Annotated in this window: 29 protein-coding genes and 4 pseudogenes; 18 read left to right on the forward strand and 15 right to left on the reverse strand. The window is 68.2% G+C overall.

What is annotated here, in order from left to right; translation table 11 throughout:
* The first annotated feature begins 271 nt into the window (after positions 1-271).
* On the forward strand, positions 272-493 hold the full coding sequence (locus ACWCPF_RS41200; RefSeq protein ID WP_451050274.1) for a hypothetical protein: 222 nt from the start codon (positions 272-274) through the stop codon (positions 491-493).
* Between the two features lie 25 nt (positions 494-518).
* On the opposite strand, the pseudogene ACWCPF_RS41205 reads toward ACWCPF_RS41200, so the two are convergent.
* A pseudogene (locus ACWCPF_RS41205) lies at positions 519-796 on the reverse strand (transposase); the annotation flags it as partial.
* A gap of 76 nt (positions 797-872) precedes the next feature.
* Between ACWCPF_RS41205 and ACWCPF_RS41210 the strand changes: the two are divergent.
* A protein-coding gene (locus ACWCPF_RS41210) for an IS5 family transposase (protein WP_451050275.1) occupies positions 873-1,672 on the forward strand; the annotation gives its coding sequence in 2 pieces (ribosomal slippage) (positions 873-1,181 and positions 1,184-1,672; 798 coding nt in all).
* A gap of 19 nt (positions 1,673-1,691) precedes the next feature.
* On the opposite strand, the gene ACWCPF_RS41215 is transcribed toward ACWCPF_RS41210, so the two are convergent.
* Entirely contained in the window at positions 1,692-2,093 is a 402-nt protein-coding gene (locus tag ACWCPF_RS41215; RefSeq protein WP_451050276.1) for a hypothetical protein, read from the reverse strand.
* A 795-nt stretch (positions 2,094-2,888) separates the two neighbouring features.
* Here ACWCPF_RS41215 and ACWCPF_RS41220 point away from each other — a divergent pair.
* Together ACWCPF_RS41220 and ACWCPF_RS41225 are read left to right on the forward strand one after the other, a co-directional pair.
* Complete coding sequence (locus tag ACWCPF_RS41220; RefSeq protein ID WP_451050277.1) at positions 2,889-3,674, forward strand: hypothetical protein; 786 nt, start codon at positions 2,889-2,891, stop codon at positions 3,672-3,674.
* A gap of 346 nt (positions 3,675-4,020) precedes the next feature.
* A complete protein-coding gene (locus tag ACWCPF_RS41225) occupies positions 4,021-4,263 on the forward strand; it encodes a hypothetical protein (protein ID WP_451050278.1) in 243 nt (80 codons plus the stop codon).
* A 125-nt stretch (positions 4,264-4,388) separates the two neighbouring features.
* On the opposite strand, the gene ACWCPF_RS41230 is transcribed toward ACWCPF_RS41225, so the two are convergent.
* Complete coding sequence (locus tag ACWCPF_RS41230) at positions 4,389-4,610, reverse strand: hypothetical protein (protein ID WP_451050279.1); 222 nt, start codon at positions 4,608-4,610, stop codon at positions 4,389-4,391.
* Between the two features lie 160 nt (positions 4,611-4,770).
* On the opposite strand from ACWCPF_RS41230, the gene ACWCPF_RS41235 reads away from it, so the two are divergent.
* Positions 4,771-5,082 carry a hypothetical protein gene (locus ACWCPF_RS41235; protein ID WP_451050302.1) on the forward strand — a complete coding sequence of 104 codons (312 nt, stop codon included), beginning with the start codon at positions 4,771-4,773 and terminating at the stop codon, positions 5,080-5,082.
* Positions 5,083-5,086: 4 nt separating this feature from the next.
* Here ACWCPF_RS41235 and ACWCPF_RS41240 read toward each other — a convergent pair.
* A pseudogene (locus ACWCPF_RS41240) lies at positions 5,087-5,853 on the reverse strand (transposase); the annotation flags it as partial.
* A 7-nt stretch (positions 5,854-5,860) separates the two neighbouring features.
* Positions 5,861-6,205 carry a hypothetical protein gene (locus tag ACWCPF_RS41245; protein ID WP_451050280.1) on the reverse strand — a complete coding sequence of 115 codons (345 nt, stop codon included), beginning with the start codon at positions 6,203-6,205 and terminating at the stop codon, positions 5,861-5,863.
* 330 nt (positions 6,206-6,535) lie between these two features.
* Between ACWCPF_RS41245 and ACWCPF_RS41250 the strand changes: the two genes are divergently transcribed.
* Both ACWCPF_RS41250 and ACWCPF_RS41255 read left to right on the forward strand, forming a co-directional pair.
* A complete protein-coding gene (locus ACWCPF_RS41250; RefSeq protein ID WP_451050281.1) occupies positions 6,536-6,874 on the forward strand; it encodes a hypothetical protein in 339 nt (112 codons plus the stop codon).
* Positions 6,875-6,952: 78 nt separating this feature from the next.
* Positions 6,953-7,180, forward strand: a complete 228-nt coding sequence (locus ACWCPF_RS41255; protein WP_451050282.1) for a hypothetical protein — start codon at positions 6,953-6,955, stop codon at positions 7,178-7,180.
* Positions 7,181-7,352: 172 nt separating this feature from the next.
* Here ACWCPF_RS41255 and ACWCPF_RS41260 read toward each other — a convergent pair whose 3' ends face one another.
* From ACWCPF_RS41260 to ACWCPF_RS41275, 4 genes are all read right to left on the reverse strand, one after another.
* Entirely contained in the window at positions 7,353-7,985 is a 633-nt protein-coding gene (locus tag ACWCPF_RS41260) for a hypothetical protein (RefSeq protein ID WP_451050283.1), read from the reverse strand.
* 72 nt (positions 7,986-8,057) lie between these two features.
* Positions 8,058-8,459 (reverse strand): PIN domain-containing protein, encoded by a 402-nt coding sequence (locus ACWCPF_RS41265; protein ID WP_451050284.1) that lies wholly within the window; start codon positions 8,457-8,459, stop codon positions 8,058-8,060.
* A gap of 27 nt (positions 8,460-8,486) precedes the next feature.
* Positions 8,487-8,642, reverse strand: coding sequence for a hypothetical protein (locus ACWCPF_RS41270; RefSeq protein WP_451050285.1), 156 nt, complete (start codon positions 8,640-8,642; stop codon positions 8,487-8,489).
* Positions 8,643-8,695: 53 nt separating this feature from the next.
* Complete coding sequence (locus ACWCPF_RS41275; RefSeq protein ID WP_451050286.1) at positions 8,696-9,877, reverse strand: ISAs1 family transposase; 1,182 nt, start codon at positions 9,875-9,877, stop codon at positions 8,696-8,698.
* Positions 9,878-10,182: 305 nt separating this feature from the next.
* Here ACWCPF_RS41275 and ACWCPF_RS41280 point away from each other — a divergent pair, with 305 nt between their 5' ends.
* Positions 10,183-11,001 (forward strand): hypothetical protein, encoded by an 819-nt coding sequence (locus ACWCPF_RS41280; RefSeq protein WP_451050287.1) that lies wholly within the window; start codon positions 10,183-10,185, stop codon positions 10,999-11,001.
* Between the two features lie 826 nt (positions 11,002-11,827).
* Here the strand turns inward: ACWCPF_RS41280 and ACWCPF_RS41285 are convergent.
* A pseudogene (locus ACWCPF_RS41285) lies at positions 11,828-11,920 on the reverse strand (IS5/IS1182 family transposase); the annotation flags it as partial.
* A 638-nt stretch (positions 11,921-12,558) separates the two neighbouring features.
* Between ACWCPF_RS41285 and ACWCPF_RS41290 the strand changes: the two are divergent.
* Together ACWCPF_RS41290 and ACWCPF_RS41295 are read left to right on the forward strand one after the other, a co-directional pair.
* The gene (locus ACWCPF_RS41290; protein ID WP_451050288.1) at positions 12,559-15,330 is read left to right on the forward strand and encodes a DUF6603 domain-containing protein; all 2,772 of its coding nucleotides are present in this window, start codon (positions 12,559-12,561) and stop codon (positions 15,328-15,330) included.
* The gene (locus ACWCPF_RS41295) at positions 15,327-18,287 is read left to right on the forward strand and encodes a hypothetical protein (protein WP_451050289.1); all 2,961 of its coding nucleotides are present in this window, start codon (positions 15,327-15,329) and stop codon (positions 18,285-18,287) included. Before ACWCPF_RS41290 ends, ACWCPF_RS41295 begins: the two co-directional genes overlap by 4 nt.
* 35 nt (positions 18,288-18,322) lie before the next feature.
* Here ACWCPF_RS41295 and ACWCPF_RS41300 read toward each other — a convergent pair whose 3' ends face one another.
* Positions 18,323-19,960: a hypothetical protein gene (locus ACWCPF_RS41300; RefSeq protein ID WP_451050290.1), complete on the reverse strand. Its 1,638-nt coding sequence runs from the start codon at positions 19,958-19,960 to the stop codon at positions 18,323-18,325.
* Positions 19,961-19,963: 3 nt separating this feature from the next.
* Positions 19,964-27,364 carry a hypothetical protein gene (locus ACWCPF_RS41305; RefSeq protein WP_451050291.1) on the reverse strand — a complete coding sequence of 2,467 codons (7,401 nt, stop codon included), beginning with the start codon at positions 27,362-27,364 and terminating at the stop codon, positions 19,964-19,966.
* A gap of 1,897 nt (positions 27,365-29,261) precedes the next feature.
* Here ACWCPF_RS41305 and ACWCPF_RS41310 point away from each other — a divergent pair.
* From ACWCPF_RS41310 to ACWCPF_RS41335, 6 genes and pseudogenes are all read left to right on the forward strand, one after another.
* Complete coding sequence (locus ACWCPF_RS41310; protein WP_451050292.1) at positions 29,262-29,873, forward strand: ATP-binding protein; 612 nt, start codon at positions 29,262-29,264, stop codon at positions 29,871-29,873.
* Positions 29,874-30,376: 503 nt separating this feature from the next.
* Complete coding sequence (locus tag ACWCPF_RS41315; RefSeq protein WP_451050293.1) at positions 30,377-30,562, forward strand: hypothetical protein; 186 nt, start codon at positions 30,377-30,379, stop codon at positions 30,560-30,562.
* Positions 30,563-30,715: 153 nt separating this feature from the next.
* Positions 30,716-31,099 carry a hypothetical protein gene (locus ACWCPF_RS41320; protein ID WP_451050294.1) on the forward strand — a complete coding sequence of 128 codons (384 nt, stop codon included), beginning with the start codon at positions 30,716-30,718 and terminating at the stop codon, positions 31,097-31,099.
* A 17-nt stretch (positions 31,100-31,116) separates the two neighbouring features.
* Positions 31,117-33,312: a telomere-associated protein Tap gene (gene tap / locus ACWCPF_RS41325; protein ID WP_451050295.1), complete on the forward strand. Its 2,196-nt coding sequence runs from the start codon at positions 31,117-31,119 to the stop codon at positions 33,310-33,312.
* A 3-nt stretch (positions 33,313-33,315) separates the two neighbouring features.
* Positions 33,316-33,876 carry a telomere-protecting terminal protein Tpg gene (gene tpg / locus ACWCPF_RS41330; RefSeq protein WP_451050296.1) on the forward strand — a complete coding sequence of 187 codons (561 nt, stop codon included), beginning with the start codon at positions 33,316-33,318 and terminating at the stop codon, positions 33,874-33,876.
* Between the two features lie 131 nt (positions 33,877-34,007).
* Positions 34,008-34,232 (forward strand): annotated as a pseudogene (locus tag ACWCPF_RS41335) (transposase); the annotation flags it as partial.
* A 255-nt stretch (positions 34,233-34,487) separates the two neighbouring features.
* Here the strand turns inward: ACWCPF_RS41335 and ACWCPF_RS41340 are convergent.
* Positions 34,488-36,323, reverse strand: coding sequence for an eCIS core domain-containing protein (locus tag ACWCPF_RS41340; RefSeq protein WP_451050297.1), 1,836 nt, complete (start codon positions 36,321-36,323; stop codon positions 34,488-34,490).
* Between the two features lie 144 nt (positions 36,324-36,467).
* Here ACWCPF_RS41340 and ACWCPF_RS41345 point away from each other — a divergent pair, with 144 nt between their 5' ends.
* Both ACWCPF_RS41345 and ACWCPF_RS41350 read left to right on the forward strand, forming a co-directional pair.
* The gene (locus tag ACWCPF_RS41345; RefSeq protein WP_451050298.1) at positions 36,468-36,758 is read left to right on the forward strand and encodes an alpha/beta fold hydrolase; all 291 of its coding nucleotides are present in this window, start codon (positions 36,468-36,470) and stop codon (positions 36,756-36,758) included.
* Between the two features lie 411 nt (positions 36,759-37,169).
* Entirely contained in the window at positions 37,170-37,301 is a 132-nt protein-coding gene (locus tag ACWCPF_RS41350) for a hypothetical protein (RefSeq protein WP_451050299.1), read from the forward strand.
* A 566-nt stretch (positions 37,302-37,867) separates the two neighbouring features.
* Here the strand turns inward: ACWCPF_RS41350 and ACWCPF_RS41355 are convergent.
* Both ACWCPF_RS41355 and ACWCPF_RS41360 read right to left on the reverse strand, forming a co-directional pair.
* On the reverse strand, positions 37,868-40,282 hold the full coding sequence (locus ACWCPF_RS41355) for a hypothetical protein (RefSeq protein ID WP_451050300.1): 2,415 nt from the start codon (positions 40,280-40,282) through the stop codon (positions 37,868-37,870).
* 71 nt (positions 40,283-40,353) lie between these two features.
* Positions 40,354-40,770: a hypothetical protein gene (locus ACWCPF_RS41360; protein ID WP_451050301.1), complete on the reverse strand. Its 417-nt coding sequence runs from the start codon at positions 40,768-40,770 to the stop codon at positions 40,354-40,356.
* Positions 40,771-41,396 lie beyond the last annotated feature (626 nt).

Consider the following 41,396-nt stretch of genomic DNA (forward strand, 5'->3'; position numbering starts at 1 on the left):
CCCACTCTGCATTCGTCAGATCCCCACGGCCCATACAGCCAGCCTGGCCCCCAACATCCCACTCACGTCAGGAGATCCGAGAAACAGCGCCTAGGTCCTCTCTTTCGGATCTTGACGGTTCCCGGATGGCACTCCCTGCTCCTGGGTCTGGGAGTGCCCCGACGTTGTGCGCCTGCAGATTTCTGAGGGCAAAGCCCAGGGCCTGTTCGCCGGGCGGGTGAGGTCGCAATCCGATGGCCACCTTCTCTGCAACGTCCTTAGGGTCGTTGGGATGACACACAACACTGTTGATCCGGCGACGATCACACCGGAGATAGCTGCTCAGATCCGCACGTGGCGATGCGATGAGGACTACTCCTGGCGCGCTGTGGCGCAGGCCGCGTCCGACCTGTGGGGGTCCGAATGGGGCAGCAATCAGCTCTTCGGCGAAGACCTCTGCGTGGCCGCAGCGAAGCTGCTGGGCGAAAACCCCTACCGGGAACCTTGGAATTAATTCTCGGGTCCTCCCTGTTCAGCGGGCGGACCAGATGAAGATGGTAGGCCCGGTCCGCCAGGACCATCAGGGGCCGCGTGCGTGGTCGGCCGATCGCTCTTGGCACGCGCAGCGCGGCCATGACGTGCTCGGACGCGGGCGCATCATTGGCCTGACCGGGCGTGAGGACAAAGCACAGCGGTCGGCAACGGCTGTCCGCGGCAAGGTGGATCTTAGTCGTCAGCCCACCACGGGAGCGTCCGATCGCGTGGTGGCCGGGCTCGGTGGCTGGGGCCCTTTTTTGCGGGCTCCGGCCGTGTGCTGAGAGCTCGTAACACGATCTTGTTGAGGTGTCCTGGCCGGGCGTGACCGATGTGACGATTCGGCCGTTCGGGAGGGTGTGAGTACTCGGCCGTGGATCGTGGATGACGACTTGTGGACGCTGATCGAGCCGCTGCTGCCACCCTGGCCGGAGCGATCGCCGGGGCCGCGGCCGGTGCCAGACTGGCTGTGTCTGCACGGCATCCTGTACGTGCTCCACAACGACATAGCCTGGCAACTGCAGCTGGGGTTCGGCTCCGGACAGACCTGCTGGCGGCGTCTGGAGCGGTGGCAGCAGGCTGGGGTCTTCGACCGGCTGCACCGCATTCTGCTTGCCGAGCTGAATGCGGCCGGCGAACTCGACTGGTCCAGGGCGTGTGTGGACGGCTCCCACTTCCGTGCGAAAAAGGGGGAGCCGACACCGGTCCGTCACCGGTCGACCGCCGGAAGACAGGCAGCAAGCACCGCTTGATCTGCGACGGACGCGGCACCCCGCTCAAGGTCATCACCACTGCGGCGAACGTCAACGACGTCACCCAGACCCTCGCCCTGGTCGACGGCATCCCGCCGGTGGCCGGGCGCCCCGGCCGGCCACGCCGCCGCCCCGATTCGCTGCTCGGGGACAAGGGATACGACTCCAACCCGAACCGCGAGGAACTGCGCAAGCGCCGGATCCTGCCGGTGATCTCCCGCAAGGGCGCCCCGAACATCAAGGGCCTGGGCAAGCTCCGCTACGTCGTCGAGCAGACCTTCGCCCTGCTCCACCAGTTCAAACGCCTCGCCGTCCGCTGGGAATTCCGAACTGAACTCCACGACGCCTTCATCTCCTTGGCCTGCGGCCTCATCTGCTGGAGGCGACGGAAGAAGCGCCGATCATGATCGTGTCACGAGCTTTTGGCTACAACTCACACCACTCACCCAGAGGGCCGGCCGGCCGCGTTTGCATGAAGTCGTGCACCAGTTCCCACGCCCGGTCGATGTCCAGGACAAAGTCGCCGGTGAACACGGCGAGGGCGTCCATGATCGGGACTTCGACCTCGGCACCCGAGGGCACGGTGCCGTCTCCTACGAGCAGAGACATCCGCTCGGTGTCAGCCATTACGTGGACGACCGCGTGATTATCTCGGAAGGCCAGGATCAGCGCCGGGAACTTCCTGGTCGGCGACCGAACCTCGAGGTACCCCTGGCCACAGGAACGCAGGTCGTTGAAGCGATCTGACAGATCCTTCGCCTCTGAACGTCTCTCAACCGGATGGAACAGTCCAGATTCCGGCGACGTCGCCGCCCACATCACGCTCATCCAGCCCCTCTTCCCCACACAAGCCGTCGCCCACGATTCAGGGCCACGCTCCCACGCTCCACCACGACAGGACTACTGGGGCTGGCCCGCATGATCGTGTTACGAGCTCTGATGGGCTCGCACGATTGTGGAATCGACCGCGACGACCCAGTCCAGGTCTCTCTCTCGGCATCCGCCTGGGCGAGCAGGGCAGTGAAGACCCGTTCCCACGTACCGTCGATCGCGCAGTTCCGCAGCCGCGTATAGACGCCCTTCCACGAGCTGTACTCGACGGGCAGGTGCACCGGTTCTGCCAGCTTCGATCGCGGTTCTGGGCGGACTCGGCGTATGAAAAGTGCAACAGCTCTGTCATAGATGGCAGTTGAGTAGATTTGATCATGTCTGCGTGGAGATGATGTAAGGCATGACAGGCGTGCAGCGAGCATGTTGGTGGGGTCTCGGCGGACTGGGCACTGCTGTATCGGTGGGCCTGGTGGTGTGGGTGACCGCGACTCATCCTGAAGGTTCAGGGCAAGCGTGGGGCGCGGTGGGGGCGGTAGCCGGGGTCGCGGCAGTAGTGGTCGCCCTATGGCAACTGCGTGCCTCCGCTTCCTCTGCCGTGGCATCTTCACCCACTGGCTCGATGAGGGGTGAAAGCGGCGCAATCGTTACGGGCGGGAGTGTGACAAACTCCTCGACTTCGGTCACGGGCGCCCCGTCTGTTGCTCCGACACAGGTTCCTTCGGGGAGGAGCGGTAGCACCGGTGCCATCGTGGCCGGGGGGAATGTCGAGGGCTCGAACACCAGCTACCAAGTATGAACCTCGACCCTGAAGAAAATCCATCCCCGCAGGAATCCATCTTTTGGCTTGAAGGGGAAACTGGTTCCATCGTCGCTGGCGGGGATGTCATCGGTTCCTCTACGCACTATTTCCGGGCTGAGAAGGTCATCTTCCTGTCCTCTGATGATGCAATCCGCCCCCTCGTGGGGGCTAGCTCCGAGATGATTTCTGCCCTTCGAGGGCTCTCCGGTGATGCGCCGACATGGTCGGAAGTTCGAGATCCGCTCCTTGAGTTGTATGCAATTTTGGACGAGTGGTGCGAAGCGGCTGAGGCGTTGGAGAGGCTTGTCAGGGGCGTCCTTAGAGCGCATCAGCCCGATGGGAAATTCCTTTACTACCCCCCATTTGCCAGAATTCCACCCATTCGTTCTGGGCAGACCAATCTGGTGCCCGGCTATATTGACCGAATTCAGTCAGAAATTCGCGGACTATTGAAGGAGAGGGTGCATTGGACGAAGCGGTGGAGCCTCTCTCGTCGGCGCAAGGCTGCGCGGAGGGGCTTGCGTAATGTCATGAGAATCTACTGCCCGGACGTCCTAGAGTCGTTCGAAGCTGCAGTAGAGGGCCGTTCGGCATGGATGGAAGAGAACCGCGCCGAGCTGATCCTCCTTGTTGAGAATCCGGACGCTTCGGCTGAGGAAATTTCGCAGGCTTCTTTCGGTTTGAGTCAAACCTATTATGCAATGTATGTGGCGCGGGGGAGGCTGGGTGAAATGATTCGGGAGGCATTTCCGCTAGGTCCGACCCCGGGGAGTGCGTGAGCGCCCGCATTCTGTATCGAGATTCCCCATGCGGTTCCAGCTCGCCGTCCGCTCCCTCGGCCCGGCAGCTGCCCGAGCCCGACCAGCTGAAGGACCTCAGCTTCGTCCAGCGGTACCAGCCCATCGCCAAGCGCCTGCGCACAACGCTGGACGCCCGTCCCGCCTGCAGGAACTGACTCGACAGGGCTGGCCCGCACCGCGACCCGTGGGCCAGCCCTTCGAGGCTCTCGGTTCTCTTGACCGGCTCACCGGCCATGCCCGCGCCGTCGCCGCATTCTCGCTAACGGCCGGACTGTCAGTGCCCGCCCGTACCCTGTCGCCCAAACACTGCGACAGGAGGGGCAACGTGGCCCGTAACGGCATCAATCGGCGTGAACTCGATAGATGGGCCAAGGGCCTGGTCAAGGAAGCGAACAAGAGCCTGGAGCGAGCAGCCCGCCGCAACCCCTCGCGCGTGCCCGTCCAGTTCGCGACCACCACGACAGGGGGCGGCGCGTTGAACGGCGGTGGGGGGATCGAGAGTAGGGCCCACCTGGCACAGCTGCTGCTGTGGCTGGACGCCTACGCCCAACAGCATCCCGGGCACTAGGTCGACGTTACCCGGTTCGTTGAAGAACAGGAACTGACCGAAGACGCGTCCGTGCTCGCCCTCCAGCTGGAGCAGCGCGGTCTGGCAGACCTCGCCCGGACCTTCGGAAGCGGTGCGCCTCACGTTCACTCACGGACGAAGGCTGCGTCGCCGTGCACACCTTGAAGAACCTGCAGAAGGATCGCGCCGCTCGTCTCCGTCACACGATGGACGCCTTCCTCCGGTGGCTCTAGGACGCCGCGGGCGATCAGTCGCCCATCGACCCGGGCCTGTTCCTCGCCACGCCTGGGGCGTTCTTCGCCGGAGCCGAGATCCCCCAGGCCGACCTCCAGCAGGCGCTCGTCCACCTGGCGGAGAACGACCTCATCGAACCCATCGGCGCCAACCCCGTCACCGTCGCCATCACCACTCAGGGCGTCAGCTGCGCCCTGTCAGGAGGAAGCGTGCAGGACCACACCAACCAGCAGCGCTCCGGCACTACCTACAGCAACTTCCTGCCGAACGCGCATGGCGTCATCATCGGCGAGGCAGCAGAACGTCACCCAGAACAACACCGCCGGCATCGACCCAAGCGCGTTCGTCCAGCTGGCCGGCTTCGTCGGCCAGATCAGCAACACCCTGGGCATGCCTGACCAGGACCGCGAGGAACTGGAGCGCGTCGCCCAGGAGCTCCATGACGAAGCAACGTCGCCGAGCCCCGAGCCGGGTCGGATGCGGCAGTTCGCGACGCAGGTCAAGGACATGCTGGTGGGAGCCGGAGTGACGGCGGCCGCCCGGGTCGGCACCTCAGACATGGCTGACCAGGGTGAAGCCCGTTGATCCATCCGGCGAGGGCGAGATTGTGCAGTCGGGCGATGCCGAGCACGGCGTGGTGGACGCCATCGCCCTTCAAACGGCAATCGCGGAGGATCTTCCACGTCTTCATGCGGGCGAAGACGTGCTCGACTTGCGCTCGGACCTGCTTGTGGGACTTGTTGTGCTCCTCTTTCCAGGCTGGAAGTTCGCTCTGGCCGCGCTGCCGGCGGTGCGGGATGACAAGTCCGGTGCCTGGGTAGCCGCCGTCGGCGATCGTGAGTGTTCTGCCGACGGCGGCCTTGGTGCCGGATTCCTCCCACGCCTTGCAGTCGTTGCGGTTCCCGGCGAGGGGCCGGCCGACCACAACGACCAGGCGGGTGTCGGCGTCGATGACGGCTTGGTGGTTGGTGGAGTGCCGGTAATTCTCGACCGCTCGGCGATGGCGTGGTCACGGGTGGGGACCAGAGTGCCGTCCACGATGAGAACGGTGTCTTTGGTGAACCGTCTACGGGACTGGAGCGCGAGCAGCGGCCCGAGGTGGTCGATGATGCGGTCCGCTGCCGACTTCGAGATCCCGAACAGCGGGGCGAGTTGGCGCATGGTGAGGTTCGTGCGCCAGTACGCGGTGACCAGCAAGGTCCGGTCTTCCAACGGAAGGCTCCACGGCCGGCCTTTGCGGACCGTATCTGCACCTGCTCGACGCAGCACCGCCACCAGCTTCCCGAAAGCGCGCGGGCTCAGCCCGGAGAACGGGGCTATCCAGGAAGACTCCGACGCCGTGATCACACCAGACACAGCGAGATCATCCCACTGCTTCAGGTTCCCCCTGCTCGAACGCGATGCGGCAGCGTTCTACCTGCTCGGCCACCTGCTCCATAAACCAGCACATGACCTCGTAGGGGACAACGCGCTCCTCAGGGCTCCAGACGCGGACGGTCGGCTGCAGATTCGGGTCCTCGTCCGGGACACTCGCTACCAAGAAGGCAGAGCCGGGCAAGTGGGTCACCGCAGCGTCGGAGTTCTCGGGCCTCTCGACCGCCACAGGTACAGCCTCGCTCAGCTCCACGGCCCAGGCATCATCGGGCAAGGCGTAGTGGAACAGGACAGCGTAGTGCCGACCTGCGTGTTCCTTGAATTCCCATGGCATGTCAGCATGCTGCCACAGCTGCCGTTTCGGAGGCTCTCGGATATCCCGGCTCTCACCGGGGCGCAACCCGGCCAGCGTTTGCGGGACAGCCCTTAGGGAGCAGTTCCATACGGCGATTGTTGACGCGACAAAGAAAATGTATACACAGGGTGCTACGCAGGCGAGAAATCAGTCGTAAGTAATTCAACTGAAACACCCTTCCCTGTGGGGGTCGCCTAAACGCTGGCGGCCCCCACATTCCTGCCCCTCAGTGGGGGATGAACGGTCGGTTCAGGTACTATTCTCCCTAAATCATGCACGAGAAACGCATCAATAAATCAAGGAGTCGCCATGGAATCTGCTGACCGTCGCGCCGGGCTCCTGTTGCCTCTGACTGCCGGCGGGATTGCGGCAGGGGCGACGATTTGGGTAGTTGCCAACATTTGGGCTTCCTGTGACGTTGGCGGTGGCGCCAATGGCGGCATTCTGCTCTTCTGCTTTCTGCCGACCTGGTGGGCCTTCTCTTCTCTATGGAGCATGATTTTCAGGGTGCTCGCCGGCAAGAGCGCCGCCTGGGCATTCGCTGTCGCTTTCTGTATAAGCGTCGTTCTTTCCTGGGGGCTGATCGCCTGGATCGGCATCCTTGACTCATATCCAGCACCCATTTGCCCAGGAAATATCCCTGAGTGATGGCCGAGTTTTATACCTGTATAAAGGTAACGTGCGAGCCGGTGAAGCTTTCCGGTCACAGCACTATAGGGTGCCCGTATGCATGTGACGATCGAGCGAGTGCAGGCGAAGCTGAAGAGGACGTGCGGCATGTGCGGTCACGGCCTCGGATCGCATGACAAACCCGATCCTGAACGGGGTGTGCCGCACTCTCCGCCGCAGGCGTGTCACGTGAAGCGGGGCTGCATGTGCATCGTCTTCCGGCCCGCCGACATGGTGTGCAAACCGGAGGTCAGGGACGCGGTGCTGCGGAGCCTGGCCGGCTGAGCGGCGCCGCCACCACGGCAGCCTGAAAGATCTGACCCGAGGTCCGGACACACCACGGGCCCCGGGGGAGAAGACATCCTGGGGCCCGGCTCGGGATCTCTGCAGTTTAACAATGCTGCGAGGTGCGAGTCACGTGGTAGTCGGCTGCCGCTCGATGGCACAGCCCGCTTCGTCATTCACATTGGCTGGTGCCGTCGGAATCCGGCTTATTGGCGGGCGCTTCCTCGAAGACATCTGAGGACTCCAATGGCACGGCATCGTCCTCGCCTGTGCCCTCACCAGCGTTCGGCTGCCGCACCCCGGTGGCGATGTCGAGTTTCGGCATGGAAGCAGCAATCTGTTGGGCGAGCCTTTGCACCGGGTTGTCGACTAGTGCTTGGAGCGCTGCGTGGTCTGCGGCGAGTTTCTGGGAAAGCTGATTGGTGGCCAGGTCGAGGCTAGGCAACGAGGGTGAGAACTGTTCGGCGACCAGGTGATCGATCGAGGACTGTGCAGCGACCACACTCCGCTTCGCACCTGCGGCAACGTCAGCAACGCGTTTCTTGAGGGCCCGCAGAATCTTCATGCATAGCTCGTCGCCAGTGTCCGGTGGTGACGGATCCTTCGTCGCGAGAAGAGTCGGCGCCGCATCACCCTGGGCGGTCGAGAAGAGGACCTTCATCTGCCACACCCAGGCGATGTACCTCGGCTTCGCTACCTCGCCGTTGAGGGCAAGGCCGTACAGCATCCAGCTGGCCTTGGCCGTGTACCAGACGTCGCCCTCGATCTCGTGCCCCGTGATGTCCGTGACGCTGAGGAGATCCACCTCGGGTGAGGCGACCCACTCACGCCACTCCACTGCGGCGTCGGCGGCGTCCAGACCGGCGAATCCGACGGGCTAGCTGAGGATCTCTGCAGCGGTCTGGGCAACCCGCTCTCGAACAGCCTGCGACCTCAGCAGGAGACCTGCGGCAGCCTCTGCATCCTTCCCGGACACCTCCTTGGTGAACTGGGAGACCACCTGGTCGAAGTCCTTGAGCCGGGTGAGTCGGCCTTCCAGGCCCCGCACGTCCTCGTTCAGCGGATACGGGTAGACGGTTCCGTCACCGAAGTCCGAGGTGTTGTCCGTCACGAAGCAGACATGCTCCTCGGGGTTCTGCTTGAGGAACTCCAGAATGGAGAACCAGATCGCCGCGTCGCGAGCACCTTCAGAATGGTCCTTGGCCCGCTTCGCCGGCGGGAGTGCCATCGCTTCTCGGGCAAGTGCCTTGCGGGCTACCTCCCCGCTGGTCTCGATCACTTCGAAGATCTCGCTGTAGACGCCCCGTCAGTGGTCCAGGAAACGCTCCAGGGCGAGTGGCTCCAACGAGCTTTCGAGCTCCCATGGACGAACGTCCCGCAGCTTTTCCAGGGTGTTCATGACTGCCTGGTGCTTGTCCGGATAGAACTTGGCCTGGTGAGCGGCCATTTCCTGCAGCACCATCCAAGGCACAGCCACCCCAGGGTCTTTGAGAAGTGACCTTGTGTCCGGGTTCGTCATGTCAGGCCGAGGGCGGTGAGGGGCCGCTGGTGGTTTCGGGCGGTGTGGCGGAGGGCGGCGGCGATGTTGGTATGGCCGTCTTGGCGGTGGATGCCGATGGCGAGGTTGCGCAGGCCGGCCATGACGCGGGGCAGGTGGCGGGTGCGGATGTGCGAGGCGTCCTCGTGGAAGGTGCGGTCGCGGACGTGGTGCAGCTGGTTCTCGATGTGCCAGTGGCCGCGGATCCAGGCGGCGAGTTCGCTGCCGGTGGCCGCTCCGGGCGGCAGGCTCGTGACCAGGTAGACCCGTTCGATTGTCAGGTTGCCCGTGCCCCTGTCCCGTCTCCAGCGTACGACTTGGAGGGCTTGGCGGGCGTGGGGATAGTCGATGTGGGCGAACGAGGCGGTCTTCAAGCGGCGGATCTCGTCGCGGTGGTGGGCCTGGGTGCGCTCGATGTGGTCCAGGCGGATGTCGCGCCAGGGAAGGCGGCGGACCCGCTCATGGAGTCCGGGATGGTTCCGCTTGACGACGGCCAGGTAGTGAGCCCCGCGTTCGTGCAGGTAGGAGGCGTGGTCGTGCTGGGTGTGCAGGGCGTCGGCGGTGATCACGGCGTCGGTTAGGTCGATGCTGTCCAGGAGCGGGGCGAAGGCCGGGATCTCGTTGCTCTTCCCGTCGATCTGTCGTTGGGCGAGGACCTGGCCGCTGTGGGTCATGGCGGCGATCAGTGCAGTGGCCGTCCGCCTGGCGGTGCGGGAGCCGCGGAGTGTCTTGCCGTCGACGGCGATGACCTTTCGTCCGGGGGCCGGGGCCTTGCGTTCCTGGAGGAAGTCGCCGATGGCGCGGTCAAGGGCATCGCCGTCCGCGGCGGCCAGGACGAGGCGCATGGTCGTGGCATGGGGCGGGCGGATCAGGCCGGTGAGCGGGTCGGGGCGGAAGCCGAGCAGGGCCAGGACGCGCTGCGGCGCGTCGGTGACCCACTCTCCGATCGCCGTAATCGAGGCGGCGCCGGCCAGAACGGCGGCGGCCGCAGCGGTGAGCAGGGCCGTACATGGGTGGCGGATGCCGCGACGGGCCCGTGGGTCAGGCACCGTGGCCAGATAACTCCGCAGGCCAGTGGCTGTCTCCAGTGGGGCTGGGCCGGAGGCGTCCCCCAGTTGCCGAAGGCATGACGGCATGCGGGAAGATGGGTGCGCAGGCATGGACTCGCTCAGTGCTCATACGGATTCGACACCCACATGATCACCAGCGGCCATGCCTGTTCTGTGTCCAGGGCTGCCGCCGACAGAAGTCGACATGCCGTCACATCCGTTGCTCAGCAGGCGAACCGTCGGCACTTCACAAAGACCCTGACCACCCGGTCCACCAACCCTGGCGGATACACCCAGGTCAACAGACGCCCACCCCGCGCCGCTTTGTAGCGATGTTTGTCGCTGTAAAGCCACCTCTCCGAATCGGTGTCCGTCCTGCGGATGCCGGTCGGCGCGGGATGAGACAGGGTGGAAAGATGCCTCTTGCGTCGAAACTCTTCCGCAATGACCCGGCGCTGCAGAAGTGCCTGGTGTCCGACGCCAGTCACGTCACGCCCGGCGCCCAGGGCGATCACGTCACCAAGATCCAGGCAGCGCTCGTCACGCTGGGCGCCGGGGTGATCGCGCCGGACGAGGTCGAGGGCAGGCTCTACGGTCCGACAACAGCGCGGACCGTACTGGCCTTCAAGGGGCCGCCACGCAACATCCTGGGTCCCGGCCAGACGACGCCGGACAACATCGTCGGGAAGAAGACGATCGCCACGCTCGACAACGAGCTCGTGGCGTTCGAGAACCGGCCGCCGCCCGCCGTGATCAGCCTGTTTGTCTCATTGACCCACGAAGGATCCCCGCACGACCACAACACGTGCCCGGTGGACACCAGCGGGCACTCGGTCGACCACATGGCCACGCCGATCAACCCGGGCCTCGGGCGGAAAGTGAACATCGGTGGCGAAGGGGAAACGCAGTACCAGGGCTTCGAAGACTTTGTCACGGACTCCGGCGTTATAGGCCCGCCTCGCCCGCTGACCGACACCATTGCGAGCGACACAGCCACGGACATCGCGCTGCGGTCCGCGCCCATCACCACGCGCGGAGAGCGCGAGATCCGCCGGATTGCGGCGTCCGGCGCACGCCTCACCATCGCCACGAACACGTTCACGCTGCCGAAGATGGAGCAGATCGTGCAGCGGCTCGGCGGGGTCGTAATCGAACGCATCTCACTGCCGGACACCTCGGTCCCTGACGGACTCGGCTACCAGGTCCTGGTCGTCGTACTCCCGGTCAAGTTCTGAGGCGGCTGTTCCCAGGCGTGCAGGAAGGTACGTGCCGATGGGAGTGTGTCGTCGGGTGATCACGGAGTGCGGCAACGGTCGCGTTGGCAGGCACCGATCAGCGGGGCCGTGCCGCGCTGATCGGCTGGCAGTTCGTTCCGGTACTCGGCCTGCGGGGCGTCGAAAACGCAGTGGTGGATGGTTCCCAGGTGGAGGTTGGCGAACTGGGTGGCGAGCAGGGCGGCCTCGGCCTGTGCATCGGCGATCTGCGCCCGGAGGGCGGGGTCCTCGTTCTTGGTCGAGATGAACCTTCCTCCGTGACGTCCTCGGCTTCCCCGGCGTCGACGCGGGCGGCGGCTGGCTCATCTTCAAGTTGCCCCCGGCCGAAGTCGCCGTGCACCCAGCCGACGGCCCACCTTGGCACGAGTTCTACCTGATGTGCGACGACCTTGATTCCCAGCTTGGCGACTTCCGCGCCAAGGGCGTCGAGATCACCCGCCCGGTAATCGAACAGCGAACAAGGTGCTTGCCACACTGATGTTCGTGATCGGCCAGGTCAACTTCTTCATCCCTGTGGCGCTCATCGCCAAGCCGGTACCAGGCCGGTCGTTCACCGACCCGTGGAAGTGAGGCCACGAGGCTATGGCTCGCTCGGGTTTCCAGGCGGGACCCGAGCGTGCCACCCCTCAGACACCTCGGCCGTGACCATGAGTTGAGATCACGCCGTGGCCGGGAGACTGCGCATCCACAGCATGGCCCGCGGAGGTGGAGTCCGGCGGGGTAGCTGTCCGGTGCCAAGTCGTAGCGGGTGGCGAATCCCTGCCACTCCTTGATCTTGTTGAAACAGGGCCTGTCCGGCGGTGAGGACGAAGGACAGGGGGCGACAGCGCCGGTCCGCCGCGAGGACCTTGCTGGTCAGGCCACCCCGAGAGCGCCCCGGCTGGTCGGCGCGCGGCAGATTTCCGTGTCGCCCGCGCAGCGCTCGGCGCTGCCTCCCACCGCGTCCGCGTGTCCCCACTCGGCCGTCTTTGTGTGGGGGCACCGCGGGTCGTGGTTCGTGCATGAGCACGGGTCACTGCGCCGTGCTGCTGGTGGAGGCGTGCAACGTCGGGCTGACTTCGGTCGCCAGGACCGACGTTCCGGCGCTCACCCCGTGGCCGTCTGGCCCAGGTCGATCAGGGCTACCTCGGGGTCGAGAGCGTTCCGGCCGCGAACGTGATCGCCTCCGTGGTCGAGGGCCCGGAGACCGGCGAGGCCGACTCAGACGCGGGCGCGGAAGTCTCCCTCGGAGATGTGTATGAGTATGTCCAAGACTCGATGACCTGCTGTGCACATCCATGTCCGGGATGGGGTGGCCGGCCACCTGCCGGCCCCCCGTCCGATACAGCGCGTGCGTCCCGCTGCTGGTGAAATCCCTCTCTGAACCCCCGGAAGCGCGACTCCCCATGCTGCTCGCCTGCGGTCGCGGACCGGCCACGATCCGCGACCGCAGGCCGTGAACTCGCCGTGGTCGGGCTGGGGACCTACTGTCGAAAGAGCACGGCGTTTCCCGCGATTCCGCTGGGAAGGCGAGCTGCGATGGATCCGAACACTCTCTTGAAGACCGTGTCGGCGCTGTTCTGGAAGCTGGCCGACGACGCGGCACGCACCCTACGAGACCCGCTGGCAGGCCTTCAGGCGCTCGCCGACGAGCACTCGGCACTGCAGGACAAGCTCCTGGAGCCGCTGGCCGCCCTCCCCGACAGCCACGCCCTGCTCCGGCTGCTGCGCGAAGCACTCGGCGACGTCACCGACGCCGGATCGCCCGTCCGCGCCCATGGATGGGAGCGCGCACCCGGAGCGGCACGCGGTCTGGCCCTCGTACTGACCGACGGCGGCTCCCGCGCCGTGCTCGCCGTGTCACCGGGGCCGGACGACACCGGCCCGACCGTCGATGTCGTCGTCACCCCGGGCGTGACGTTCAGCCGCGCACACCCCGACGGCCTCTGGAGCGTCACCGCCGAAGCGCAGTCCCAGGACGCCTGGACCGCGTCCTTCTCTCCCGGCGGCGCGTCCGTGACCCCGGCGGGGACCGCGACGATCACCCTGGCCCATCGTGCTCAGATCACCTGCGGCCCGGCCGACGGGCCCCACGTCTCGATGGACGCCCTCCACCTCACGGCGACAACATCACCCCAGGTCCCCTTCACCGTCGAACTCGGCGTGCTGGGCTTCCAAGCAGCCGTACTGCCGCCCGCGCTCTCGTCCTTCCTGGGCGACAGCGGCGCCACTACCACTAGCAAGACCGACTTCGCCATCCGGGCGAGCCGCGCGGACGGCCTGCGGTTCGGGGACGGCGTCGCCCGCCTCGAACTCCCCGTCAGCCTGAACCTTCCGGGCGCAACCGCCCGGCGCTTCGCACTGGAACTCGACGACGACGGCACCGGAGTCGTCCTCAGACCGACGCTGTCCCTGTTCGCGAAGCCGGCCGCCCTCCCGCTGAGCGCCGACCTCGACGGCCTGGGGCTCAGCCTGCCCGTCAGCTTCGACGCCGACCGGATCGGTGTCGACCCACTGCGCATCTCGGCGAACTTCCCCACCGGAATGGGCATCGGGCTCGCTGCGGGCCCGGTCTCCGGCGGCGGGTCGGTGCAGCAGCGCGGTGAAGCCGGCAGCGGTGCGTACGCGGGCGTCCTGGACGTCGACCTCGGCGTGGTCCGCGTACAGGCGATCGGACTGCTGCAACTCCCCGTCAATGACAAGCAGTTGTCGTTCCTGATACTGCTCGGTGCGGAGTTCGGGTACCCGGGGATCCAGCTCAGCTTCGGCTTCGCACTCGACGCGGTCGGCGGCCTGGTCGGCGTCAACCGGCGGGTCGACGAGGAGCGTCTGCGCGGGCTGATCCTCGACGGCAACGCCGACCGGATCCTGTTCCCGGGCAACGCCGTCGCCCGTGCCGACGAGATAGCGGGCTCCCTGGAAGCCTGTTTCCCGGTCGCGAGGAGCCGGTTCGTCATCGGCCCGATGGTGCGCATCACCTGGGGCGGCCGGATCGTCTCCCTGTCCGCCGCGCTCATCCTGGACATGCCCGACCCGGTACGGGCCTTCCTTGTCGGCCGGCTGACGATCGCCCTGCCGGATCCCGTCGTGCCGCTGATCCGGCTCCAGGCCAACGTCTTCGGCAAGATCGATCCCGGTGTGCCGTCGGTCGAGCTGCTGGCGACCCTCACCGGGTCGCGCATCGTCGGCCTGCCCGTCGCCGGTGAGTTCTTCCTGCTGCTGCGCGGCGGACGCGAGGCGGTGTTCGTCCTGTCCGCCGGCGGCTTCCACCCGCGCTACTCCCGCCCGCCCGGCGTACCCCAACTGCAGCGGCTGTCCATGGACTTGGGCAACGGAATCATCAGCCTGCGCGCGGAGGCATACCTGGCGCTGACCTCGAACTCGCTGCAGTTCGGCGCCAAGCTCCACCTCGACGCCGTGATCGCCGGGTGCGGTGTGGAGGGCTACCTCGGCCTCGACGCGCTCTTCGTGTGGGAGCCGACGCTGTCCTTCGCCGTGCACGTGTACGCCGGGGTCGCCGTCCTCGCATTCGGCGAGCGACTGGCCTCCATAGGGCTCGACTTCACCCTGGAAGGGCCCGCGCCCTGGCACGCGTTCGGCACGGGAACCATCTCCGTGCTGTTCTGGGACGTGTCCTTGGACTTCGACGAGCGGTGGGGCGAACTCCCGGCGTCGGCGGCCCGGGCCGAGGACATCCTCCCGCTGTTGCGCGACGCACTGGCCAAGCCGGACGCCTGGACGGCCGAGCGCAGCCTGGCGGACCGCAGTGGCCTGCGATACACCGACGTGGCCAACGGATTGCTAGCCCGCGGCGAAGTGGCAGCGCCGGACGCCACCTTCCGCGTGAGCGAGAAGGTCGTCCCGCTCGAAAAGCCGATCACCCGATTCCACCGGGTGGGTGTGCCCGAGCAGTCGTGGCGGATCACCCCTGTCGAGCGGGCGACGGACGAACCGATGGATACCTTCGGACCGCTCACGGAGCCGTTCGTACCCGGCGAATTCTTCGCGATGAACGACGAAGAGCAGTTGTCCCGCCCTGCCTTCGAAGACTGTACGAGCGGCGTCCGGCTCTCCGACACCGACGTCCGGATCGGCTCACGGCACCTCGTCGACGAGAGCTACGAGACCGGCTACAAGGTCGAGCCGGACTGGTTCACCGGGCCACCGCCGCAGAACGGCCGGGCCCTGGCCGGCACCGGAGCGTTCGTCCTCGAAGGCTTCGCCCGCCTTGTGCGCGCGGCCGAGAGGGCCGACCGGTGGCGTGCCGCGCAACGACCGATCGACACGATGAAGGTGGAGATCCTGCGATGACCCGCCGTTGGTTCATCTCGTCCGCAGAGGTCGGCGCCGCGGCCGACGCGACATCGGTGACAGGCTCCAGGCCGTCGTTCAGCCCCGCCGTCCGTATCACCCGGGCGATCAAAGGCATGGAGGACGAGACCTTCCCCGACCGCCCCGGCCCCGCCCTCCAGCTCCTCGGCCCCGGCGACACCATCGGCTTCGACCGCGCGGTGGTCGTACGGGAGGAACCGCCGCCGGGATGCCCGAACAGCCCGGCCAACTACCTCGCCCATGTGGAGTTCTCGGACGCGAGCCTCCCGTGGCTGCTCAGCTTCCCAGCCGCCCGGAAGGTGCCATGGCTGGCCCTGCTCGTCCTGCGCGACGACGAGGGCGACCTGAAGCAGGGTGTCCCGCTGCCCGTAGTCGAAGCCCCCGCGACCGCACTGCCCGACCTGGGCGACGCCTGGGCGTGGGTACACGTCGAGGCGCGGGTGGAGGACGGCGAGACCCCCGACGGCGCCGTCACCCGGGATGTACGCAGCGGCGTCGACAACGTCGTCGCCCGGCTGATCTGCCCGCGCGCGCTCGATCCGGACCAAGGCTGGCTGGCGTGCGTGGTCCCGGCCACCAAAGCGGGCGTCGCCGCCGGTCTCGGCGACACACCGCCGCCGGACGGCACCGCCCCGGCATGGTCGCCAGGACAGCCGCACGCCCGGCTGCCCGTCTATCACTCGTGGCGCTTTCGCACCGGGCCGAAAGGATCGTTCGAGGAACTCGCCCGCAAGGTCGCACCGGTCGAGGGAGACAGCCTCGACGGCTTCGGCTCCCGCACCGTGGACGTACGCCGCCCGTGGCCACACAAGGACGTACTGCAGGGCGTGGCACCCGCGCAGGTCACCGTGCCCGTCCACGGCGCCCTGCGGCTGCCGCACACCGACACCGCGAAAGACGTGTGGAGCGACACGGCCAGCATGCAGAAGTTCCGTGAGCTGATCATCGACCACCTGGACGCGCCGGCGGCCCGGCGGCAGCCCGACCGGGTGGGGATGCCGCCGGACCGCGACGAGAAAGCCGTCGCCGCACCCCTGTACGGAAGCCATCACACCGGCGCGCAGCAGGTTCCCGCGGACGGCTGGATGAACGAGCTGAACACACAGGTGAAATATCGCATCGCGGCCGCGATCGGCGCCCGCTACGTCCAGCTGGAACAGGAATTCCTGATGGCCCGCGCCTGGGAGCAGGTCGGGGAGGTCAACGAGGCGAACCAGGCCCTCGCGGCGACGGAACTCGCCGCCGAGGCCGCCCGGGCGGCACAGGCCAAACACCTCGACCCCATGCGGACCGCCCCGCTCACCGAACTGTCCTCGCTCTACCGTGACGTCGTCGAGACCGAGGAGGAGGGCACGGGCGGACGGCCGGTCGCGAGCCTGCTGCGCCACTCGGCCGTCCCGGACGGCGTCGCCACGACGGCCTTCGTCCGGCTGACCCGCCCCGGCGGCGCGCTCCGCCGCCGCAGCAGCCGGGCCATGCAGGTGGCAGCGGCCTCGGCGCCGGCGCCGGCAGCGGTCCCGGTGAGTGACGTGAGCGCGCCGGCCGCCGCGCCCTTCCTCAGCCGGGCCCTGGACGCCTCGAAGCTCTCCTTGCCGTCGACCTGGCTTGCCGGGGTCGAGCGCTCCGCGATCCCGCCGGCCGGCGAAGTCGTACACGGGCCGATGGCCGCATCGGAGGCCCGCGCCGGCGACCCGTCGGCCGCCTTCGCGTCCCAGACCCTCAACGACGTGCTGTTCGGACTGTGGATGATCGCCGTCGACTTCTGCGAGGAAGGCATAGACGGCCCGATGTTCCCCGAGTTCGGCGACCCGAGAAAGGAACTCGAAGCCCTCTTCGTCATGAAGCACGAACGGGAACAGCAGGGTGAGCCTCGTGCAGCGGCGCAGCCTCCGGCGCGGCAGGGGGCCCTGCGCGGGATCCGTCGGAAGATCAGCGCCGAGGAGCGAGCCACACCCCTACTGGCCGCAGCCGGTCTGGGCATGACGTCCGGCACACTCGTCACGCGCATCCGGAGCGCTATCCGCCCGGTCCCGCAGGCTATGGGACACATGACGTCGCGTCTCGGCCAGGTGGTGATGGGTGAACGCACCGACCAGGACGCCCGCCCGCTGCGCCCGATCATGACCCACCCGGAGTTCGGGTTCCCGGTCGCGGCGGAGCTGCTGACCCGCTGGCCCGAATGGGCCGTACCGGGCATCTCGGCCTTCCCTGACAACTCTTCGACGCTCCTCGAACCCAACCCGGCCTTCGTGGAGGCGATGCTGGTCGGACTGAACCAGGAGTTCAACCGCGAGCTCCGGTGGCGCGAGTATCCGACGGACGAGGCGGGCACACCGTTCTCCCGCTTCTGGCCGCCGGGCGGCGCCGCCCCCGGCTACGGCGAGATCGCCCGCTGGGGGCTGGACGACAGACTGGGCGACCACGGCCCCGACCGGGGCACGAGCCTTCTCGTCGTCCTGATCCGCGGCGAGGTACTGCAGCGGTATCCGGGCACCGTCGTCCTCGCCGCCAAGTCCGTGGACCGGAAGGTGGAAAGCCCGGACGTCACCTGGAAGGAACCCAGGTTCGTACTGCCCGTGGACGAACGCACCAACCTGTACGGGTTCGCCGGCCTGACCGCCGCACAGGCCGTCGCCGACCGCTGGATGTTCGTGATGCGCGAACCCATGCGCGGCGCCCAGTTCGGCTTCGACGTACGGACGCCCCAATCCCCGCCGTTCGACTCCTGGCCCAACCTCACCTGGGACGAGGTCCCGACCGTGAACGGATTCGTCGTACCGAGGGTGACCGGCGGACGCCCGCCCACCCTCGCCCCCGGCCAGGACCCTCCCGGGTGGGAGGGCCTGGACGCTTCGGATTTCGCGCGGATCCTCTTCCAGCGCCCGTTCCAACTGGCCTTCTCGGCGAGCGCGATGGTCGGCGAACCGCCTGCGTGACGTAACCGTTGCATCGCGGCTGTGGTACGTACCGCCTACGGCCATGTCTCGGACGGCCGGACCACATCGAAGTGCAGTCCGCTGGAACTCTCACCGCCACTGGGGTTCTTCTCGCGGCGGACCCACCCGTGCCAGGAGCCGTCGAACCACCTCGCGAGCACCGGGCGGCGGGTGACCAGCGCCCCCTCCCTCGGCACCTCCTCCTCGTGCACCCAGTGGTCGGTGTGCAGCAGACTGCCGAGCGGCTTCGAGTCCGCGCCGGGCTGCAGCAGTGGCACGAGGGCGAACCGGATCGACGCCGCCGTCGTCGCGTGCGGCACGAGCGGCAGCCAGTAGTCGGGCACGATCGTCTGCACCGCGTACGAACCGGCCGGGTTGGGCGGCGGCCCCTGCGGGGCGATGCGCAGCCAGCGCGCCCTGCGGTCGACGAGCTCGCCCCGGACATCGGTGAAGGACGTCTCGACGGCCCACGCGAGATTGGCCAGTTCGTCGCGCGCGAGCATCACCGATTCGAGCCGCTCGCCGACGGCGCCTTGTCCGGACGGCAGGAGCAGCAGTCCGTCGTCGGCGCCGGTGACCGTGAACAGGTTCCAGTGGGGGTTGTCGCGCCCGGCGCGTTCGACGGTGTGCGTGGCGCCGAACGAGTCGGTGACGACGATCGGCTTCAGCGTCGTCAGCGAACCGGCCGGCACTTCCAGCGGGACCAGGAACCAGTCGTTGCCGTAGACCTCGGCGAAGGCGATCAGCAGCAGGCGGCCGGTGTCCAGCGCGGAGACTTCCGTCGACCCGAAGTCCACTTGGGAGTCTTCCGCCTCCCAGAAGCGATCGGCCGGGATCCCGCCGAAGCGTACGGTCGAGGGGACCACCTCGTGACGGAACGGCCTGACGGGTGCCGAGCCCGCTGCCGGTGAGGCGGCGGGGTCGAGATCGACACTGAACCAGTCCAAGCCGTCGCCCAGGTATTCCTCGGCATGGAAGACCCGGTCGCCGAACGAGAAGTCCGCGCTGTGCTCGAAGCGGTGCGGATCGAACGTGTCGAGCGCATCCGGCGTACCGGGTTCGGAGGGCACCGTCGCGGGAGCGACCCTGTGCCACCAGCCGATCCACCGTTCGCCGACGGCGGCCAGCCCCGGTACCCGCAGCCCGTTGCCGTCCAGATCCTTGGCCAGTTCGACCGCATCGGGGACCTTGGGCGCGAGCAGCGTGACGAGATTCGCCGGCTCCGCGGGCATCGACGTGAACGCGTAAGCGGCCAGGACTTGCGGGAGCTTGGCCGTCATGCCTGCCTCGTCCAGCAGCCGGACGAAATGCGCGCCGCCTTCCACCCGCAGGTATTCGTCCGGACCGGCGGCATCCTCCGACTCGACGAGCGCATCGAGCGGACCGGTCGTCGGGTCGTACGGCACCCAGGGCCGGGGACCCGCCGGAGCCGGCAGGTCCCCCTGGCCCGCCGGCCGCCATGCGGAAACGAGGGTGCTGTGCCCGTCGATCTGCGCGAGCACGGGCGAGCCGGCATCCTGGCCGGCGAATTCGCCGAACTGCCACTGCCGCACGAGGGCCCATGCGGGATCGTGTACGCGGGCCGCGAGCCCGGAGGCCACCTCGTGGGTACGCGAGAGCGGCTCCAGCCGGAACCGAAATACTCCGTTGTGTTCAAACGCCGTCCGGGGCATCGGCTACTCCTCTGCCAGCTCGATCCAGAAGTCCTCCAGCATCGACGCCAGCGCCGTGCTGCCGAAGTCGCCAACCCGGGAGGCGGGGAGTATGTCGTCGATCAGCGGAAGATCGGCGAGGTCGACCGCGCGCATCTTGACCAGCTCCAGGGTGTCGCGCACCACCAGGGCAAGTCCGTCAGCGGTCCAGCCGCGTACGGGGTCGGGCGGCACGGCGATCAGGACGGCCTGCGGCGCCTTCGCGTCGGGCCGGTCGAAGTGGAACGCCACTCCGGTCAGCTCCGACTCCACCGGAACCGGGTCCTGTCCCGTCTTCGTCGCGGCCAACGCATCGGCGCCGGGCAGCACCTCGGCCCACTCGTCGAAGACGATCCCCGCGATCGGCTTGCCGGCGGGCAGATCGGCCGGCGTGTGGCAGACCAAGTGCCGGCGGGCCGGGGGCCGCTTCAGGGGGTCGAAGGTCCCGCCGATCCATGCGCCGCCCCGCGGCAGCTGCGACGCGGACAGCCGGCAGGGCCTGCCGGCTCGGGCGCCCGCCAGCAGCAGTGTCTCGTGCCAGGTCCGGACCGCCGGCCGGACCGTGCCGAGGCGGCGCACCCAGTCGGCCACGGCCGCGCCGGACGTACCGGTCGCGGAGGCGGGCAGCGCCACGCCGGGCAGCAGCGCGGTGAGCGGAAGGGCGGTGCCGAGCAGCTCGCCCAGCGCGCGGGTCACGTTTCCCAGCCACCCGGGGGCGGTCGCGTCCGCGGCAAGTGCCTCGAGGCGGGTCAGGTCGCCCTCGATGCCGAGGGTGTTCCGCAGCCCGGCGTCAGCGAGGCCGGCGACGAAGCCCGCCACCCGCCGCCGCACTTCTTCGTTGTCGGGTGCCGGTAGGTCGGGCCCGCCGGGCCGGTCGTCGAGTACATGCGCCGGCAGCAGGGGGCCGGCGCTCGCCAGCAGGCCCTGGATCCGGCCGGCGACTGCGCGCAGCTCGTCCCAGCCCCGTGTGAACTGAACCTCCACGGCGGAGATCTGGGACAGTTGACCGAGTCTGGCGTACAGCCTGCGGTGCGTGCTGCCGGCGGCATCCAGGACCAGTCCCAGCGTGCTGAACCCGATCCGTTCGAGCGTGACGTCGAACGGCCTTGACGCCGATCCGTCCTTGACCGTACCGGCCAGCTTCCATGCGGCGGCAGGCCCGAGCAGACCCGCCGCCCAGGCGTCCACCCGCGGTTCGAGTGCGGAGAACAGGTCCGCACCCCACCCGGCAGGACGCGATGGGGCGGCGGGCAGCACAGCCGCGATGCGATGGGTGACGGCCCGCCCCCGGTGCGGGGTGCGCAGTACGTCGAACCGATCCGGTACGTGCTGACCGCTGCCCAGGGTGTCGGCGGCCAGGCCTGCCCGCATGGGATTCCCGCCGACGAGCTGGTGCACGCTCTCGGCGAGCAGCAGGTCGCTCACCGCGTCGAGCGCGTCGACCAGATCGTTCAGCAGGGGAAGGACCAGCGGGTCGGCGGGCGGCCGCCCGTCCGCGAGCAGCAGCCCGTCCACCGTGCCGGCCGCGTGGGCCCGCGCGAGCGCGATGCCGTCGACGACGTTCCGGGCGGCGATCGCCGCGGAACTGCGCGCCCAGAGCTCGGGGTCGGGCTGCCCGGTTGCGGGCTCGGGGGCGACCGGTGCGGGGAACGTGTGCCGGAACTTGTCCTTCTCCCGGTCCAGATCCGCATCGTGCAGAGCCCGCTCGAAGCGGTACCCGAGCAGCGCCCCCAGGTTCTGACCGCGCCGGACCCCGCCGAGCAGCCAGCGGGCGGTCCTGGCCCGCCGGGAGGTCAGGTCGACGGCGAGCGGCGAGAGCGCGCCGTCGGCCGGGGGCTGGGGCTGCCCGTCGACGGGCGGCGGAGCCTCGTCGCGATGAGCCAGATAGCCGGACCGGAGCACGGCTGCGGTGGCCGCGTGGTGCAGCGAGGGGGCGTGCACGTACCCGTCGGACGGCTTCGCCGAACCGGGGTAGAGGTTCTCCACCCAGCCGTAGCCGCCGAGGCGGATGCCGGTGGTGCCGGCCGCCCGGGTCTCGCTGAGCCTCCTGGTGGCCAAGGAGGTCGCCCACGCGTCCCACCGGTGCGAGTAGACGTCGAGCAACTCGAAGGCCAGCGGCAGGAATTCACTCGGGGCCGCTGCCGCGAGGGCTTTCAGACCTGCTGCCATCGCATCGGCCGCCGGCAGCCCCGCTTGTACGGAGGCGATGAGCGCGGCCGTGTCGGCCTCGGCCGTCGGACCGCCCTGCCGTCGTACGAAGACCAGCCGGTCGACGGTCCGGGGAATCGTGAAGGCGATGTCCGTCTCGTCGCCGAAGACGTCGCCACCATGGTCTTGGAGGACGTTCCGGCTGTCGCCGTTCAGCAGCAGCGGAACGAAATCGCTGGGCTTCTGGGCCGCCGTGTTGAAGCGGAAGTTCCCGAAGATGGTCGGCTTGCGGTCGGGGGAGGGGAGGCCATCGCCGGTCAACGGCCACCGCGCCATGTACTGCTCGTCGGTCAGCTGATTGCGGAGTACCGCCACGGCGTCCACGAAATGCCGGTGACTGGCGTCGAAGAGGCCTGGATACCTGTCGGCATTCGGTGCGAGGCGCTGTGGTACGAGGGAGTAGTCCGGTTCCGTGGTGTCGGAAGTCCAGGACAAGTTGCTGATCAGCTCGGACGGAATGGTCCATCGCACTCCGGACCGGACGCCGGCGACCGCCACGGTGGGACCGGGGGCGCGTTTGCTGACGCGGTCCCACTTCTCGTGTGCGCCCCGGGAGGTCGTTTCGCGACGAATCACGAAGTCGTTCGACACCGGAAGCCTCGACAGGATGTCGGCGGCGATCCGGTCGGCCGGCGTGCCGTCGGTCACGCGCGGAATCCAGCCCGGAGCGAGCGCGCCTCTCCAGTGATGGCGCAGCCGCTGCAGCCAGGGCAGGATCAGCGCGTCGGCGCCGTCGGGGCGGTCCGGAACCCACTCGTCGACGGCTGTCACCGGGAGGAATCCGTACGGCTGTCGCCCGAGCCGGACGGTGGGCAGCGGTCCGCGGCTACGGACGTGCGCGGCCAGATGAGCCCGTACCTCCTGCCAGCGTGCGTTGGCCTGCTTGCGCGCCTCTTCCGACAGCGGGCTGCCGCTGTCGAGCATGAGCGATTCGATCTGGAACGCGAGCGCCAGCGCCCACCAGCTCAACTGCGACAGCGCGGCGATGGGGCCGTCGCCGTCGTGCCCGGCACCCGGGCACTCCGCGAGGAACGCCGCGCCGGGTCCGGCTCCGTTGCCGGGATCCAGTCCGAGTGCCCGTGCCAGGCGGGCGGCGTCGGTACGGTCCGCCAGCGCGGGCAGCGCGGCGGGCGGCATCGGTACCGGACGGGAAGACCACGCGGAGCGGGTTTCAGGCGTGTTGTTCGTCGGCGTGCCGGGGGAGAGGAAGCCCAGTCCGTCGGTGAACGCGTGGCTGTGCAGGTTTCGGCGCAGCCGTTCCGCCCCGGCTTCCGGTGGCAGGTCGCTGACCCCGATGACGAAGAGTTCGTCCAGATGGTCGCATCCCGCGGGCAGGGTCAGTACGACCCCCATGCCGGCGGCCACCGCGGCGTCGAAGTCGATCGCCCACTGCGCATGCCCGTGGTCGGGCGCGGACTCGTCTGCGGCGAGCAGACCGAGCGGAAGCGGGTCGGGGATGGCTGTGCCGGTCTGGTCGACGACTGCCTGCCCGCCGACGAACCCGAGGAAGCGCCACTGGGCGGGCAGTGTGGACACCTCGGGAGCCTGCCTGCGTGCCGGATCCCGCAGCCGAGGGGCGGGCGTGCCGGGGCGTGTGGCACGCGTCGCCCACGCTGCGCGCGGTGCGGCCACCGTGCGGAGCAGTGTCTGCCATGCCCGGTCGCCCGGATCGGCCCAGTAGGCGCGGGCCCCTTCAAGCTCGTGGGGAGTCAGAGCCGGCTCGAACGCGTCGACATGGATGTCGTCAGGGTAGACCCGCACTTTGATGCTGCGTTTGTCGGCGGCCCACTTCGTCTCGATGCGCACGGGCAGTAGTGCGATCGGCATGTTGGTCCGCTCGCCGAACAGTGGAGCCTCAGCATCGAGGGCGGTGGTGAGCTGCTGAGCGGCGCCGTCGAGCCGGGTGCGCAGGCCGGCGAGTTCTTCCCGCCGCCGGTCCTGGTTCTTCTCGGCCCCGCGTACGAACCCGAAAATAGTGCCACCGAAGTTCGGATGATGCGTCGGGGCCCCCATGCGCTGCCACTCGTGAATCCTGCCCAGCGTCACCTCCCTGGCGTCCACGTCGATCACCTTGATGTCGTGCTCCAGGCGAGCCACGTCGAGCGCGCGGCGCAGTGCGAAAGGGCTGCCCCGGGGCGCCAGTGGCACCGCCAGGGAAAGAACCAATGCGTCAGGCCCGTCGAGCCGTGCGATCACCCCGTCGACACCGAGACTGAACTGGAAGCGAACGCCCGGCACTCCGACCGCGGTCAGGACGTAGACGGCCGCCGGAATGAGCGTGACCCGATGGGCGGTGCTGCGTGACAGGACGCCGGCGGACCAGCCCAACAACTCCGGCATCAGGTCATGCGGCAAAGCCCGCCCGTCAACGGTGACCGAGAAGCCGGAAATGGTCAGCGTGCGCCAGGAAGCCACGGCGAAACGGGAGTACCGCGGATCCAGCACGATCCGTCCGTCGGTGGTCACTGCGAAATGGAAGTCGGCCATGCCTCGAGCAAGGATGAACATGTAGTTCTGGCCTGGCATCAGGGTCAGTTCGTGGGTGGTCGTCCGTGAAAGTGGTCCCGCCTTCCAGCCGAGGAGTTCGGGGTTCAGGTCGTGGGACAGCGCCCGCGCATCGATGGTTATCTTGAACCCGCGCAGCGTGAGGATCCGCTCGGTGGCCTCGGCAAACGCGGCATGCTCGGGACCAATGCTGATCCGTCCGTCGGTGGTCACCGCGAAACGGAGGTCGGCCATGCCTCTGGCGAGAATGAACATGTAGTTCTGGCCTGGCATCAGGGTCAGTTCGTGGGTGGTCGTCCGCGATAGGGGCCCCGCGGTCCAGCCGAGGAGTTCAGGGTTCAGATCGTGGGACAGAGCTGTCGCGTCGATGGTTACTTTGTATCCGCGAAGCGTCAGGGTGTGCCCGCTCACGTCCGCGAAGCCGGCATGGTCGGGGTGGAGACTCACCTGTCCGTCGGTCGTCACCGCGAAATGGAAGTCAGCCATACCCCTGGCGAGAATGAACATGTAGCTCTGGCCTGGCATCAGGGTCAGTTCGTGGGTGGTTGTCCGCGAAAGGGGTCCCGCCTTCCAGCCGAGAAGCTCGGGGTTCAGGTCGTGGGACAGCGCCCGCGCATCGACTGTTACCTTGAACCCGCGCAGAATGAGAGTCCGCTCAGCGGCCTCAGCGAACGCGGCATGCTCGGGGCCGAAGCTGATCCGTCCGTCGGTGGTCACCGCGAAATGGAAGTCAGCCATGCCTCTGGCGAGAATGAACATGTAGCTCTGGCCTGGCATCAGGGTCAGTTCGTGGGTGGTTGTCCGCGATAGGGGCCCCGCGGTCCAGCCGAGGAGTTCGGGGTTCAGGTCGTGGGAGAGTGCTGTTGCGTTGATGGTTATCTTGAACCCGCGCAGAATGAGAGTCCGCTCAGCGGCCTCAGCAAACGCGGCATGCTCGGGGCCGAAGCTGATCCGTCCGTCGGTGGTCACCGCGAAATGGAAGTCGGCCATGCCTCTGGCGAGAATGAACATGTAGTTCTGGCCTGGCATCAGGGTCAGTTCGTGGACGGACGCTCGCGAAAGTGGTCCCGCCTTCCAGCCGAGGAGTTCGGGGTTCAGGTCGTGGGACAGTGCCCGCGCATCGATGGTTACTTTGAACCCGCGCAGCGTGAGGGTCCGCTCGGTGGCCTCGGCGAACGCGGCATGCTCGGGGCCGAAGCTGATCCGTCCGTCGGTGGTCACCGCGAAACGGAAGTCGGCCATACCCCTGGCGAGAATGAACATGTAGCTCTGGCCTGGCATCAGGGTCAGTTCATGGACGGATGCTCGCGAAAGTGGTCCCGCCTTCCAGCCGAGGAGTTCGGGGTTCAGGTCGTGGGACAGTGCCCGCGCATCGATGGTTACTTTGAACCCGCGCAGCGTGAGGGTCCGCTCGGTGGCCTCGGCGAACGCGGCATGCTCGGGGCCGAAGCTGATCCGTCCGTCGGTGGTCACCGCGAAACGGAAGTCGGCCATGCCTCTGGCGAGAATGAACATGTAGCTCTGGCCCGGTATCAGGGTCAGTTCGTGGGTGGTCGTCCGCGATAGGGGCCCCGCGGTCCAGCCGAGGAGTTCAGGGTTCAGATCGTGGGACAGAGCTGTTGCGTCGATGGTTACTTTGTATCCGCGAAGCGTCAGGGTGTGCCCGCTCACGTCCGCGAAGCCGGCATGGTCGGGGCGGAGACTCACCTGTCCGTCGGGCGTCACGGTGAAACGGAAGTCCGCGAAGCCTCGCGCCAGGACCAATCCGTAGCCCTCGGCAGGAAACAGAACCAGTTCATGGACGGTGGCGCGCGAAAGCACCGCGTCGTTTCCGTTGAGGAACGGCCGAAGGTCGTGGGACAGGGCTCGGCCATCGATGGTGACGGTGAATCCGTGGATGGTGACGAGGGGTGTGCCGTTGGGGGTGGTGCTGGTGGTGGCGCATTGGGCGGTGCTGGAAGTGAGGGTGATAGTGCCGTCGGGGTTGAGATCAAACGCAGGGACGATGACTCTGGGACCGGGGACGAAGCCGTAGCCTCGAGCCGGGATGAGGACGAGTTGGTTGACGTTCGTGCGCGGCAGTCGTTTGTCATTGCCGTTCAAGAAGGGTTCGAGGTCGTGGGACAGGGCTCGGCCGTCGATGGTGACGGTGAATCCGTGGATGGTGACGAGGGGTGTGCCGTTGGGGGAGACACCGACCGAGGCGCACTGCGCCACGGTTTCGGCCAGGCGCACCGCTCCGTCGACACCGACGTCGAACAACGGCACCACTACCCTCGGGCCGGGGACGAATGCGTACCCCTCGGCCGGCAGGAGCGTCAACTCATGGGCCGTGCTCCTCGAGAACCGTGCCGCGCTGCCGTTGAGGAACGCCTCCAGGTCATGCGACAGCGCCCGCCCGTCGATCGTGACGCGGTAGCCGCGGAGAATCAGCGTGCTGGTGCCGCGTCCTCCGAGAAATGCGTCGTGGGCGGCGTCGTACTCGACGAACCCCTCTTGCGTGACCTGGAATCCGAAGCTCGTCGGCCGGCCGGGGACCTGCTCGATGCCGTAGACCCCGGGGGCGAGGGAGAGCACAGGCGCGCTCGCGCCGTCGACGACATCTTGGCTGTGCCCTGAGACAGAAAACTTGGTGAAGGTCAAACCACTGCTGTCGATTCTGATCTCGGCCATGTCGCTTCCCGCCTCTACCATCCCGCCGATCTGGAGGTGTACCCCGTCGTGCCCTTCGCCGCCTGTGAACCTCGGCGTCAGGGTGAAAGCAATCGATCGGAAGAGGCCGCTGAGGCGCACGGTGCCGTCGGAATCAGTGGGCTCGGTCGACCCTGGGGATGGTTGGAACGCCTCGCCCGTGACCCTGTTGCCGTCTACCTTGAACTTCTCGGCGTCGCCGCTGAGTTGCGTGACCTCCGTACCCACCGGAAGATCTAGAAATTCCAGGGTCGAGGCGAGCGACCCCAGATGGAAGACAGGATCCTTCACCTCGGCATCGAATTCCACTCTGAATGAACTTCCGCCCCTGAGGCCGAAGATTTCTACGAGGTCGGACGTGGGCAGCGGCGGGCTGAAGGACGCCGTATGAAATCCCGTGAACGTCCCGTTGAGGATGGCTGTGCCCAGCGGGGCGCGATCCGTGGCCACGGTGCGCTGCCCGGTGAGTCTCACACCATGGCCACCCAGGGTTCCGATGGCCTCGGTATTCTCGTCATTGCGGAACGTCCAGTCTATGAACGCGAGCCGAAGGTTCGCCATTTGTCTCGGCCTTCCTGACGATCTGGCCCAGGTGAGCCACTGGCAAGAGGAACAGCCTTGCCTCATGGCCGTAGAACCCTCTGCCTCTTGGGCATCTTTATGAGATGCGCGGCTCCCGATCCTTTACCCGACCTGGGTGGTGTCGTACTCGACGAACCCGTCTTGCGCGACCTGGAATTCGAAGTTCGCCGCGGACGGGGACTTGCTCGATGCCGTAGAGCCCGGGGCGAGGGATAGCGCTGGCCCGGCCGCGCCAGGCGACGAGTTGTGGGCTGTTCCCTGGGACAGAGAACTTGGTGCAGGACAGACCACTGGGGGTACAGAGTCGGGGTCAGGGCGTAGCACCCAGCGGGGCGGTGACTGCACGCGCCGATCTGCTCGTGTCTTCACTTCAGGATGTCACGGCGGTCTCCGGTCGCAACAAGGAACATGCCACCGAGGTTGGTGCACTCGGCTGTGCGCGCATGTGTCACCCTCGAATTCCACTGCGACACGGGGCACAGCGGGCGTGACTTCTAGGGCATTGTTGTTTCCCCATGCGGAGGAGAAGCGCACCCCGCGTCAGGGGTGCGCAGCGTCCCCTTCGGTGGAGTTTCGCCCGAGCTTGGCGCACTGGGCAGACGGCAGCGGCGTGCTTCGAGCCGCAAGGACCAGTTTGCCGGTGTCCGCGCACCGAGAAGGACACATAGCGGTCGGCTTACGGTGCTGGTGATACCGCTCACCAGCACCACGACAGCATCGCCGCACGCCTCCTGTCCGAGCGCATCCGAGTGTCCTGCATTGGCCTTGGCTGACCCCGCTGCCGACTGGATCGTGTGATCGCGGACACGGCCTACGGTTCACGCGGGATCCGTGCTCCTTCCGTAGGCGCGGCATCGGCACACCAACCTGGAAAGAAGTGACCAGCAAATGCACCATCGCTGTCGTGGCCGGCGAGGCGGCAGGCCGCCGGGCTTGGGACACCGGAATCCACCGCCACCGCAACCCCGTCGAATGCTGATTCAACCGACTCGAGGGATCTCGTGGCCTTGTCACCCGCTGCGAAAAGACCGCCGCCTCTCTAGGGAGCGGTAGTCACACTCGCATCACTCCCGCTACGGGCAAGATCAGTTTGATGACGGACCCAGTGACGGGTGTCGCGCAGCGCTTTCGCACCGGTTGACCGGCAGATGGTCTGACTTTGTGGGAGCATCGACTTACGGGGGCAGTGTTGTGAGCGCATACGCGGACAGGGATGGAATGTCCGCCGCCACCATGCCAGGGTCTTTGTGAAGTGCCGAGGTGGACGGTTCGCCTGCTGAGCAACGGATGCGACGGCATGTCGACTTCTGTCGGCAACATGTGCCTGGGCGAGCTCGAACCTGCCGAGGACGTCCGCAAGATCACCTTCCGGGCCCGTCCCACGGCCCGCGCGGTGCGCTATGAGCTGTTCACCGCGCTCGACCTGCCCGGGGCCCCGCCGCGCCACCCCAGTGAGTTCGACCGCCTGCTGAAGACGGCCCTGTCCGAACGCCCCCGCACCTTCCTCGTGGATGAGGTGCAGTGGCTCAACGGGGAGGCGTTCGAGTACTTCCGCTGCCTGTGGGACGAACCCTCCACCCGGCTCGCGGTTGTCTTTGTCGGTGGCGAGGGCTGCCATACCGTGCTGCGCCGCGAGCCGATGCTGTCGTCGCGGATCTTCATCCGGCAGCACTTCACCCGCCTCACCCCCGGCGAGGTCGGCGAGACGATCCCGCTGTTCCACCCGGTGTGGGCCGACGCCGACCCGGACGACATCGCCTTCGCCGACCGGCATGCCGCACACGGCAACTTCCGTGACTGGGCCCGCCTCACCGCCCACGTGCGTCTGGCACTGTCCCGCACCGGCCGGCCGCGGGTGGACCGTGAGGTGCTGCGGTGGGCGTTCAGCCGGCTGGGCGGCTTCGCCTGATGCCCCGGTCGCACGCGGCCCGAGGCTCATCGCCCGTGTGCGGGAGTACCGGTGGAATACGAGGAGGCGGACTGCGGTGGGACTGCTGGATCCGGTCAACGCGCTCGGTGAGATCGCCGTGGACGTTCTGGCGTGCGGTCCGGCTGCCTCCGGACGCTGCCCGCCCCGCAAGGCGCTGCGCACGGCGGGCCGTTCGCCCTTCACCGTGGTCGTGGACCGTGAGGACGACGTGCGCTTCACCCGCACCGTGCTGGCCGCCCACCATCCGGCGGCGGGACGGGTCGTGGTCCACCCCACCGTCGGTGGCGGCGGACGTCTGCTGTGGCACGACGTCCTGCACGCGGTGGCCGACGGCCGGCCCCTGAGGGCCCCGTCCTGCGCCGCGCACGGCAACGCATCCGCGCAGGAGCGGACGGCACGCGCCGCCCTGAAGGCCGCGGCGGTGCACCGGATGATCGTCCTGCGCGCGCACCGCATCGGACTGGGCGTACGGGGCGGACCTGATGGCCCTGCACCAGGCCACCGGCACGGACGTGACCGTGGTACACCATGCCGAACTGCCCGTGGACCTGGTGCATCTGCTGCGCCACTGCCACCACCGCGTCCTCACCGCCTATGCCGCCGTGCGGGCGCTGCACCCGCAGGCGGGGACATCGGGAAAGTCCTGGGCGGGCAGAGGGCACCGGTGACCGGCGGCTCCGGGGAGCTGGTCTGTGGTGGGCCGCGGCAGAGCCGTTGTGCCGTGCCCGTCACTGCTCCCCGGGGACTGCGCGGCAGTCCTTCACGGCCTCAATGGAACAACGAATCGTTGTTCCATTGTCTGGATACGGTAGGGTGGTCCTATGCCGCGAGACTCCCGCCAGCAGGCCCGTGCCCGCCTGTCCGTACTGGCCCCCGCGCCCGCCGGGGACACCACGTTCGCGCGCTGTGTGGAGCAGGATGCATCCCTGATCGGGCGGCTGCTGGCCGCCGCCGGCGAGCGGGGCGATGACGGGCCGGCGCTGGGCGTGGTCCCAGACGACGTGGGTGCTGCTCTGGGCCTGTTCGAAGGGATGCGTGAGCAGCTGGACCGGCTGGAGACTCAGGTGGTCATCGAGGCGAGGCGCCGCGGCATGGACTGGCGGCAGATCGCCCAGCATCAGGGCCTGAACTCCTCCCAGGCCGCCTCCCAGCGTTACCAGCGGCTGATGACCCGGCTCGAAGAGATCCGCCAGGGCGTCCGGTGAGCGAGGAGGAACCGCAGATGAGCGACCAGCCACCGCAGTTGTTCACCGCGGTCGACTCGCTGCTTGCCGCCGTCGACGACGGTACCGTGCTGCCCGTTCCGGCTGAGCGGGTACGGCTCCGCGAGGCGGCCGGCCTCACCGAGGCGGCAGTCGCCCAGGCGCTGGGCGTACGTGTGCCGAGTATCACGGCGTGGGAAGCCGGCCGTGCCGAACCCCGGGGTGAGCGACTGGAGGCCTACCGCCACCTCCTCGAGGGCCTTGCCCACCGCTACCCCGCGCCGGACACGCCCCTTGCCCGTGGTGGAGCCCTCCAGCGACCGGTATGCCCGGCACCGCCACCGACGGAGCCGGAGACGTCGTTGGCCCTCACACCACCACCGGTACCGGAAACCTTCTCCGGCCTGCCCGTCGTGCCGGAGGCCGAGCCTGTCGAACTTGCGCAGACGCCCGCAGCTCAGAGCGCTTCACAGACGCGGGGCCAGACCGGCCGGCCTGCCGCATCGTTGCGTCGCCCGACGCAGAAGAGGGCTGCCCGGTCTGTCGATACCGATCCGCGGTTTCCGCACGGTCCGCTCGCCGTGTTGGACGGTGACGGCTCCGCGTACGGCGTGGACGGGGTTGTGCTGGACTGCCCGGCGGCCACCGTGCCCGAGCTGGTGGAGTGGACGCTGACCGAGTCCGGGCTCGGTGCGCCGAAGCTGCACCGCTACGGCAAGGATGCCGACCCGCTGATCGTGCTCACCGCGGCCGCCGCGGTGAGGCTGGGGCTGCCGGAGCGCCTGGAGGGCCACGAGCAGCGCCGTTCTCTGCGCTTGCCCGCCGACCATCCGGTGGTCAAGCAGGTAGCCAGGGCGAAGTGGCAGTTGACGCAGCGCGGGTTCGGCCCGTGGGCGCGGATCTACCGCAAGGTGCAGGGGCGCGAGCGGCAGTGCGTGCAATTGGCGATCCTGTCGTGGGACGCGCTTGATGAGCGGTCCTGGCCCGGCGTCTGTGACATGGAGCCGGCCGGTATCGCCCGGATCCTTGGCACCTATGCGGCCCGGGTCATCACCCCGCGCGGGTCGACGGCCGTCTCCGGCCTGGAGCTGATGACCGCCATGCGCCCGCCGACCCGCGCCGTGCGCGACGAAACGACCGGTGCCTGGGTCTCCGGCCCCCACTCCGGTTCGCTGGGCACGGAGCCGATGGACCCTGCGCCGCCGGAGGCCACCTCCGAGCACCCCGTGGTGGTGAACTCCGGCTGGAGGGGCGGCTTCCTCGATGAGGAGGCCTACCAGTGGGTGCGCGATGTCGACCTGCTCACCGACCAGGAGTGTCTGCTGCCTCACGCGGTGGGCCTGGACCTGAACACCGCTTTCCTTGCTGCGGCTTCACGCCTGGTGGTGGGTCTGTCCGCTCCGGACCACTTCCATGGCCCCGCGTTCAACCCGAAGATCCCCGGTTCCTGGCTGGTCGACCTCTCGCACGTCGAGGTGGATCCGCGCCTTCCTTCCCCGTTCACCCCGACCGGGGAGCACCCGCAGGGCCCGGCCTGGTATCAGACGCACACGGTGGCCTACGCCCGGGAGCTGGGCTTCACCGTCCAGCCGCTCGAGGCGTATCTGCGCCGGGAGACGGGCGCGTACCTGGACCCGTGGCACGACCGCCTCAAAACCGCCTACGTCGACACCCTCGCCGACCTCGGCGTCACCAAAGACCTCACTGGCGCGGAGTTCCTCGCAGCGATGGAGCGACACAAACAGGCCGACCCCGCCATGGCCGCTGTCCTGTCCGCGATCAAGGCCACGGTGAAGGGAGGCGTCGGCAAGCTCAGGGAGCGCCCCCAGGGCCGCCACTACAAGCAGGGGGAGCGGTGGCCGGCGCTGGAACGCCCGACCTGGCGCCCCGACATCCGCGCCGCCGTCATCTCCAAGGCCCGCGTGAACATGCACCGCAAGCTGAACAACATGGCCAAGATGACCGGCCTGTACCCGCTGGCCGTGCTCTCCGACTGCGTCGTCTACCCCAGCCCCGGCCCCAGCCCGCTGGACTTCCTGCCCTACGACGCCGCCGGCAACCCCCGGCCGGGCGGCTTCCGTCTCGGACCCACGCCGGGCCTGGCGAAGCTGGAGGGCGTCCAGTCGATGCTGTGGGCGGTCGACCTGATGGAGCAGGGCCTCAACCCGGCCCGCCACATCAAGGGCGGCGACGCCGTCCTGGACGAAGGCGAGTAGACCATGCCAGGAGAAATCCACAACGCGATCGAACGCGCCGACCGGGAAGCCTTCACCCGCCAGCCGCCCAAGACCCTCAAAGGCCAGATCGGCTACCTGATCCGCCAACTGGGCAGCGCCCGCGCGGTCGCCGCCGAGATCGGCGTGACCGCCGACTCCGTCAACCGCTACCGCCGCGGCGCCCGCAAGCACGCCCGCCCCGACATCGCCGAAAAGATCGACAACGCGGTACGGGCCCGCTGGCAGCCGCTGGTGCGCAGACGCCGCCGGCGCCAGGCCGCCGCGACAGGCGGGCTCACGGTCGAGACCCGGGCCCGGTTCGGGTACACGGCGCCCATCGGCACGACCGACGACGGACGCTTCCGGCGGCTGACCGTCCATCTCCCCGCCCCGTACGCGCAGCGGCTGTTCGACGCCCGCGACGCCGGGGCCGGTGACCAGGAGATGCGGCAGATCATCGCCGACGGATTCAAGGACATCTACTTCCAGGACGGCGGGGCCCGCGCGCTGGGGCTCTCGGACGTACAGCTCAACGACATCGACTACCTGGACCTCGACTACTGACCCCGGCGCAACCGCGCCCGGCTCGGGCGCGACCGGTGAGCCGAGGCGCGATAGTTGTCCCATAGGCAGTCCTGTTGTCACCTGCGAGGTGCAGCGCCGGAAGGTCGTTCTCTCAAGTCTTGACGGCCTCTCATATCCCGAAAAGGCGCTGGGTAGTGGAGCGGGGTATCGGTTGGACCATGATGCACCGCCGCCTCGCCCGGGGCTACGAGGCCCTCGCCGCCAGCTCCGAAACCGTGATCCACGTTGCCTCGATCGACAACCTCGCCAAGCGCATAACGGGCGAGACCACGCCAACCTGGCGAGGAACCTACTGGAACTTAAAGGGTAATTCGGCTATACCAAAAGCCCTCTGACGAACCAGACTCCGCGCTTCGGTCGGGCCGGCTGAACCGCGTCGATCGCGTATGCGACGGTTCGTGGCGGGTGGGCAAGGCGCAGGCCCCACGCGTGGCCGAATGCTCCAGGGGCCTCGGTGCATGGGCGGGCATGCGCGCGCTGCCGGCGCAAGAACCGGATCCTGCCGGCGGTGCGCTCCCCCGCCGTCGCGACGGTGCGGGGCCACACCGGTGCGGGGCCGCGTCGCCGCGCGGTCCCGCACCGGGCGGAGCTCACAACGCGAGCAAGGCGATGATCCGGCCGTGCGTGCGCAGCAGGGCCTGTGTGTTCTCCTCGAACCGGTGCAGGGCCACCGCGTTGTTCAGGGCGAGCGCCCAGGAGTGAATGCGGGCCGGATCGCCCTTCTCCTGCGCCGCGAGCCTGACGTTGGCGTACCGGAGGCCCTTGAGCACTTGGCGGATCTCGGCGTCCGCGTCGGCCGCGAGGGGGATCAGATTGTGGTCGTTCTTGATCGTGTTGACGGCGACGCCGCCGTACAGGGCGTTCGCGATCGTGTCCCAGCGCGTCTCGGCCCGGGCCATCCGCAGTGTGATCGGGTTGGCGAAGCTGCGCACACCCGGCGTGGCGGGCTGGTGGGTCGGTGCCAGGTGCGGTCCGGCGACGACCGGGACGGGGGCGGGGATCGCCACCATCGGTGTGCTGGTCCAAGCGGTGTGCCAGGTGGTTCCGGCGGCCGCCGGATCCGTCTGGTACATCTGGAAGTAGTAGCGCGCGTCGGCTCCCGCGACCCCGTCCTCGCCGTTGCGCGCGTAGTTCTCCAGCGTGACGACATCCGTTCCGTCCGCCGCCACCACCCCGGCCCAGTGGTCCCCCCAGCTCCGGCTGCTCAGCAGAACGGGGTCCAGGCCACCGACCGGCCGGTAGTGGTCGGTATGCGTCGGGTAGGTGCCCTGGGTCAGGGCCGCCCCGGGCACGACGTCCGTCAGGGCAGCGGTCAGATAGCCCTCACCGACCCCGGGGGCGGCGAACTGGTTGATCCCGTACTGCTGGAGCAACCCGGTGAAGGCCGGGGTGGGCGCGTGGGCGGCGGCGCCGTACGCCACCGCGATCGGCCGTGCCGTGTTGGCCGCCGCCAGAGCTGACGATCCGTCGATCGCCGCCGGCAGCGGCGGGGGCACCAGTGCGCGGGCGACGTTGTACTCGATCAGGTGGGCCGGCGGCACGTGCGGATCGGTCTCGAAGCGCGGCACCGGGGCCGGCTCACCGATGACCTGCGCGATCATCTGGTTGCACGGCTGCACGCACTGCATGGCGGTTCCGGTGACACCCGACGCGACATCCTGCGGCAGCACCCGGTACAGGGTGTTGCCCCCGACGGTGATCCGCTGCTGGTTCGGCCCCACCGGGTCGCGCACCAGCCGGAAGGCCGAACCGACCAGCGTGAGACGGTTGTTGCTCGCGTCGATGACAGCCTGTGTCGCGTAGAAGCACTTCGGCTGCCGGAGGCCGAGGTCGCAGTCCTCGATCGCGATCTCGTTGTTGCCCGACACCCTCAACGTCACCGCGGCCGGATTCGTCGCCGCCAGCCGGACCGTCGGCGGAGCGCCGGTCATGAACGACGAACCGCCCCCCGCTTTGACCTGGCCGATGAACGAATCGTGCGCCTGCACCGGAGCGTGGTGGGCTCCGCCGCCCGCCACCACGAACGGTGCGCCCGGAGCGGCGGGGTGCACGGCGTAGAACTGCGCGACGGCGCGCCCATGGCCGCGGCCGCGCCGCGGACCGCCCGGGATGCGCACCGGCCGACCGCCCGCGACACGGCGCCCGGCCTCGATGGCCTCGGCCTCCAGCGCCGGGTCGAACCCGCCGGGCCGGACCCGGCCGTAGCGCTGCTGCAGCACGTGCGCCAACTCGTGCCCGATGATCTCGCGTCCCCACCCGCTGCCCGGGACGTACGCCCCGGGCGCGAACGCCAGGTCGGAACCGTGCGCGCAGGCGATCCTTCCCGCCCCGGACGCGGCCTGCGGCAGGGCGTCCTCATGGACCCGTACCTCCGCGAACCCCGCCCCGAACAACTCCTCGAACCCACCGCGTACCGCCGGTGACATCACTCGACTCGTACTCAAGAGTCCCCCCGGATTCAAGCCGTCTCTCCCTGACGGTGAACGTACGCGGACCGAGGACGACGGCGGGACGTTTCACCGATACCGATGCTCGGACCCGTTGATATCCGGCCATAATCGGATGAACGCTTGTTCAGTATCCGGCAGACGGTCGTGCTGCCGCACGTACGCGGACAGGGCCGCTCCCGGTGTGCCGACCCGGCCCGCCACACCTGGGCCCAGTACACCGCCGACCTCGTCGCCCTGCTCGATCACCTCGGCGTGGACCGGGCGGTGGTCGGCGGCACCGGGCTGGGTTCGACGATCACCTTGCGGACCGCCCTCGCCCACCCGGACCGGATCCGGGCGGGCATCCTGATCGGCCGGTGCTGGTCAGAAACTGCAGGCCAGGACGGTGCCGCTGGTCCCGGCGCCCGGTGAAGCGCCGCATCGGGTCGCTCGTGAGCACCGGCTCCTGTACGAGATCGTGCACCGAGCAGGACGCATCGTCCCCTCCTGCCCGCCACGAGACCGCCCATCGCCTCGTCCAGCCGTCGCCCAGATCCAGGCCGGACCGGCCCGCATCGACGTCCGTCGGCACGAAAAGCTCCCCCCAGCTGCACAGATGCGACCAGACGGACCCAGTGTCAGCGGCTCCAACTACCGTTCCCGATCCAGCACGTGTAGCGGCCATGACCTCATGGAAGCGTGGCGGAGAGCCGTCGGCTCCCGATCTTCGTTTCTGGTGACGGAAAGACTGCAGAATGAGCGTCTGTGACAAGTCGGATGCCTCGTTTGTGACAACCAGGCTGCTTCAGCCGTCCCCATTCACCAGCTCAGCCGGACCTGCTGGTGACAACTTCCAAGCTTCGGTTCAACCGGCTGGACCTGCCCCTGCTCTACAACCCCGAGCCCGCCCACCACGGTGACCGCCCCGCCCTGCACCAGGCGATCCGGGCCGCGTTCGAGGTCCTGGAGGAATAGGCCGCGGCCGGGTACGGGGTCGCCACCTGGGCGGATCTGGAAGAGCAAGCGTTCACGGTGGGGAACTGCTCGCCCCGGCCGACGAAGTCGCCTGCGGACAGCACCACCTGGCCGCCGTCCAGCTCCCGGTCAGTCTGGTGATGATGACGCCGGTCACCCAGGTCCTGCACGGCCGGGGTCCGCTCCCAGCCGCCGGCCTGCAGGTGAGGGCCTCCGCACCTCTGCACGGCGGGAAACTGCCCGCCTGGTCGATCAGGAGCCCGCCGGTCTCATCGCACGCAACGGCCGCTGCCCTACCCGACCCAGTAGGAGCGGGAGAACACGTGGGTGGTGTTCGTACACGACGCCTTCGAAGGCACATTCGCCGAGGCAGACCACCTCCAAGCGGCGGGCTGCGGCGAGATCCCCAGCCAGGACGTCAGCAACTTGATCAGCCGCCCGAACTCCTTGTCCTCAGCCGCAAGTGCATCGATGTTGATCTCGCTCACTCGCTGCGCGAGGTCGAGTTGCTGCGCTGCGGAAGGGTCGATCGAGGTCAGGCCCAGCCAGAGGGCCCGCTGGACGGGTTAGGGCAGCCCGGTGTTCGTCGTGTGCGGCGCGGAGTCGGTGAGGTGGAGGCGGTGGAGGTCTTCGTGGAGCCAGGCGTATGCGTAGTCGATGGCGGGCGTGTCGTCGAAGACTTTCGGTTCGCTGAGTACCGGCGTGCTCGGGCGTGCCCACGGGGACCTCGTCGGCTCGTTCCCGGGTGGGACAGGAGGCATCGGAGCGTAGAGGTCGTCCTCTGATGGGACGAGACGGACGGTGACCGAGTTGACCGTCGAGGGACGGAGAGAGAGCCGCATGCCAGGCGGTTCGTACAAGCCGTTGCCGCCGGGAGGGGTGTACAGGTCGGCGGTCAGTGCGGCCGGAGCGGCGCTGGCTAGGCCGAGGACCTGCTTGAGGTGCGGGAACCAGGTGTCCACGAGCGCGGTGTAGATCTCGACAGCGGCGGTCAGGACTTGCTCGGTGCGCAGCCTGAGCTGTTCCGCGCTGTAGGTGTCCCAGACCCAGTGCACGTGAGGGCCGTGCGCCTGGTCGGGGACGGCGTAGGGGTGGCGAAGCATGCCGTCGGCGTCAGCCCACCGACCGCTGCCGAGTTCCCCGTCGATCCGGATCAGCTCCGCCTGCCAGCCGGTGAACCGTTGGTTGAAGGACGACCGGACCGGCAGGCTTCCCCCGGAGCAGAGGTGCCGTCGCAGGGCCTGGTGCACGTCGTCCGCTCGCATCGGCGTGTAACGACGGGAAGCGAGTCCCAGCAGACCCGCCCCCGCCAGCCACAGGCGCTCCCTGGTGTAGGCGTCGCAGTCGGCCAGGTCGAAGTCCCTGCGCTCGCAGAGCTTGCACAGGCCGGAGGCGAGTACGTCCAGCGTCTGCTGCCAGGGCCAGGCGGCATAGCCCGCTGAGATCGGCCCGAACGATGCCGTTATGGGGCGTATCCCGCGTGGCTCCGACCAGCGATGGGCTACCGGGAGCGCGAGTCCCGGAGTGTGGTCGCCGTCGCGGCGCAGGATGTGCAGTCCCAGCTTGTCGCCCTCCAGGCTGGCGTCGACCGTCACCGGGCCCGCCCATCCCGCGTAGAGGAAGATACGGTCACCTGCCGGGATGAGCGCGCGCCGCCAGGCCTCAAGAGTCGTGGTCAGGCGCTGGCTGACCACGCCGGCAGGCAGATCCGGCCGTGGGCCTTCCTCCTCTGGCACGTCACGCGGAAGGGCCTCGTGGACTGCCCAGGCCGCGATGCCTGGCTGGGCACGAAGCAAAGGATCAAGCACCGTCCCGACCGGCTCCCAGCCTCCCGAGGCAATCGCCATGGCCAGTCCGTAGCGCCACCTGTCCAGCAGCTCCACGCTCTGCACGACCTCGGCCAGTGCCCCGCCGGCCAGCAGCGCCTGGCCGGCGAAGTACTGCTCGAGGACCGGCAGAGCGAAGGCCAGATACCGGTCCCCGAGACGCACCACCAGCCGGGTGCCCAGCAGTGCCCGCACTTCGCCGGGGCTGCCCACGTCAGCGGCCACCGCCACGCCTCCGGTACTGACACAGGCCGCGGCCAGCCGCTGCAACAACCGCTCGGCACGTTCTTCCTGGACGCTTTCGACATCGCGTAGCGCCCGGGTGACCAGAGCTTCCAGGAAGGCCACCGGACTGTTCGGCAGCCGCTCACGGTCACGCTGGAGCTGCGCTGCGATGATGGCGAACAGAGGCCGGCGCAGCACGCTGCGCACCATGCTCGATTGGCTGCGTACCACGAAACCGCTTCCGCCGAGGCGGTCCATCAGTGCCGCCGCTTCGTCCTCGGACAGCTCCGGCATGACCCTGCGCGAGGTGGCGTCCATCTCCAGGCCGGGACGGGCAGTGACCAGGATGCGCCAGCGCTCACCGGCCGCAGACGCGGCCCAGCCGAAGGCCTGATCCAGCAGTTCTTTACCGCGGATTGGACCGGGCTCATCCAGCCCGTCCACCACCAGCGCGACACCGCGTGCGGCAGGCTCTCCGAGCGCGCGTGCCACGCGGGTGGCCGCGTCGATCACGTTGCCCTGAATGTGCTGAGCGACAAGATGGACGGGAATAGGGGCCCGCGCGTCGACGCGGGCTGCGGCGATGTCCTGCTGGTGCTGCCGCTCGGCAGCCAGCGACTTGCCCGTTCCGAAGCTGCCCTCCAGAACGACCACACGACCCGATCGGGTGGGGGCCACGACCGCCGTGGGCAGGGCTCCCATCTGCTGGGTGTCAGCGAATTCGGATGCCACCGCGAGGGGAACTCCGGCCGCGTGCCAGCGCTGCACCATGCGGGCCCGGCCTGCGGCGGCCAGGTCATCCAGCGTCACCTGTTCATCAGGCCGCGACTGCCCCACGACCACGGTGTTGTCGTGTCCGGACACGACAATCTCGGCAGAGCCGCCGATCGCAATGGCCCCTTCGCCCGAGGCCGACACCGGGCTCGGCACAGCCGAAGTCTGCTGCGGGCCGAGAGAGGCAGCGTAGCGCGGCCGGAAACCGAAGCGGCCCCACCAGGTTCTCACGTGCTGTTGCCGTCTCCGGTGACCGCCTCACCGATGGAACCGCCCGCCGACACAGACTTCGGACCTGACGCCTCCACCGGCCCGGCCGGGGCCACCGGCACCGGGAGAGGAGAGGGCGGCGGGGCCGCCAGTCGGCTGCGGTTGCCCGTGACAGCTCTGCCAATGCTGCCGCCGGCGGCAATGGAACCTGCGCCGGACGCAGTGACCCCTTGGACGCTACGCTGCGCGGACTGCAGCAGCAAGCCACGGACGGCAAAGACGGTCATGACGAGCGTGACGGTATCGGCGGCAAAGCCCGCCACGGTCCCTGCCGTGCTGAGATCCTTCAACCACAACAACAAGGCCAGCCCTACACAGGCAAGACCGGCTGCCACCGTCACCACCCACAGCACGCCCCGGTGCCAGCCAGTCATCGCAACACCCCACATGTTCCTTATCTGTGGCCGGACCCTAACCGAGGACAGCACTCATGGCCGCACTTCCTCAGCTCCGAGTGACCGCTGTGGTGCCCAACGCACCGCGGGACCAAAAACGCAGCGGGCTCGTGCCCGCTACGTCCTGAGAGAAAGCAATCCAACGCTGGCCGCTCCCCCAGCACCGGCCGTAGACCTCAGCGTCATAGGCCTCGTCCGTCACCAGAGCCACGACACCGACGGCATGGCCTGCGTATGCGTCGCTGAGGGCCGTTGCCCGAGCGTGTGCCTGCAAGGCTCGGACGAAGGAGGGGACGGCGATACGCGAGCCGTCGTATTCACCAAACCCGGCGTGAAGGACAAAGACGCAGCTGCGGCAGGAGATAACCGGGCTTGGCAGTCGTCTGGGATCAGTCCTCGTCCATCATGCGGTCCAGCGCGCACAGCAGGAGGGCCCCCACCTCACGCAGATCCCCTGCTCCAGTAACCAAGAGCAACGTCTCCCCGTCGTCTGCTCCTCGCCGTAGGCCACTAGGCGCTGTTTCTCGGATCTCCTGACGTGAGTGGGATGTTGGGGGCCAGGCTGGCTGTATGGGCCGTGGGGATCTGACGAATGCAGAGTGGGA

This window comes from Streptomyces sp. NPDC001858 (assembly GCF_053594615.1).

Bases quoted from the DNA above. Each gene is read 5' to 3' on its own strand.
- ACWCPF_RS41305 (WP_451050291.1), bottom strand. From the start codon at position 27,364: ATGGCCGAGATCAGAATCGACAGCAGTGGTTTGACCTTCACCAAGTTT.
- ACWCPF_RS41235 (WP_451050302.1), top strand. From the start codon at position 4,771: ATGGCGTCATCATCGGCGAGGCAGCAGAACGTCACCCAGAACAACACC.
- ACWCPF_RS41270 (WP_451050285.1), bottom strand. From the start codon at position 8,642: ATGGTGCTGCAGGAAATGGCCGCTCACCAGGCCAAGTTCTATCCGGAC.
- ACWCPF_RS41310 (WP_451050292.1), top strand. From the start codon at position 29,262: ATGTCGACTTCTGTCGGCAACATGTGCCTGGGCGAGCTCGAACCTGCC.
- ACWCPF_RS41320 (WP_451050294.1), top strand. From the start codon at position 30,716: ATGCCGCGAGACTCCCGCCAGCAGGCCCGTGCCCGCCTGTCCGTACTG.
- ACWCPF_RS41295 (WP_451050289.1), top strand. From the start codon at position 15,327: ATGACCCGCCGTTGGTTCATCTCGTCCGCAGAGGTCGGCGCCGCGGCC.
- ACWCPF_RS41255 (WP_451050282.1), top strand. From the start codon at position 6,953: ATGCATGTGACGATCGAGCGAGTGCAGGCGAAGCTGAAGAGGACGTGC.
- ACWCPF_RS41245 (WP_451050280.1), bottom strand. From the start codon at position 6,205: ATGCCATGGGAATTCAAGGAACACGCAGGTCGGCACTACGCTGTCCTG.
- ACWCPF_RS41215 (WP_451050276.1), bottom strand. From the start codon at position 2,093: ATGAGCGTGATGTGGGCGGCGACGTCGCCGGAATCTGGACTGTTCCAT.
- ACWCPF_RS41250 (WP_451050281.1), top strand. From the start codon at position 6,536: ATGGAATCTGCTGACCGTCGCGCCGGGCTCCTGTTGCCTCTGACTGCC.
- ACWCPF_RS41290 (WP_451050288.1), top strand. From the start codon at position 12,559: ATGGATCCGAACACTCTCTTGAAGACCGTGTCGGCGCTGTTCTGGAAG.
- ACWCPF_RS41275 (WP_451050286.1), bottom strand. From the start codon at position 9,877: ATGCCTGCGCACCCATCTTCCCGCATGCCGTCATGCCTTCGGCAACTG.
- ACWCPF_RS41340 (WP_451050297.1), bottom strand. From the start codon at position 36,323: ATGTCACCGGCGGTACGCGGTGGGTTCGAGGAGTTGTTCGGGGCGGGG.
- ACWCPF_RS41315 (WP_451050293.1), top strand. From the start codon at position 30,377: ATGGCCCTGCACCAGGCCACCGGCACGGACGTGACCGTGGTACACCAT.
- tap (WP_451050295.1), top strand. From the start codon at position 31,117: ATGAGCGACCAGCCACCGCAGTTGTTCACCGCGGTCGACTCGCTGCTT.
- ACWCPF_RS41300 (WP_451050290.1), bottom strand. From the start codon at position 19,960: ATGCCCCGGACGGCGTTTGAACACAACGGAGTATTTCGGTTCCGGCTG.
- ACWCPF_RS41200 (WP_451050274.1), top strand. From the start codon at position 272: ATGACACACAACACTGTTGATCCGGCGACGATCACACCGGAGATAGCT.
- ACWCPF_RS41360 (WP_451050301.1), bottom strand. From the start codon at position 40,770: ATGACTGGCTGGCACCGGGGCGTGCTGTGGGTGGTGACGGTGGCAGCC.
- ACWCPF_RS41280 (WP_451050287.1), top strand. From the start codon at position 10,183: ATGCCTCTTGCGTCGAAACTCTTCCGCAATGACCCGGCGCTGCAGAAG.
- tpg (WP_451050296.1), top strand. From the start codon at position 33,316: ATGCCAGGAGAAATCCACAACGCGATCGAACGCGCCGACCGGGAAGCC.
- ACWCPF_RS41220 (WP_451050277.1), top strand. From the start codon at position 2,889: ATGAACCTCGACCCTGAAGAAAATCCATCCCCGCAGGAATCCATCTTT.